The organism is Massilia sp. ST3 (assembly GCF_018119405.1).
GTDB lineage: Bacteria > Pseudomonadota > Gammaproteobacteria > Burkholderiales > Burkholderiaceae_D > Telluria.
In genome coordinates, this window is sequence record NZ_JAGPWC010000035.1 from 1 (window position 1) to 48,427 (window position 48,427).

39 protein-coding genes and 1 tRNA gene are annotated in these 48,427 nt (G+C 66.5%); 28 read left to right on the forward strand and 12 right to left on the reverse strand.

Going from position 1 to position 48,427, the window contains the following annotated elements:
* Positions 1–151 precede the first annotated feature (151 nt).
* Genes KBW98_RS13550 through KBW98_RS13565 form a run of 4 tightly spaced genes read right to left on the reverse strand, consistent with a single transcriptional unit; the run spans position 152 to position 4,431 of the window.
* Entirely contained in the window at positions 152–1,297 is a 1,146-nt protein-coding gene (locus tag KBW98_RS13550) for a UbiH/UbiF/VisC/COQ6 family ubiquinone biosynthesis hydroxylase (protein WP_211520676.1), read from the reverse strand.
* Entirely contained in the window at positions 1,294–2,640 is a 1,347-nt protein-coding gene (gene pepP / locus KBW98_RS13555) for a Xaa-Pro aminopeptidase (protein WP_211520677.1), read from the reverse strand. Before pepP ends, KBW98_RS13550 begins: the two co-directional genes overlap by 4 nt.
* Positions 2,637–3,362 carry an N-acetylmuramate alpha-1-phosphate uridylyltransferase MurU gene (murU, locus tag KBW98_RS13560; protein ID WP_211520678.1) on the reverse strand — a complete coding sequence of 242 codons (726 nt, stop codon included), beginning with the start codon at positions 3,360–3,362 and terminating at the stop codon, positions 2,637–2,639. Before murU ends, pepP begins: the two co-directional genes overlap by 4 nt.
* 10 nt (positions 3,363–3,372) lie before the next feature.
* Entirely contained in the window at positions 3,373–4,431 is a 1,059-nt protein-coding gene (locus KBW98_RS13565; RefSeq protein ID WP_211520679.1) for an aminoglycoside phosphotransferase family protein, read from the reverse strand.
* Between the two features lie 96 nt (positions 4,432–4,527).
* Between KBW98_RS13565 and KBW98_RS13570 the strand changes: the two genes are divergently transcribed.
* The 5 genes from KBW98_RS13570 (at position 4,528) to KBW98_RS13590 (ending at position 10,546) form a co-directional block, all read left to right on the forward strand.
* The gene (locus tag KBW98_RS13570; RefSeq protein ID WP_211520680.1) at positions 4,528–6,810 is read left to right on the forward strand and encodes an LPS-assembly protein LptD; all 2,283 of its coding nucleotides are present in this window, start codon (positions 4,528–4,530) and stop codon (positions 6,808–6,810) included.
* A 14-nt stretch (positions 6,811–6,824) separates the two neighbouring features.
* Positions 6,825–8,246, forward strand: coding sequence for a peptidylprolyl isomerase (locus tag KBW98_RS13575; RefSeq protein ID WP_229429181.1), 1,422 nt, complete (start codon positions 6,825–6,827; stop codon positions 8,244–8,246).
* Between the two features lie 4 nt (positions 8,247–8,250).
* Positions 8,251–9,300 carry a 4-hydroxythreonine-4-phosphate dehydrogenase PdxA gene (gene pdxA / locus KBW98_RS13580; protein WP_211520681.1) on the forward strand — a complete coding sequence of 350 codons (1,050 nt, stop codon included), beginning with the start codon at positions 8,251–8,253 and terminating at the stop codon, positions 9,298–9,300.
* A 10-nt stretch (positions 9,301–9,310) separates the two neighbouring features.
* A complete protein-coding gene (gene rsmA / locus KBW98_RS13585) occupies positions 9,311–10,078 on the forward strand; it encodes a 16S rRNA (adenine(1518)-N(6)/adenine(1519)-N(6))-dimethyltransferase RsmA (protein WP_211520682.1) in 768 nt (255 codons plus the stop codon).
* 300 nt (positions 10,079–10,378) lie between these two features.
* The gene (locus KBW98_RS13590) at positions 10,379–10,546 is read left to right on the forward strand and encodes a hypothetical protein (protein ID WP_211520683.1); all 168 of its coding nucleotides are present in this window, start codon (positions 10,379–10,381) and stop codon (positions 10,544–10,546) included.
* A gap of 167 nt (positions 10,547–10,713) precedes the next feature.
* Here KBW98_RS13590 and KBW98_RS13595 read toward each other — a convergent pair whose 3' ends face one another.
* Positions 10,714–11,349, reverse strand: a complete 636-nt coding sequence (locus KBW98_RS13595; protein ID WP_211520684.1) for a hypothetical protein — start codon at positions 11,347–11,349, stop codon at positions 10,714–10,716.
* A 19-nt stretch (positions 11,350–11,368) separates the two neighbouring features.
* Positions 11,369–11,953 (reverse strand): hypothetical protein, encoded by a 585-nt coding sequence (locus tag KBW98_RS13600; protein ID WP_211520685.1) that lies wholly within the window; start codon positions 11,951–11,953, stop codon positions 11,369–11,371.
* 193 nt (positions 11,954–12,146) lie between these two features.
* On the opposite strand from KBW98_RS13600, the gene KBW98_RS13605 reads away from it, so the two are divergent.
* Both KBW98_RS13605 and hrcA read left to right on the forward strand, forming a co-directional pair.
* Positions 12,147–12,851: an HAD family hydrolase gene (locus tag KBW98_RS13605; protein WP_211520686.1), complete on the forward strand. Its 705-nt coding sequence runs from the start codon at positions 12,147–12,149 to the stop codon at positions 12,849–12,851.
* 107 nt (positions 12,852–12,958) lie between these two features.
* Positions 12,959–13,975, forward strand: a complete 1,017-nt coding sequence (gene hrcA / locus KBW98_RS13610) for a heat-inducible transcriptional repressor HrcA (protein WP_211520687.1) — start codon at positions 12,959–12,961, stop codon at positions 13,973–13,975.
* A gap of 183 nt (positions 13,976–14,158) precedes the next feature.
* Here the strand turns inward: hrcA and fur are convergent, their stop codons facing one another.
* A complete protein-coding gene (gene fur / locus KBW98_RS13615) occupies positions 14,159–14,587 on the reverse strand; it encodes a ferric iron uptake transcriptional regulator (RefSeq protein WP_211520688.1) in 429 nt (142 codons plus the stop codon).
* A gap of 78 nt (positions 14,588–14,665) precedes the next feature.
* On the opposite strand from fur, the gene KBW98_RS13620 reads away from it, so the two are divergent.
* From KBW98_RS13620 to KBW98_RS13665, 10 genes are all read left to right on the forward strand, one after another.
* Entirely contained in the window at positions 14,666–15,274 is a 609-nt protein-coding gene (locus KBW98_RS13620) for an outer membrane protein assembly factor BamE (protein ID WP_211520689.1), read from the forward strand.
* Positions 15,271–16,083 carry a 4-hydroxy-tetrahydrodipicolinate reductase gene (dapB, locus tag KBW98_RS13625; protein ID WP_211520690.1) on the forward strand — a complete coding sequence of 271 codons (813 nt, stop codon included), beginning with the start codon at positions 15,271–15,273 and terminating at the stop codon, positions 16,081–16,083. Before KBW98_RS13620 ends, dapB begins: the two co-directional genes overlap by 4 nt.
* Position 16,084: 1 nt before the next feature.
* A complete protein-coding gene (locus KBW98_RS13630) occupies positions 16,085–16,411 on the forward strand; it encodes a barstar family protein (protein WP_211520691.1) in 327 nt (108 codons plus the stop codon).
* A gap of 210 nt (positions 16,412–16,621) precedes the next feature.
* Positions 16,622–19,264, forward strand: coding sequence for a leucine--tRNA ligase (gene leuS / locus KBW98_RS13635; protein WP_211520692.1), 2,643 nt, complete (start codon positions 16,622–16,624; stop codon positions 19,262–19,264).
* A 4-nt stretch (positions 19,265–19,268) separates the two neighbouring features.
* Positions 19,269–19,775 (forward strand): LPS assembly lipoprotein LptE, encoded by a 507-nt coding sequence (gene lptE / locus KBW98_RS13640; protein WP_211520693.1) that lies wholly within the window; start codon positions 19,269–19,271, stop codon positions 19,773–19,775.
* A 10-nt stretch (positions 19,776–19,785) separates the two neighbouring features.
* Positions 19,786–20,799: a DNA polymerase III subunit delta gene (gene holA / locus KBW98_RS13645; protein WP_211520694.1), complete on the forward strand. Its 1,014-nt coding sequence runs from the start codon at positions 19,786–19,788 to the stop codon at positions 20,797–20,799.
* Positions 20,800–20,921: 122 nt separating this feature from the next.
* Entirely contained in the window at positions 20,922–22,187 is a 1,266-nt protein-coding gene (locus KBW98_RS13650; protein ID WP_211520695.1) for a glutamate-5-semialdehyde dehydrogenase, read from the forward strand.
* 14 nt (positions 22,188–22,201) lie between these two features.
* Complete coding sequence (locus KBW98_RS13655) at positions 22,202–22,615, forward strand: CopD family protein (RefSeq protein ID WP_211520696.1); 414 nt, start codon at positions 22,202–22,204, stop codon at positions 22,613–22,615.
* 254 nt (positions 22,616–22,869) lie between these two features.
* Entirely contained in the window at positions 22,870–24,072 is a 1,203-nt protein-coding gene (locus KBW98_RS13660) for a class I SAM-dependent RNA methyltransferase (protein WP_373888946.1), read from the forward strand.
* A gap of 9 nt (positions 24,073–24,081) precedes the next feature.
* On the forward strand, positions 24,082–25,377 hold the full coding sequence (locus KBW98_RS13665; RefSeq protein WP_211520697.1) for a multidrug effflux MFS transporter: 1,296 nt from the start codon (positions 24,082–24,084) through the stop codon (positions 25,375–25,377).
* Between the two features lie 22 nt (positions 25,378–25,399).
* On the opposite strand, the gene KBW98_RS13670 is transcribed toward KBW98_RS13665, so the two are convergent.
* Positions 25,400–26,197: a VPLPA-CTERM sorting domain-containing protein gene (locus KBW98_RS13670; RefSeq protein WP_211520698.1), complete on the reverse strand. Its 798-nt coding sequence runs from the start codon at positions 26,195–26,197 to the stop codon at positions 25,400–25,402.
* Positions 26,198–26,389: 192 nt separating this feature from the next.
* Here KBW98_RS13670 and prsT point away from each other — a divergent pair, with 192 nt between their 5' ends.
* The 11 genes from prsT (at position 26,390) to KBW98_RS13725 (ending at position 44,951) form a co-directional block, all read left to right on the forward strand.
* Positions 26,390–29,191: an XrtA/PEP-CTERM system TPR-repeat protein PrsT gene (gene prsT / locus KBW98_RS13675; protein WP_211520699.1), complete on the forward strand. Its 2,802-nt coding sequence runs from the start codon at positions 26,390–26,392 to the stop codon at positions 29,189–29,191.
* A 365-nt stretch (positions 29,192–29,556) separates the two neighbouring features.
* On the forward strand, positions 29,557–31,710 hold the full coding sequence (locus KBW98_RS13680; protein WP_211520700.1) for an HDOD domain-containing protein: 2,154 nt from the start codon (positions 29,557–29,559) through the stop codon (positions 31,708–31,710).
* Positions 31,711–31,730: 20 nt separating this feature from the next.
* The gene (locus KBW98_RS13685; RefSeq protein WP_211520701.1) at positions 31,731–33,944 is read left to right on the forward strand and encodes a bifunctional diguanylate cyclase/phosphodiesterase; all 2,214 of its coding nucleotides are present in this window, start codon (positions 31,731–31,733) and stop codon (positions 33,942–33,944) included.
* Positions 33,945–33,950: 6 nt separating this feature from the next.
* A complete protein-coding gene (locus tag KBW98_RS13690; protein ID WP_211520702.1) occupies positions 33,951–35,519 on the forward strand; it encodes a tetratricopeptide repeat protein in 1,569 nt (522 codons plus the stop codon).
* A gap of 267 nt (positions 35,520–35,786) precedes the next feature.
* Positions 35,787–37,022: a putative DNA modification/repair radical SAM protein gene (locus tag KBW98_RS13695; protein ID WP_211520703.1), complete on the forward strand. Its 1,236-nt coding sequence runs from the start codon at positions 35,787–35,789 to the stop codon at positions 37,020–37,022.
* Positions 37,019–38,524 carry a UdgX family uracil-DNA binding protein gene (locus KBW98_RS13700; protein WP_211520704.1) on the forward strand — a complete coding sequence of 502 codons (1,506 nt, stop codon included), beginning with the start codon at positions 37,019–37,021 and terminating at the stop codon, positions 38,522–38,524. Before KBW98_RS13695 ends, KBW98_RS13700 begins: the two co-directional genes overlap by 4 nt.
* Before the next feature lie 267 nt (positions 38,525–38,791).
* Entirely contained in the window at positions 38,792–39,607 is an 816-nt protein-coding gene (locus tag KBW98_RS13705; RefSeq protein ID WP_229429182.1) for a TorF family putative porin, read from the forward strand.
* A gap of 17 nt (positions 39,608–39,624) precedes the next feature.
* Entirely contained in the window at positions 39,625–41,634 is a 2,010-nt protein-coding gene (locus KBW98_RS13710; protein WP_211520705.1) for a methyl-accepting chemotaxis protein, read from the forward strand.
* A 16-nt stretch (positions 41,635–41,650) separates the two neighbouring features.
* Positions 41,651–43,660 (forward strand): methyl-accepting chemotaxis protein, encoded by a 2,010-nt coding sequence (locus KBW98_RS13715; protein ID WP_211520706.1) that lies wholly within the window; start codon positions 41,651–41,653, stop codon positions 43,658–43,660.
* Positions 43,661–43,748: 88 nt separating this feature from the next.
* Complete coding sequence (locus KBW98_RS13720) at positions 43,749–44,789, forward strand: TraB/GumN family protein (RefSeq protein ID WP_211520707.1); 1,041 nt, start codon at positions 43,749–43,751, stop codon at positions 44,787–44,789.
* Between the two features lie 88 nt (positions 44,790–44,877).
* Positions 44,878–44,951, forward strand: a tRNA-Gly gene (locus tag KBW98_RS13725).
* Positions 44,952–44,962: 11 nt separating this feature from the next.
* Here KBW98_RS13725 and KBW98_RS13730 read toward each other — a convergent pair.
* From KBW98_RS13730 to KBW98_RS13745, 4 genes are all read right to left on the reverse strand, one after another.
* Positions 44,963–46,156: a hypothetical protein gene (locus tag KBW98_RS13730; RefSeq protein ID WP_211520708.1), complete on the reverse strand. Its 1,194-nt coding sequence runs from the start codon at positions 46,154–46,156 to the stop codon at positions 44,963–44,965.
* Between the two features lie 56 nt (positions 46,157–46,212).
* On the reverse strand, positions 46,213–46,524 hold the full coding sequence (locus KBW98_RS13735) for a hypothetical protein (RefSeq protein WP_211520709.1): 312 nt from the start codon (positions 46,522–46,524) through the stop codon (positions 46,213–46,215).
* Between the two features lie 111 nt (positions 46,525–46,635).
* Positions 46,636–47,727, reverse strand: a complete 1,092-nt coding sequence (locus KBW98_RS13740; protein ID WP_211520710.1) for a hypothetical protein — start codon at positions 47,725–47,727, stop codon at positions 46,636–46,638.
* A gap of 266 nt (positions 47,728–47,993) precedes the next feature.
* On the reverse strand, positions 47,994–48,427 hold a 434-nt coding region (locus KBW98_RS13745; RefSeq protein ID WP_211520711.1), incomplete at its 5' end, for a sialidase family protein.

The following is a 48,427-nucleotide window of genomic DNA, read 5'->3' on the forward strand; positions in this document are numbered from 1 at the left end:
CCCCCCCCCTACGGTAGGGTTGGCGGCTTTGCCGCCGACGCGGTGATAGGTAGAGGCTCTGTTTTCGTGCAGGGGCTGGCGAGCGTCAACTATCCCCGCGTGGGCGGCAAAGCCGCCACCCTACGGTCTGCGGCAAGCTGGCATCATCAAATCAGCGGCGGCCGTACATCATCAGGTCGGCCAGCAGCATGCGCGCCGGCTTCACCACATCCAGCGCCGCCAGGCCAAGGCCCAGCAGGGGCTGCAGCGGGCCGCCGCCGATGAAGGCGCGCGCCATCGCATCGGTCACGCCGATGGTCAGCTTGCGGTCCTGCGTGCGCGCATCCATGAACTTGCCGATGGCCGCCGAATCGGCGCCGCGGCCCAGCTCGCGGGCCAGCACGGCGGCGTCGCGCAGGCCCAGGTTCAGGCCCTGGCCCGCGACCGGGTGCAGGGTCTGCGCGGCGTTGCCGATGGCGACCGTGCGCGCGCTGGCGCGGGCTTCCGCGTTCAGGCCCAGGGGGAAGGCGACGCGCGGCGAGACCGCCGTGAAGCGCCCCAGGCGGGCGCCGAAGGCTTCGCCCAGCTGCGCCAGGAAACCATCGTCGCCCAGTTCCAGCACCGAGACCGCGCGCTCGGGACGCATGCACCACACCAGCGCGTACTGGTGGCCGTCGCCGTCGTCCTGCGGCAGCAGGGCCAGCGGCCCTTCGTCGGTGAAGCGCTCGAAAGCGCGGTGGACCGCCGGCTGGCTCACCGTCACGCGCGCGATCAGGGCGGTCTGGCCATAGTCGCGGCGCCGGGATTTGTCTTCCTGCTGCCCGAACACGCCGCCCTCGGCCTGCACCGCCACCTGCGCCTTGAGCGTGCGGCCGTCGTCCAGCCGCAGTTCCACGCCGTCGGTCCGTTCGTCGAAGGAGGTCACCCGCGCCGGGCGCAGCACGGCCACGCCGGCGCGCTCCACAGCGCGCGCCAGGGCGTCGACCACCGCGCCGTAGCGGGTGACGTAGCCCAGGGCCGGCAAGCCGTGCTCGTGGCGGTCCATCAGGCTGCGTCCCAGCTGGCCGCGGCGCGAGACATGGATCTGGTGGATCGGCGTGGCCGCCAGCGGCCAGGCGCCGACGTCCTCCAGCAGCTGCACGCTGCCCCAGGACAGGGCGATCGAGCGCGGGTCCGAGATCGCCTGGCCCAGCGACTTGCCGTCGATGAGCACGATGCGTTCACCCGCCACGCCGCGGCGCACCAGGAAGGCGGCCAGCGCCAGGCCGACCGGCCCTGCGCCGCACACCGCGACGTCCACGTCCAGCGCCTCGCTCATCGGGCCTCCCGCATCAGGGTTTCGATCTCGTCCACGCCCTTGGGCGCGGCGCCGGTCAGGATCCGGCAGCCCTTATCGGTGACGATCACGTCGTCCTCGATGCGGATGCCGATGTGCCAGTACTCTTCCGGCACGCCGGGGGCCGGGCGCACGTAGATGCCCGGCTCCACCGTCAGCGCCATGCCCGGCAGCAGCGGCCGCGAAGGCTTGCCGGCGGCCGTGACGTCGCGGTAGGCGCCGACGTCATGCACGTCCATGCCCAGCCAGTGGCCGGTGCCGTGCATGTAGAACTGCTGGTGGGCCCGCTCGGCGATCACGGCATCGGCCGAGCCGAACTTGCCCTTGCCGAGCAGGCCGAGGTCGAGCATGCCCTGGGCCAGCACCTTCACGGCGGCGTCGTGCATGGCGCTGTAGGGCTGGCCCGGCACGATGGCGGCGAAGGCAGCCTCTTGCGCTTGCAGCACCAGTTCGACCAGGCGGCGCTGCGCTTCGGTAAAACGTCCGTTGACGGGCCAGGTGCGGGTAATGTCGGCGGCGTAGCCGTCGAACTCGCAGCCGGCGTCGATCAGGACCAGTTCGCCGTCCAGCATGCGGCGGTCGTTGACGTTGTAGTGCAGGACGCAGGCGTTCGCGCCCGAGGCCACGATGGGCGTATAGGCCGGGAACTGGGCGCCGTTGCGGCGGAATTCGTGCAGCAGCTCGGCCTCGAGCTCGTACTCGGCCATGCCGGGACGCGCCGCGCGCATGGCGCGCACGTGGGCCTGGGCCGAGATGGTGGCGGCGCGCTGCATCAGGCCTTGTTCGTGCTCGTCCTTCAGCAGGCGCATCTCGTCGAGGATGCCGAACAGGTGGTGGGTGGTGCCCGGCGCGGTGACGCCGCTGCGGCCCTGGGCGCGCACGGCCTTGAGCCAGCCGGCCACCTGGGCGTCCAGCGCGGCGCTGTGGCCGAGGGCGTAGTACAGGGCGGGGACGTTGGCGAGCAGGGACGCCATCCTGGCGTCGAGTTCGCCAATCGGCCAGGCTTCGTCGAAGCCGAACTGGAGGCGCGCCTCCTCGGGACCATGGCGGAAGCCGTCCCAGATCTCGCGCTCGGGGTTCTTTTCGCGGCAGAACAGGATGGAGCGCGCCGGCTGCCCGCCCTGCGCGGCGGCCAGCACCAGCACGCTCTCCGGCTCGGTGAAACCGGTGAGGTAATAGAAATAGCTGTCGTGGCGGTAGGGGTAGTCGCTGTCGGCGTTGCGCGCCACCTCGGGCGCGGTCGCCAGCACCGCCACCGATCCCGGCTGCATCTGGGCGGCCAGGCGCGCGCGCCGCTCGATGTAGTGGGCCAGGCCCACGGTCATGGCGCGACGCGCACCACCGACCCCAGCGGCGCGTTGAGTTCTTCCAGCTGGCGCACGGTGCCGACGTTGACCCACTGGCCTTCGTACAGTTCGCCGCCCACGCGGCCCAGGTCGATGTACTTGCGCATCAGGGGGCCGAACTTGACGAAGTCGCCCGGCTTGATCCCTTCGAACATCTCGGGACGGTAGACGCCGATGCCGGCGAAGTTCCACTTGGACGGCCCGTCGTTCCTGAGGGTGTACATGTCGAGCGCGAAGTCGCCGTCCGGGTTATGCCAGGGGTTGGGCGTGAGCCACAGCCAGGCGATGTCGCGCTTGTCTTCCGGATAAGGGATGCCCAGCATGTCCTTGTCCTTCAACACGTCGAAGGCCTGCGAGAAATCGAAGTAGGGCGCGTAGATGTCGCCCGACACGGCCAGGAAAGGCTCGTCGCCCAGCAGGTGCAGGGCGTTGGCGATGCCACCCGCGGTTTCCAGCGGGGTCGGCTCGTGCGAATAGGCGATGCGCGCGCCGAAGCGGCTGCCGTCGCCCAGTTCTTCCTCGATCATGTGGCCGAGGAAGGAGTGGTTGATGACGATCTCGGTGATCCCCGCGCGCACCAGGTTCAGCACGTGGGTGGTGATCATCGGGCGTCCGCGCACCTTGAGCAGGGGCTTGGGGCAGGAATCGGTGAGCGGGCGCATGCGCTCGCCGCGGCCGGCGGCGAAAATCATCGCTTTCATGGCGTGTCCGTCAGAAGGTGTAGCCGACCTGCGGACCCTTGTTCTCGATCGCATCGAGCAGGCGCAGCAGCGGTTTGAGTTCGGTATAGCGGTTGGCCGTCTTGCGCACGTAGTCCATCACGGTCGGCAGGTCGCCCAGGTAGTGCGGCTTGTTGTCGCGGTAGTTCAGGCGGCAGAAGATGCCGAGGATTTTCAGGTGGCGCTGCAGGGCCATGAATTCGAAGTCGCGGTAGAAGGCGTCGATGTCCGGATTGACCGGCAGGCCCACCTGCTTGGCGCTTTGCCAATAGCGCACCACCCAGTCCAGCACGATCTCTTCGTCCCACTGGATATAGGCGTCGCGCAGGAGCGAGGCCAGGTCGTAGGTGACCGGGCCGTAGACCGCGTCCTGGAAGTCCAGCACGCCAGGGTTGTTCTGGTCGAGGAACATCAGGTTGCGAGAATGGAAATCGCGGTGCATGAAGACCTGCTGCTGGGCCAGCACGTTGGCGGTGATCGCCTCGAATACCTTGTCCAGCGTCGCCTGCTGCTTCTCGTCCAGGGTCACGTTCAGGTGGCGCCCGATGTACCACTCGGGGAACAGGTTCATCTCGCGCAGCACGAAGGCGCGGTCGAACTCGGGCAGCACGCCCGGCTGGCTGGTGAGCTGGAACTTGATCAGGGCGTCGACCGCGTCCGAGTACATGAAGGCCGCGTTGTCCGGGTTGAGGCGCGCCAGGTAGGTGGTGGTGCCCAGGTCGGACAGCAGCAGGAAGCCGTCTTCGACCTTGCGCGCGACGATCGCCGGGGCGTTCACGCCGGCGGCGGTGAGCAGGCCCTGGACATGGATGAAGGCGGGGACGTTCTCGCGCTCCGGCGGGGCGTCCATGGCGACCAGCGTGGCGCCCAGTTTTTCACGCAGCGCGGGCGCCACGTCGTAGCGGAAGTAGCGGCGGAAGCTGGCGTCGGCCGAGGCGGGACGGCCGGATCCCACGTCCACCAGGCCGGTCGTCGCCAGCCATGCGTTCAGCTGCGCCAGGCGCGCATCCCGGTCGGCGGAAGAAGGGGAGGTTTGATACAAAGAAGACATGAAGCAGCCTGGTGAATCCGGTTGGTTGAGGTAATTCCCCTATAATAAGGGATTCATTCAAAAAATACCGCCATTTATGGTGCACGCAGAACGTCCATGAGCTGGTTTACGGCCCAACCTTTCCCCCCGCGGCAGACGCTCGCGCTCTATGCACTGGTTTCCGCTGCCGCGGCGCCGGCCTGGGCGCAAAGTGTTCCCCCGACGCCACAGACCGAAGAACAGGATCTGCCGATCGTCATCAAGGCCGAAGAGATCAACGGCCGTCCCGACCGCCAGCTGAACCTCGAACGCAACGTCGAGCTCCAGCGCGGCCAGACCGGCCTCACCGCCGATACCGCCTGCTACATGCGGGTCGAGGACGAGGTCACGGCCAGCGGCAACGTCAACATGTGGCGCTTCGGCGACCGCTACAAGGGCGATGCGCTGCAGCTGAACCTCGAGACCGGCAAGGGCTGGGTGCTGCATCCGCAATACCGTTTGCAGGCGAATAACGGCCAGGGCCGCGCCGACCGCATCGACTTCCTCGGCGAGCAGCAGGCCGTGGTGCGCGACGGCACCTACAGCACCTGCGAAGGCGCCGATCCGGACTGGTACCTGAAGTCCAGCACCCTGCGCCTGGATACCGGGCGCGACGTCGGCACCGCCGGCAAGACCGTCATCTATTTCAAGGACGTGCCGATCCTGGGCACGCCCGCGCTCTCGTTCTCGCTGTCGGGCGAACGCCGCTCCGGCTGGCTGCCGCCCTCGGTGGGCTTCGGCTCGCAGGGCAAGGCCGAGATCATGGTGCCCTATTACGTCAACATCGCGCCCAACCGCGACCTGACCCTGTACCCGCGCATGATGTTCGACCGCGGCCTGCAGCTGGGCGCGACCGGCCGCTACCTGGGCGCCACCTACAACGGCGAGACCCACGTCGAGGTGCTGCCGAGCGACCGCAAGACCGATACCACGCGCTGGCGCGCCGACTCGCTGCACAACCAGGCGATCCGCCCGAACTGGTCGTATGGCTGGAACCTGCATGGCGCATCCGACAACGAATACCCGTCCGACTTCTCGCGCACGGTCTCGGCATCGGCCGAGCGCCAGCTGCTGCGCGAGCTGCGCACCGACTATTCCGGCCAGTACTGGAGCCTGTCCGCGCGCGCCCAGAACTACCAGGTGCTGCAGGACCCGGCCGCGGCCACCAATCCGAGCCTGACGGTGCCGCGTCCCTACGACCGCCTGCCGCAGATTAACTTCCACGCAGGGCGCTACGACGTGGCCGGCTTCGACTGGGCGGTGGACGCCGAGGCGACCCGCTTCTGGCACCCGGACCTGGTGCGCGGCAACCGCGCCGTGGCGGTGGCCCAGCTGAGCTATCCGATCGTGCGTCCGGGCTGGTTCGTCACCCCGAAGCTGATCGCCAACGCCGCCAAGTACGACGTCGACTACGACCACATTCCGAACGGCGGCCTGCGCGCCGACGGCAGCCGCCTGCCGACCAAGGTGTCGCGCTCGGTGGGCACCTTCTCGCTCGACAGCGGCATGGTGTTCGAGCGCGAGGGCTCGCTGTTCGGGCGCGCCGTCACCCAGACCCTGGAGCCGCGCCTGTTCTACGTCTACACGCCGTACAAGGACCAGGACGACATCCCGGTGTTCGACACCGGCCGCGCCGGCTTCAACTACGCCCAGCTGTTCAGCGAGAACCGCTACGTGGGCCTGGACCGGGTATCGGACGCCAACCAGCTGACCGCCGCGGTGGTCTCGCGCTTCATCCAGGCGGACGGCGCGGAGCGCCTGCGCCTGGCCTTCGGCCAGCGCCTCTACTTCGAGGAGCCGCGCGTGCGCCTGCCGGGCGAAGCACGGCACCAGAGCCGCTCGGACGTGCTGCTGGCGGCATCGGGCCGCATTTCCGAGACCTGGAGCTTCGATAGCGGCGTACAATACGACGCAACCGGCAGTAGCCTGTACAGCTCGAACGCGGGGGTACAGTGGACGCCGGGACGGATGAAGGTGGTGAACGCGGAGTACCGTTATCAGCGTGACAGCTTCCGCAACGTGGACTTCTCGGCGCAGTGGCCGATCTCGCAACGCTGGTATGGCGTGGGCCGGATCAGCTATGCGCTCAAGTCCTACGGCGTGGGGCAGGCGACCAACCCCTCGCGGGGCGGCAAGCTGATCGAGAGCCTGATCGGTCTCGAGTACAAGGCCGATTGCTGGGTGCTCCGGATGGGGGCGCAGCGTTTCGTGACCGCGGCCCAGACCACGTCGACGCCGATCTTCTTCCAGCTCGAGCTCACCGGCCTGTCGCGCCTCAGCTTGGGCAACAACCCGCTCGAGACGTTCAACAAGAGCATCCCGGGCTATACGCGGCTGAATTCGAACGTCGGCCGCCCGTGATTGAAACATCCTGAATGAGTGCTTTCCAGATGATGCGTACTACCCGTTTGCACAAGAACACGCGAGCCCTCTCGCTCGCCGCGGCGCTGCTGTGCGCGCTCACTACCGGCCAGGCCCTGGCCCAATCCGGCCAGGCCGCGCAGGCAACTCCAGCGGCCGCCGCCAAGCCGGGCAGCGGCTTCCTGCCGCCGGCGTCCAGCAACGCCAAGGTGATCGATTCGATCCACGTCGTCGTCAATGACGAAGTGATCACGAAGAACGAAGTGGCGGGCCGCGTGGCCCAGGTCGCGCAGAACCTGAAGGCGCGCAACGCCCAGCTGCCGGACCAGGCCACCCTGGAGCGCCAGGTGGTCGAGTCGATGATCGTCGAACGCGCCCAGGTCCAGCTGGCCAAGGAAATGGGCGTGCGCGTCGACGACCGCACCCTGGACGCCACCATCGGCCGCATCGCCGAAGGCCAGCAGATGTCGGTGCAGCAGATGCGCAACCAGATGGAAAAGGAAGGCATGACCTTCGCCCAGTTCCGCGAAGACGTACGCAACGAGATCATGCTGCAGCGCCTGCGCGAGCACGAGGTCGACAGCAAGATCCAGATTTCCGAAGCCGAGATCGATACCTACCTGGCGGCCGCCAAGACCGCCGCCGCCGACAAGGTCGAGATGGAGATCGCCCAGATCCTGGTGCGCGTGCCCGAGAACGCCTCGCCCGAGCAGATCGCCGCGCGCCGCGCGCGCGCCGAGGAAGTGGCGCGCCAGCTGCGCACCGGCGCCGACTTCGCCAAGGCCGCCGCCACCTATTCCGATGCCCCGGACGCCCTGAAGGGCGGCGAGATCGGCTGGCGCGACCCGGACCGCCTGCCGCCGCTGTTCGCCAATGAACTGCGCAAGTTGCAGCCGGGCCAGATCACCCCGATCATCAAGACCAATGTCGGCTTCCACATCCTCAAGATGGGCAACAAGCGCTCGCTGGCCGAGTCGACCGACAAGGCGGTGGTGCAGCAGACCCGCGCGCGCCACATCCTGATCAAGCCGACGCCGACCATGACCGAGGGCGAGGTCAAGCGCAAGCTGCTGGAACTGAAGGAAAAGATGGCCAATAACGCCGCCACCTTCGAGGAACTGGCGCGCCTGCACTCGCAGGACGGTTCGGCCAGCAAGGGTGGTGAACTGGGCTGGCTGGAGCCGGGCGACACCGTGCCCGAGTTCGAGAACGCCATGAACGCCCTCAAGCCGGGCGAAGTCTCGGACGTGGTGCAGTCGCAGTTCGGCTTCCACCTGATCCAGGTGGCCGAGCGCAAGAGCCAGGACGTGACCCAGCAGAAGGAGCGCGCCCAGGCGCGCAACGTCATCCGCGAGCGCAAGATGCAGGAAGCGATGGAAGACTGGCTGCGCCAGATCCGCGACCGCGCCTACGTCGAGTTCCGCGAGGAGCAGTAAACCCATGGCCGCGCCGCTCGCGCCCCGGCCGACGCTTGCCGTCACGGTCGGCGAACCGGCCGGCATCGGTCCCGAGATCGCGATCAGGGCGGCGTGGGCGCTGCGCCAGCAGGCCAACTGCGTGCTGGTCGGCGACGCCGCCTTCCTGGCGCTCACCGCCAGCCTGATCGATCCAGGCATCCGCCTGTCGGCGCTGTCGACCCAGGCCCTGCGCAATGGCGGCCTGCCGCATTTCGGCACGGAGCGCCTGGCCGTGATCGACGTGCCGCTGGCGGCCCACGTGGTGCCCGGCAAGCTGGACGCCGAGAACGGCCGCGCGGTGCTGGCCACGCTCGACCTGGCGATCGAAGGCGTGGGGCAGGGCTGGTTCGACGCCATCGTCACCGCGCCGCTCCAGAAGAGCACCATCAACGACGCCGGCATCGCCTTTTCCGGCCACACCGAATACCTGGCCGAGAAAACCGGCACCCCCAAGGTGGTCATGATGCTGGCCGGCGCGCCAGGGAACGGCCAGCCCTATTTGCGCGTGGCCCTGGCCACCACCCACCTGCCGCTCAAGGACGTGTCGGCGGCGCTGACGCCGGACAGCCTGGCCCAGGTGATCGACATCATCGACGCCGACCTGCGCGCCAAGTTCGGCATCGCGGCGCCCGTGATCCTGGTGACCGGCCTGAACCCGCATGCGGGCGAGAACGGCTACCTGGGCCGCGAGGAGATCGAGGTCATCGCCCCGGTCCTGGCGGGGGCGCGCGCCCGCGGCATCGACGCGCGCGGCCCGTATCCGGCCGACACCCTGTTCCAGCCGCGCTACCTGAAGGACGCCGACTGCGTGCTGGCGATGTACCACGACCAGGGTCTGCCGGTGCTGAAGTACGCCACCTTCGGGCGCGGCATCAACGTCACCCTCGGCCTTCCCTTGATCCGCACCTCGGTCGACCACGGCACCGCGCTCGACCTGGCGGCCCAGGGACTGGGTCGGGCCGACTGCGGCAGCATGGAAGAGGCGATCCGCGCCGCCACGCTCATGGTCGCCGCCTCATCAAAGAATCCATAAGAAAGCATTCATGAAACACGTCGCACGCAAGCGCTTCGGCCAGAACTTCCTGACCGACGCCAACGTCCTGAACAACATCATCGACGCCATCGGGCCGCGCCGCGGCCAGGCGATGGTCGAGATCGGCCCGGGCCTGGCTGCGATGACGGCGCTGCTGCTCAAGGAACTCGACCACATGCACGTGGTGGAGCTGGACCGCGACCTGGTGGCGCGCCTGGAAAAAGCCTATCCGCGCGAGCGCCTCACGGTCCACTCGGGCGACGCGCTCAAGTTCGATTTCGGCGCGATCCCGGTGCCGGAAGGGCAGAAGCTGCGCGTGGTCGGCAACCTGCCGTACAACATCTCCAGCCCGCTGCTGTTCCACCTGGCCGAGTTCGCGCCCCTGGTCGAGGACCAGCATTTCATGCTGCAGAAGGAAGTGGTGGAGCGCATGGTGGCCGAGCCGGGCACCAAGGCCTACAGCCGCCTGAGCGTGATGCTGCAGTGGCGCTACGACATGGAGCTGCTGTTCATCGTGCCGCCGACCGCCTTCGACCCGCCGCCGCAGGTGGATTCGGCGATCGTGCGCATGATCCCCAAGCGCGAACGGCTGGCCGTCGACGGCGCCAGGCTGGAACAGGTGGTCGCCAAGGCCTTCTCGCAGCGCCGCAAGGTGATCCGCAACTGCGTGGCCGGCATGTTCACCGAGGCCCAGCTGGTCGAAGCCGGCATCGATCCGGGCGCCCGTCCGGAGGCGGTGACGCTGGAGCAGTATGTGGCGCTGACCAACCTGCTCTGAAATACCGTACTCACCGCAGGGTTGGCGGCTCCGCCGCCTCGATACGCGCCGCCGGATCATCCGTACCGCCGATTCGACCGTCAACAATTGTCGCGTCGGCAGCATAGCCGCCAAACCCTACGGCCAGGCCTCAATGGCTGGCTTATTGCGCCGCACAAGCGCGCGCCATCGCGCTTTTTCGGCCTTCCACCCCACCTTTTTCGCAGTCCATCGCACACCGCTGGAGCCCCGCGGCCGCTTTTCCTATAGTGCATCCATCGACAGCCGATCCGGCTTACCACTTACCCGAAGGAGCACATCATGAACGTCCTCAAGAACATGGAAGCCATCTTCCTCGCAGCCCTGATCGTTGTCAGCGGCAGCAGCTACGCGGTCGCCGCCACCGAGAAAGCCTCGGACAGCTACGCCGCCCAGGTCTCGGTCGGCATGGTCAAGGTGGCCGTGGTGAAGGTGAGCGCCGCCCGCTGAATCCTGCCGGCGCGCCAGCGGACGAAAAAAAAGCCCGCTGTTGAGGCGGGCTTAAATCCAATTCTTTTCTGAGGAGAGTTGGAGGAGACAGGAGCAAGTATGCTGCGTTACAGCATATAAGTCCAATTTCCCTTTCGAATACTCGACATCAGAATTGTGAATGTCTCTCAGGTGCGCGGCACGCAGGTGATGTTGATGTTCTCCACCTTGGCGTCGCCCATCACGCCGGTCGCGTTGGCGACGGTGCAGTTCAGGCCGGCAGGGTTGGTGATCACGGTCACGCCGTAGGTCACGCCATAGTTCACTGCCACCGGCATCTGGTAGTCGACCGCGGCCGAGGTCGTCGCCTTGGTCAGGGTCAAGGTGCCACCGGTGCTGCCGTTGGCCAGCACCAGGCCGTCCACCGTCAGGCCGGTGATCTTGCCGCCGATGGTGTAGGAGTTCACCGCGCAGTTGACGATGACGTTGATGCTTGCCAGGCGGCCGGCCGTGTTCTTGTTGATCGGCTCGTAGCCGTTCTGGAACCCGCAGGTCTGGTGTTGCGGCTGCTGCTTGAACTGGACGTTGTATTCGTCGCCATACTCCAGCTTGTTCGGGAAGGCGTAGCTGACGTTGGCGCCGGCCGTGGTGGGCGGGGCAACGGCGACTTCCATGCCGTTGGTCGTCAGGACCAGGCCCTGGTAGGCCAGGCCGGTGACGGTGCCGGCCACCGTGAACTCGGCCTTGCCGCTACCGCCGCCGCAGGCGGACAGACCCAGGGCCAGCGCCAGCGCGAGCGCCGGACGAATCGGGAAAGACTTCATTGAATGACTCCAGGAGAATTTACGGGGTGCAGGTGACGGCCACGTTGTTGATGGCGGCGGCGCCCATGGTGCCGCTGGCGTTGGCGATCGTGCAGGTCTGGCCGGCCGGCTGGGTCAGGATGGCGATGCCATAGACGCCGTCCTGCGGCACCTTGGCCATGGCGAAGCTGGTCGCGCCGGCTGGAATGGTAACCTTGTCGGCGCCGTTGACCAGCACCAGCTCACCCTTCAGGTTGGCGACGCTGCCGCCCAGGTCGTGCTTCTTGAAGGTGCAGGCAACATCCACGCGGTTGGTCGCGAATACGGCGCGTCCGGTGGGGGCGATGACCTGGCAGGTTTCCACGTTGTCCGGCTTGCTCTTGACTTCGACGTTGTACTTGGAGTCGGTTTCCACCAGGTTCGGGAAGAACCAGTTGCCGACACCGCTGGTGGTCGGGACGACCGCGTAGTCCGAGCCGCCATTATTGGTCAGCACCAGGCCGGTCTTGGTCACGCCGGAAAAGCTGCCGCCAATGGCAAGCTGGCCATCGTCGCCGCCGCCGCAGGCGGTCAGCGCGAGCGTGCAAGCCAGCACGGCGCCGGCACGCAGTTTGGAACTCTTCATGTACTTACTCCACAATATTCGGACGGGAAAGCGCGTTGCGCGGATAGATAGACAAAATCGCCCAACATTTTAGTCCATTTGGCAAGCTGCTGGTCCATTTGCCTTTGTATCGGGGTGTAACGACGTCTGTATGCGATTGATTTTCAAGGAACGGCTCGTTATGCTTGGGGCGACACCTTCAACCCCGCGCACCATGACGAAACCCTGGCCGAAAGCCGTTCTGTTCGATCTTGACGACACCTTGTGGCCGATCGCGCCCGTCATCATCGAAGCGGAAAAGATCTTGTATGCCTGGCTGGCCGAGCATGCGCCGCGCGTGGCGCAGCAATACACGATCGAGACCCTGCGCCAGGCGCGCCTGGAACTGCTGGCCAGCCGCCCCGAATTCCAGCTCGACCTGGGCGCGCTGCGCCGCGCCGGCCTGATCGCCGCCTTCGAGCAGGCGGGCGAGGATACCGGCAAGGTGGAGCTGGCCATGGTCGAGTTCTTCGCCGCGCGCAATGCCGTGATTCCCTACGACGACGTGGTGCCCGGCCTGCTGCGCCTGAAGAACCGGGTGCTGATCGGCTCCGTAACGAACGGCAACGCCGACCTGGAGACCATCGGCCTGGCGCGCCACTTCCACGCCTCGGTGGCCGCCCACCAGTTCGGCAAGGCCAAGCCCGCTCCCGAGATCTTCCAGGCCGCTTGCACGGCGCTCGGCGTGCGCTTTTCCGAGGCCGTGTACGTGGGCGACGACCTCCTGCTCGACGTCCAGGGCGCCCAGCGCGCCGGACTGCGCGCCGTCTGGATGAACCGGGTGGGCAAGCGCAACCCGATACCCCACCTGGTCGAGCCCGACGCCGAAGTGACGAGCCTGGACGAACTCATCGACTGGCTCAAGCGCGAACATGCCTGAATCCGGTTTGAGCAGGCGCATACCCGGCCTTGCGCAGGCTTGCAGTTGCGGCGCCGCGTCCCCACCTATCTATAATATAGGCAGCAACTCTTTTGCTTCCAGGAATCATGCAACTCGATAACCGTGCCCAAACCCTGCTCAAAGCGCTGGTCGAACGCTATATCGCCGACGGCCAGCCGGTAGGCTCGCGTGCGCTGTCGAAGATCTCCGGCCTGGACCTGTCGCCGGCCACGATTCGCAACATCATGGCGGACCTCGAGGAGATGGGCTACGTGGCCAGCCCGCACACCTCGGCCGGCCGCATCCCGACGCCGCGCGGCTACCGCCTGTTCGTGGATACCCTGCTGACGGTGCAACACCTCGACGAGCAGGCCGTCGCCGCCGAGCGCATGCGCCTGCCGGTGCAGCAGCCGCAGAAGCTCATCGCCAACGCGGCCCAGATGCTGTCCTCTCTGTCGCAGTTCGCCGGCGTGGTGCAAAGCCCGCGCCGCGAATCGGTGTTCCAGCAGATCGAATTCCTGCGCCTGTCCGAGAAACGCATCCTGCTGGTGATCGTCGATCCGCGCGGCGATGTGCAGAACCGCCTGCTCCTGACCGACGTCGACTACACGCCTGGCCAGCTGACCCAGTCGGCCAACTACCTGAACCAGAACTATGCCGGCCTGACTTTCGACGAAGTGCGCGCCCGCCTGACTGGCGAACTGCGCCAGCTGCGCGACGACATGGGCAGCCTGATGCAGGCAGCCGTGGAGGCTGGCAGCGAGGCGATGGCCGAGGGCGACGACATGGTGATCTCGGGCGAGCGCAACCTGCTGTCGGTGTCCGACCTGTCCTCCAACATGACGTCCCTGCGCCAGATGTTCGAGATGTTCGAGCAGAAGACCGGCCTGATGCAGCTGCTGGACGTGTCCAGCAAGGCGGGCGGCGTGCAGATCTTCATCGGCGGCGAGTCGAAGCTGGTGCCGATGGACGAGATGAGCGTGGTGACCGCGCCTTATGAGGTGAACGGGCGGATCGTGGGGACGCTGGGAGTGATCGGGCCGACGCGGATGGCGTACGAGCGGGTGATTCCGATTGTGGATATTACGGCGAAGTTGTTGTCCAACGCGCTGAGCCAGCCGTAAAAAAAGCACGCGTTCGCGGCGTGCTGCGAACTTGGATCCCGGCCTTCGCCGGGATGACGGTCTTAGGGCTGCGGGCTACGATCAGCATTCTGTACCACCTGCCTAAAAACCGTCGTTCCGGCGAAGGCCGGAACCCAAGTTCGTCGATCAGCCGACAACACATCCTTGCACCGCAAGCCGTATTTACTGCTTCCTCGGACAATTCACCTTCACGCAGTTGCCGTAGATCGCCAGCGCATGCTCCGCGATCTTGAACCCGCGCTCGGTCGCCACCTTGTGCTGGCGCGATTCGATCTCTTCGTCGTAGAACTCCTCGACATGCCCGCAATCGAGGCACACCAGGTGGTCGTGGTGGGAGCCGGCGTTCAGCTCGTAGATCGCCTTGCCGGTTTCGAAGTGGTTGCGGTTGAGCAGGCCGGCCTGCTCGAACTGGGTCAGGACCCGGTAGACGGTCGCCAGGCCCACGTCCATGTTATCGGCCAGCAGGATCTTGTAGACGTCTTCCGCCGTCAGGTGCCGCACTTCGCTGTTCTGGAAGATTTCCAGGATTTTCAGTCGCGGCAGGGTTGCCTTCAGGCCGCTGGCCTTCAGGTCGGTGGGGTTGTTACTCATGTTTGTTGCTCGTAGTTTGGCGGAGTGCTTTATGATATAGCGTTTTGGAGCTCCCGCTCAAACGATTTGAGGTTATCTATGCGCGTCAACCATGCCGTTTTTCATCGATTCTCCGCCAAGGCTGCACTCGCGGCAGGCCTCGCGTGCACCCTGATGCTGTCCGGCTGCGCCAGCTGGCGTAACCAGACGCGTCCGGCGGCGCCGGTGAACACGGATCCGGCCGCAAGCGCCGCCGCCGCCGAGAAATCGGCCGCGGCCGCCAATGCCGGCGCGCAGACCACCCAGGTCACCAAGCTGCAGAAATTCCTGTGGGTGTTCTCGCCCTACCGCCCGGACATCCAGCAGGGTAACTTCGTCTCGCAAGAGATGCTGGCCCAGCTGAAGGTCGGCCAGACCCGCGACCAGGTGCGCTTCATCCTCGGCAGCCCGCTGCTGACCGATGCCTTCCACGCCGACCGCTGGGACTATCCCTTCTACCTCGCGCGCGGCAACGGCGAGCTGACCACCAGCCGCGTCACCGTCTACTTCAAGAACGACGTGGTCGAACGCTTCGAAGGCGGCAACCTGCCGAGCGAGCGCGACTACATCGACCGCATCGCCGGCCCGGCCAAGAGCACCAAGGCCAAGCCGGAGACCCGTCCGGTCGAACCGGCCAAGGTCGGCGGCGCGCCCGTGGTGCAGCCATGAGCGCAAGCCTGAAGATCGCTGTCGCCGGCGCCAGCGGCCGCATGGGCCGCATGCTGATCGAAGCGATCCAGACCGCGCCCGACGCCGAACTGGCGGGCGCGCTCGACGTCGCCGGTTCGCCGGCCATCGGCATGGACGCCGGCGCCTTCGCCGGCCAGCTGACCGGCGTGATCATCCAGTCCGACCTGGCCGCCGCGCTGGACCAGGCCGACGTCCTGATCGACTTCACCCGCCCGGAAGGCACCCTGCATCACCTCGCATACTGCGCCGCCCACGGCAAGCAGATGGTGATCGGCACCACCGGCTTCGACGAGGCCGGCAAGGCCGCGATCCGCGCCGCCGCCGAACGCACCGCGGTGGTGTTCGCCCCCAACATGAGCGTGGGCGTGAACGTCACCCTCAAGCTGCTGGAGATGGCGGCGAAAAGCTTCTCGGAAGGCTACGACATCGAGATCGTCGAAGCGCACCACCGCCACAAGGTCGATGCACCCTCGGGCACCGCGCTCAAGATGGGCGAAGTGATCGCCGATGCGCTGGGACGCGACCTGAAGGACTGCGCCGTCTACGGCCGCGAAGGCGTGACCGGCGAGCGCGACCCGTCGACCATCGGCTTCGCCACCGTGCGCGGCGGCGACGTGGTGGGCGACCACACTGTCATGTTCCTCGGCACCGGCGAGCGCATCGAGATCAGCCACAAGTCGAGCAGCCGCGTGACCTACGCCCACGGCTCGCTACGCGCGGCGCGCTTCCTGGCGGGCAAACAGAACGGCCTGTACGACATGCAGGACGTGCTCGGCCTGAAGGCTTGACATGGCAGTCGCTGAACTGAACGGCGCGGCCATCGTCGACGAGGCCTCCTTCCACGCCGAGAGCCGGCGCGCATTCGGCTTTCCCGCGTCCTACACCGATTCCATCGACGCCTGGGTGGACTGCATGAGTTACCTGCGCGACGAAGAGAACATGACCAAGTTCCGGCTCAAGCCGAACGAGGTGCTGGAGGTGGTCATCGCCGATGCGGAGAAGATGAAGGCGGCCGTGCCGGACCTGCTGGAGGAGCTCGCCTTCTGCATCGGCGGCATCAACGAGCGCTATGAGGATTATGGCGAGAAGCCGGCGCTGGAGCTGGTGCTGCGCTGAATCGGCCGCCAGATCCACACCGGCCCGCGGCCTCGACACCCGCCGCCAGCCCAAAAACCGTCATCCCCGCCTTCGCGGGGATGACGTTTTAGCGTCTGTGGCCTTAAAAGCAATACCAATCAACTGGTTACATAGCGGCACCGCACTTCGCCGCAGTGCAAAATGAACCAGTATAATGTTCTGTTCCACCCTCCACGTCCGCAAGAAATCATGCAAGAAAAATATAGTCCAGCCGAAGTCGAACAGGCCGCCCAGGCCTACTGGAAGTCGATCGACGCCTACAAGGCCGTCGAGAACGACCCGCGTTTCCCAAAAGGCAAGTACTACGCCTGCTCGATGCTGCCTTACCCGTCGGGCAAGCTGCACATGGGTCACGTGCGCAACTATACGATCAACGACGTGATGTACCGCTACCTGCGCATGAACGGCTACAACGTCCTGATGCCGATGGGCTGGGACGCCTTCGGCATGCCGGCGGAGAACGCCGCGATGGCCAACAACGTGCCGCCGGCGGAGTGGACCTACTCGAACATCGCGCACATGAAGAAGCAGATGGAGTCGATGGGCCTGGCCATCGACTGGTCGCGCGAGATGACCGCTTGCAAGCCGGAATACTACAAGTGGAACCAGTGGATGTTCCTCAAGATGCTCGAGAAAGGCATCATCTACCAGAAGACCGGCACCGTGAACTGGGACCCGGTGGACCAGACCGTGCTGGCCAACGAGCAGGTAGTGGACGGCCGCGGCTGGCGTTCGGGCGCGCTGATCGAGAAGCGCGAGATCCCGATGTACTATGTGCGCATCACCGAGTACGCGGACGAACTGCTGGACTACGTCGACAACAAGCTGCCGGGCTGGCCGGAACGCGTGCGCGTGATGCAGGCCAACTGGATCGGCAAGTCGACCGGCGTGCGCTTCGCCTTCCCGCACGTGATCATGGACGAAGCCGGTGAGCTGATCAACGACGGCAAATTGTACGTCTTCACCACCCGCGCCGACACCATCATGGGCGTGACCTTCTGCGCCGTGGCGGCGGAACACCCGCTGGCCCAGCACGCCGCGAAGAACAATCCCGAGCTGGCCGCCTTCATCGCCGAGTGCAAGCTGGGCTCCGTGATCGAAGCCGACATGGCGACGATGGAAAAGAAAGGCATGCCGACCGGCCTCACCGTCACCCATCCGGTGACCGGCGAGCAGGTGCCGGTCTGGGTCGGCAACTACGTCCTCATGACCTACGGCGACGGCGCCGTGATGGGCGTGCCGGCGCACGACGAGCGCGACTTCGGCTTCGCCAAGAAGTACGACCTGCCGATCAAGCAGGTGGTGGCCGTCGAAGGCCAGGAATTCTCGCTCGACGGCTGGCAGGAGTGGTACGGCGACAAGGAGCAGGGCAAGACCATCAACTCGGGCAAGTACGACGGCCTGGACTACACCGCCGCCGTGAATGCCGTGGCGGGCGACCTGGCGGGCCAGGGCCTGGGCGAGAAGAAAACCACCTTCCGCCTGCGCGACTGGGGCATCTCGCGCCAGCGCTACTGGGGCACCCCGATCCCCATGATCCACTGCGGCGAGTGCGGCGCGGTCCCGGTCCCGGAACAGGACCTGCCGGTCGTGCTGCCGGAACACCTGGTCCCGGACGGCACCGGCAACCCCCTGAACAAGGACGAAGCCTTCCTCAAGTGCGACTGCCCCAAGTGCGGCAAGCCGGCGCGCCGCGAGACCGACACGATGGACACCTTCATCGATTCGTCCTGGTACTACATGCGCTATACCTCGCCGGGCTCCAACGAGGCCATGGTCGACGCGCGCAACGATTACTGGATGCCGATGGACCAGTACATCGGCGGCATCGAGCACGCCGTCATGCACCTGCTGTACGCGCGCTTCTGGACCAAGGTCATGCGCGACTTCGGCCTGGTCAAGTTCGACGAGCCTTTCGTCAACCTGCTGACCCAGGGCATGGTGCTGAACGAGACCTATTACCGCGAGGACGCGTCGGGCAAGAAGACCTGGTTCAACCCGGCCGACGTGGAACTCACTTTCGATGACAAGGGCCGTCCGCAAAGCGCCATCCTGAAGGCCGACGGCCAGCCGGTGGTCCTGGGCGGCACCGAGAAGATGTCGAAGTCGAAGAACAACGGCATCGACCCGCAAGCGCAGATCGAGCAGTACGGCGCCGACACCGCGCGCCTGTTCACCATGTTCGCCTCGCCGCCGGAACAGACCCTGGAATGGTCGAACAGCGGCGTCGAAGGCGCCAGCCGCTTCCTGCGCCGCGTGTGGGCCTACGGCTATGCGCAGCGCGAGCGCATCGCCGCTGCCCTGGCCGGCAAGCAGGAAGGCACGCTCGATGACGCCCAGAAGACCCTGCGCCGTGAAGTCCACAAGGTGCTGCAGCAGGCCGACTACGACCTCAAGCGCATCCAGTACAACACCGTGGTGTCGGCCTGCATGAAGATGCTGAATACCCTGGAATCAAGCAAGCTGGAAGACAACGTCGCCAGCAACGCCGTGATCGCCGAAGGCTTCTCGATCTTCCTGCGCCTGCTGAACCCGGTCTCGCCGCACATCACCCACGCGCTGTGGCAGGACCTGGGCTATGCCCAGGCCTATGGCGACATCCTGAACGTGCAGTGGCCGGAAGTCGATCCGCAAGCGCTGGAACAGTCCGAGATCGAGCTGATGATCCAGGTGAACGGCAAGCTGCGCGGCTCGGTCAAGGTGCCGAAGGAAGCCGACAAGGCGGCCATCGAGGCGGCCGCGCTGGCGTCCGAAGCGGTGCAGAAGTTTGTCGAGGGGACGCCGAAGAAGGTCATCGTCGTGCCGGGCAAGCTGATCAACATCGTGGTGTAAGCGAATGCGCGCACTCAAGACCCTGGTAAGTGTGGTGCTGGCGGCGGCGGTCCTCGCGGGCTGCGGCTTCCAGCTGCGCGGTTCGAACGGCCAGTACAACCTGCCGTTCCAGAGCATCTGGCTGGCCTTCCCGGAGGCTTCGCCGCTGGGCACTGAGCTCAAGCGCAACCTGCGCGCGGCCGAAACCGTGCGCATCGAGTCGGACGCGTCCAAGGCCCAGGCCTTGTTCGACGTGCTGTCCGAGTCGCGCGGCAAGGCGATCCTGTCGCTGAACAGCCTGGGCCGGGTGCGCGAGTACACGCTGAGCTATACCCTGGTGTTCCGGGTGCGCGACGCCAACAACCGCGAGCTGCTGGCCCCGACCGAGATCACCCTGCGCCGCAACATCGCCTTCGACGAAGGCCAAGTGCTGGCCAAGGAATCGGAAGAAGCGCTGCTGTACCGCGACATGCAGACCGACCTGGTGCAGCAGATCCTGCGCCGCCTGGCCGCGATCAAGCCGGTAGCCTGAGGAAAAGCGAATGCAGTTGCGGCTCGAGGCGCTCGACGGCCACCTGTCCAAGGGACTGGCGCCGCTGTATGTGATCACCAGCGACGAGCACCTACTCGCGCTGGAAGCGGCCGACCGGATCCGCAAGAGCGCGCGCGCGCAAGGCTATACCGAACGCGATGTGCTCACGGTCGAGCGCAGCTTCAAGTGGGGCGAACTGCTGGCGGCCAACCAGGCCTTGTCCCTGTTCGGCGACAAGAAGCTGATCGAGCTGCGCATCCCGGGCGGCAAGCCGGGCAAGGACGGCAGCGCCGCCCTGCAAAGCTACGCCAAGGACCTCAGCCCCGACAACCTGACCCTGATCACCCTGCCCAAGCTGGACTGGCAGACCGCCAAGGCCTCGTGGGTGACGGCGCTGCAGCAGGCCGCGGTCTACATCGAGATCCCGAACGTGGAAAGGGCGCAGCTGCCCGGCTGGATCGGCATGCGCCTGTCGAGCCAGGGACAGAGCGCCGAGCGCCAGAGCCTGGACTTCATCGCCGACCGCGTGGAGGGCAACCTGCTGGCGGCGCACCAGGAAATCCAGAAGCTCGGCCTGCTGTACGAGCCGGGCAAGCTGAGTTTCGAGCAGGTGCAGGACGCCGTGCTGAACGTGGCGCGCTACGACGTGTTCAAGCTGTCCGAAGCGATGCTGATGGGCGACCCGGCGCGTCTGGCGCGCATGCTGGAAGGATTGAGGGGCGAGGGCGAGGCGCTGCCGCTGGTTTTGTGGGCGGTCAGTGAAGAAATCCGCACGCTGCTAAAATTGAAGACCGGGATGAGCCAGGGGCGGCCGCTGGGCGCGCTGCTGAAGGAATACCGGATCTGGGGACCGCGCGAGCGGATGATGGAACCGGCGCTGCGCCGCGTGTCGCTCGGCACGCTCGAGGCGGCGCTGCAGGACGCGGCGCAGGTCGACCGGATGGTCAAGGGCCTGCGCGCGAAGCAGTTCGCGGGCGACGCGTGGGATGCCATGTTGCAGCTGGCATTGAAGGTGGCGCGGTAAGCGCGTCGGCGGCAGAGCCGCCAACCCTACCGTAGGGTCGGCGAGTCCCCCGCCGACGCGTCCAACGCACGCATGCACGACCGCACCACCTCCGCATACCAACTTTGCAATTGGACGACACGATGGACATCACCGCACACATGCACACCCTCGGCCGCCAGGCCCGGACCGCCTCGCGCGCCATGGCGCGCGCCGACGGCGCCACCCGCAACCGCGCGCTGCTCCTGATCGCCGAGGCGATCGAACGCGAAGCGGACGCCCTGCGCAGCGCCAACGGGCAGGACATGGACGCCGCCCGCGCCAGCGGCCTGGCCCCGGCCATGCTGGACCGCCTGGCCCTCTCAAGCGCCGCCATCGCCACCATGGTCACCGGCCTGCGCCAGATCGCCGAGCTGCCCGACCCGATCGGCGAAATCTCGAACATGAAGGTGCGTCCGACCGGCATCCAGGTGGGCCAGATGCGCGTGCCGCTGGGCGTGATCGGCATCATCTACGAAGCCCGCCCGAACGTGACGGTCGACGCGGCCGGCCTGTGCATCAAGAGCGGCAACGCGGCCATCCTGCGCGGCGGCTCGGAAGCCATCCACTGCAACCGCGCGCTGGCGAAGCTGGTGGCCGAAGGCCTGCAGGAGGCCGGCCTGCCGCTCGAGGCGGTGCAGGTGGTCGACACCACGGACCGCGCCGCCGTCGGCGCCCTGATCACCATGCCGCAGTACGTCGACGTGATCGTCCCGCGCGGCGGCAAGGGCCTGATCGCGCGCCTGATGGAAGAGTCCACGGTCCCGATGATCAAGCACCTGGACGGCATCTGCCACGTCTACATCGACGCCAAGGCCGACCTCGAGAAAGCCCTGCCGGTCGCCTTCAACGCCAAGTGCCACCGCTACGGCACCTGCAACACCATGGAAACCCTGCTGGTGTCGCGCGAGATCGCCCCGGCCGTGCTGCCGCGCCTCGCGCAGCTGTACCAGACCAAAGAGGTCGAGCTGCGCGCCGATCCGGAAAGCTTCGCGATCCTGGCGGGCTATCCGCATCTCGTCGCCGCGACGGATGAAGACTGGAGCACCGAATACCTGGCCCCGATCCTGGCGGTGAAGATCGTCGCCGGCATCGACGAGGCGATCGACCACATCAACACCTATTCGTCCAAGCACACCGACGCCATCATCACCGAGGACTTCAGCGGGGCGATGCGCTTCCTGAAGGAAGTCGATTCGGCCTCGGTGATGGTGAACGCCTCGACCCGCTTCGCGGACGGCTTCGAATACGGCCTGGGCGCCGAGATCGGCATCTCGAACGACAAGCTGCACGCGCGCGGCCCGGTGGGACTGGAAGGACTGACCTCGCTGAAGTACGTCGTGTTCGGCCACGGCGAAATACGTCAATAACAACAAGGAAGCGCATGTACCTCTGGATCAAGGCCCTGCACATCGTCTTCATCGCGTCCTGGTTCGCCGGGCTGTTCTACCTGCCGCGCATCTTCGTCAACCTGGCGCAGGAGAGCAATCCGGCGGCGCTCGAACGGCTGCTGGGCATGGGGCGCAGGCTGTACCGCTTCACCACGATCCTGATGGTGCCGGCGCTGGTGCTGGGCCTGTGGCTGTGGCTGGGCTACGGCATCAAGGGCGGCTGGCTGCATGCGAAGCTGGCGCTGGTGATCGTGACGATCGGCTACCATCATGCCTGCGGTTCGCTGCTGAAAAAGTTCGAACGCGGGGTGAATGCGCGCAGCCACAAGTGGTACAGGTACTTCAATGAAGTGCCGGTGCTGTTGTTGCTGGCGATTGTGATTCTGGTGGTGGTGAAGCCGTTCTGAAAGGAATGAGCGCCATTAGCACCACCGCCTTGTAAACGTCATCCCCGCGAAGGCGGGGACCCAAGTTCGTTGTGTCATGTTGGCTTATGCATGAGCTACGGGGACGCGAGCAAACTTGGGTCCCCGCCTTCGCGGGGATGACGGTTTTACAGTTAGCGGTAATAAGAAGTTGCAGTGAAGAAGTTGCAGCGTCATCGGCAAGAGCTGCTGACGCGTTATCTCAATAGTTTTTCAACGGACAAAGGGTACCCCTCATGGCCTCATATTTCTGCCCATGCCCGCGCGGCATGGAAGCGGCGCTTGCCGACGAACTGGGCGAGATCGCCCAGCTCAGCACCACCCTGAAGGTGCACAACCAGGTCCCTGGCGGCGTGCACTGCTCCGGTTCCCTGACGGACGCTTACCTGGTCAACCTGCACTCGCGCATTGCCTCCCGTGTCCTCATGAGGATTAGCCAGCGCAGCTACAACAACGAGAACGACATCTACGACCTGGTGCTCGAGCAGCCCTGGGAAGACTGGTTCGGCACCGAGCACACCATCCGCGTCGACGTCACCGCCGTCAAGTCGCCGCTGAAGAGCCTGGAATTCACCACGCTGAAGATCAAGGACGCCATCTGCGACCGCTTCCGCGACCAGTTCAACAAGCGCCCGTCGGTCAATACCCGCGAACCGGACATGCGCATCGTCGGCTTCCTCGACCAGCGCAACTTCATCATCTACCTCGACACCTCGGGCGAAGCGCTGTTCAAGCGCGGCTGGCGCGAGGAGACCGGCGACGCGCCGCTGCGCGAGAACCTGGCAGCGGGTATGCTGCGCGTGTCGGGCTGGAAGCCGGGCGTGCCGCTGTTCGACCCGATGTGCGGTTCCGGCACCATCCTGGTCGAAGCCGCCCAGATGCTGCAGGGGATCCCACCCGGCGCGCGGCGCCGCTTCGCCTTCGAAAAATTCCGCGACTTCAACCGCCAGGCCTGGCAGGACATGAAGGCCGCGATCAAGCCGAACCCGCTGCCGAGCGAACCGACCATCTTCGGTTCCGACATCTCGGGCGACATGGTGGCCATGACGCGCCATAACCTGAAGGTGGCCGGCATCCTGTTCGAGGTGCCGCTCAAGCAGATCGAGGCCCAGCACGTGACCCCGCCCACCGAGCAGCCGGGCATCCTGCTGACCAACCCGCCCTACGGCGAGCGGATCGGCGTGCGCGGCGACTCCACCATGCCGCAGGACGAAATGGCCGTGGCCTTCTACGCGGCCCTGGGCACCACCCTCAAGCAGCGCTTCGCCGGCTGGACCGCCTGCCTGTTCACGGCCGACCTGGGCCTGCCCAAGATGCTGCGCCTGAAGGAATCGCGCAAGACGCCGTTCTTCAACGGCGCGCTCGAATGCCGCCTGTTCCGCTTCGACATGGTGGCCGGTTTCAACCGCAGGGAAGAAGCCAAACCGAAGCAGGAATAAGGATTGACGATGCTGCCGCCGACCGAACCGCCCGATCTTCCCAAGGACCCCATCATACCGGTCCCCCTGCCCAAGCCCCACAAGATCGCGATGCTGTCGGCCGGCGGCCTGGCGACCCTGCTGGCGGCCCTGTCGATGCTGGGGCCGTTCTCGATCGACGCCTACCTGCCGGCCTTCCCGCAGATCCGCGCCGAGCTGCACGCCACCCCGATCGAAGTCCAGCAGACCCTGACCGCCTACATGCTGGCCTTCGCCGGCATGGTGCTGTGGCATGGCGCGCTGTCCGACGCCTTTGGACGACGCAACGTGATCCTGGTGGCGCTGGTGGTGTTCGGCATCGGCACCTTCGGCTGCGCGGCCGCGTCCTCGGTCCATTACCTGTGGGTGTTCCGCATCATGCAGGGGGTGTCGGCGGGGGCCGGCGTGGTGGTGGGGCGCGCCATCATCCGCGACCTGTATTCCGACACCGCCGCGGCGCGCCTGCTGTCGATGGTGACCATGATCTTCTCGATCGCACCGGCCATCGCGCCGGTGCTGGGCGGCTGGATCGTCACCTGGTTCGACTGGCGCGCGATCTTCCTGGCGCTGTGCGCCTACACCGTGGTGCTGGGCTGGTTCTGCTGGCGCCACCTGCCCGAGACCATGCCGATGGAGAAGCGCCAGCCCTTCAACCCGCGCTTCCTGGCCGAGAGCTATGGAGCGATCTTCTCGTCCTTCCTGTTCCACATGAAGGCGGGCGTCACGGCGCTGAACTTCGCCGGCCTGTTCCTGTACATCGCGGCCGCGCCGGTGATGCTGCCCGAGAGCCTCGGCCTGGGGCCGTCGGAATTCGCCTGGCTGTTCGTGCCGACCGTGAGCGGGATCTTCCTGGGCGCGCTGGCCGCCAACCGGCTGGCGGGCAAACTGGACTTCGCGCGCCAGATCCGCATCGGATTCTTCTTCATGCTGGGCGCGATCGCGTTCAACGTGACCTACCACGTGTTCCTGCCCCCCGCGCTGCCCTGGACCGTAGCGCCGATGTTCTTCTTCACCTTCGGCAGCTCGATCATCGCGCCCGGCGCCACCTTGCTGGCGCTCGACCTGTTCCCGCACATCCGCGGCACCGTGGCCTCGTGCCAGTCTTTCGTGTCGACCCTGCTGGGCGCGATCGTGGCGGGGGTGGTGGCGCCGCTGCTGTCGCATTCGGTGCTGGCGCTGGCCCTGGGACAGGCCGGATTCGCGCTGCTGTCGCTGGCGTTCTGGGTGACGGCGCGCCGCTACCGCCGCCGGCTGCTCAAGATGGGCAGGAGCGGGGCGGGGCGCTAAAGGAGGACGAGGGAAGCGGGGATTACTGCTGGGCTTGCTGCTTGCGGCGGATGACGGCCATCGCGCCCAGTCCCAGGGCGAGCAGCGGCAGCGATCCCGGCAGCGGTACCTCGCGGCTGAGCGAGGTCATGCCTTCGATGACGTCGTTCTGGCAGGTCTCGCCCCAGTGCAGGGCCATGGTCGAATACTGCGCCAGGTCGCTCTTGGCGACGTTGATGCTGAAGGTCAGCGACTGGTCGGCCAGCACTTTCCAGGTGCCGACCAGGCCGGTGTTGCGCACGGTCGACGAAGCGGTCTTGACCCCGGTCGCCTGGCCTTCGCGGTAGGTGCAGTCGACCCCGTTCCTGCAGCTCATGTAGGATTCGGTATTCTTGATGTTCTGGGCATTGGTGGTGCCGTTCAGTTCATACAGCTTGAAGGTGCCGCCGGTGTTGCTGAAGCGGTTGTCCAGGCTGAAGCCGTATTCCCATAGGGTGCCGTTCGCCGCATTGTCCTTGGCGTGGTGGACGTCGGTGCCGAAAGGGTTCCACTTTTGCGCGAGGAACACGTCGCCATAGCCGATGCCGCCCGGGGCCGAGCTGGGCGAGGCGCCCGCGTGGCCGGCGAAATTGGTCGAAATGACGATGGTCAGCACATCCCCGACGCGGGAGATGTGGGCGCCCTGGATGTCGTACAGGCTGCCGCCGATGACGTCGCCGCTCCCGTGGTCGTTGCCGCCCCAGTAGCCATTGACCGCCGAGTCGCCGATGTCGCCGGCGTGCGCGGCCTGTGCGGCGAGCAGCGCGAGGCCGGTCATGGAATGGGCAAGCAATTTTTTCATGGGAGACATGTAATAATGGACGAGTAGGGCCTGCGAAGCACGGATCATGCCATTAGGAAATTATTATTATAAATCAATGGCTTGCAAACTTCGCGCAGGAAACAACAGTTGCCGATGTAAAAGTTCTCGACAGATTGACTGACAATTAAGCAACGAATCATAATCCATAGCAATAATTTCGTCGAGAATCCGATGGTCGAACAACACTCACCGCGTCGCACCTGGTCCACCAAGCACCTGCTGGGCGGCGCCGCCGTCCTTGGCGCCGCCGCCCTGTCCGTCGCCCTGTGGCTGCACGCGAAGCAGCCGCCGGTGCCCGAACTGCGCAGCAAAGCAACGCAATACCAGCAGCGCGGCGAATACAGCGCAGCCATCATCCTGCTCAAGAACGCCATCCAGGCCGAGCCCGCGGATGCGCAGACACGCTTCCAGCTGGCCAAGGTCTATCTCGACAGTGGCGAATCCGAAAGCGCGGAGAAGGAAATCCGCGCAGCGCTCAAGCTGGGCTACCCGGCCGCCACCGGGATGCCGGTGCTGGCGCAGTCCCTGGTACTGCAGGCGCAGTACCAGAAAGCCCTGGATGAGACGCAAGCGGCGGCGGCCGGGCGCAACCCGGAGCTGCTGGTTGCGCGCGCCGATGCCCTGTGCGGCCTCGGCAGGCTGGACGAGGCTAGGCAAGTGTATGAGGCGGTCTTGCAGGCCGCGCCCGGCACCGTGTCCGCCATGCTCGGGCTCGGACGCCTGGCCTTGCGCACAGGTCATGCGGACGAAGGGGCGGCGCTGTCCGCCCGCGCGCTCGAGGCCCAGCCCACGAATACCTCGGCCCTGCTGTTCCAGGCTGAGCTCTTGCGCAGCACGGGACGCAGCGATGAAGCCATGCGCGTCTACCAGCGCGTCCTCTCGCTCAACCCAGGCCAGCGTTACGCCTATATCCTCAAGGCCGACCTGGAGATCGTGCTGGGCCAGTACGAGCAGGCGCAGAAAGACCTGGACGCCGTGCGCAAACTGGCGCCCAAGAGCATCCTGCTTTCCTATACCCAGGCCCTGCTGTATTTCTCGCAGGGGAAGTATCAGCAAGCCAGGGAGTCGGTACAGCACCTGCTCCGCGTCGCCCCCAACCATGCGCCGAGCATGCTGCTGGCCGGGGCCATCAGCCTGCGCCTGAACTCGCCCTACCAGGCCGAGAGCCACCTGCGCGAGTACCTGAAGCACGATCCGGGCAACGCCTATGCACTCAAGCTGCTGGCGGCTTCCCTGCTGCGCAGCGGGCAGGCCGGCAGCGCGATGGACCTGCTGGCGCCTGCGCTCGAGGCGGGCGGCAAGGACGTCCAATTGATGGCGCTGGCAGGCGAGAGCCATCTGCAGACGCGCGACTTCCGCAAGGCCGCCGAACTCTTCCAGCAGGCCAGTGCGTTGGCGCCAGGCTCGGCGGAGCTGCGCACCTCGCTGGGCCTGAGCAAGCTCGGCATGGGCGAGCTGGACAATGCGATCGCCGACCTGCGCGCCGCCACGGAGCTGGACCGCGGCGCCGTCGATGCCGGCGTCGCCCTGGTCAGGGCGGAGATGAACCTGAAGCGCTACGACCAGGCGCTGGCCTCGGTGGAAAAAATGGAGCGCGCGCACGCGCGCAACGCCGTCGTGGCCGACCTGAAAGGCAGCGTCCACCAGGCCATGGGGGCGCAAGCCAAGGCGCGCGAACAGTTCGAACGCGCGCTGGCGCTGCAGCCGGACTACTATCCCGCGGCGGCCCACCTGGCCGAGATGGCGCTGGGCGGCGGCGACGCCGGGGCGGCGCGCGCGCACTTGCATGCCTTCTTGGAAAAGAACAAGAACCACGTCGAAGCCTTGACGGCCCTCGCCATCCTGGCCGACCGCGCGGGCAAGCCGCAGGAGGCCACCGGCTGGCTGGAAAAGGCCGCCGCCGCATCCAGCGAGCTGAGGCTGTCGGTCGGCCTGGTCACGCAATACCTGCGCACCGGGCAGACCCAGAAGGCGCTCGACCTGACCGGCAAGCTCATGGTGGCGCATCCGGAAAACACCGACCTGCTCGACCTGCTCGGCAAGGGCCAGCTGGCGAATGGGCAGGCGGAAGCCGCCCTCAGCACCTACAAGTCGCTTGCGGCCGCCTTGCCGCGTTCCGCGCAGGCGCGCATGCAGGTGGCGGCGCTGGAGTTGCTGCTCAAGCAGGACATCGCGGCCGAGAGCAGCTTGAAGGACGTGCTGGCGATCCAGCCCGACTTCCCCGCTGCGCAACTGGCCCTGGCCGAGCTGCAGGTACGCAAGGGACAGCACGAGCTGGCCCTGATGACGGCCGAGCGCATGCAGCGCAAGCATCCGCGCGCCTCGGCGGGCTATCAGCTCGAAGGCGATATCCTGATGGCCCGGCAGCAGGCCGCGCGCGCGCTCGACGCCTACCGGCGTGCGTACGCGTTCACGCCGAACGCGGAGCTGACCATCAAGATCAGCCATGCCTTGCGCCAGGCGGGCAAGCCCGAACAGGCGGCTGCGCAACTGGCGCAGTGGCTGCGCGAGCACCCCGGCGACCAGCGGGTCCAGCTGTACCGGGCCGAAAGCCTGCTGCGCGAAAAGCAGTACGCCCAGGCGGCCGCCCAGTTCGAAGAGATACTGGCGAAGGATCCGCGCCAGGTCGCGGCCCTGAATAACCTGGCCCTGGCCTACCAGCGCATGAAGGATCCACGCGCCCGCCAGTTCGCCGAGAAGGCCGTCGCCCTGGCCGGCGACCAGCCCGCGGTCATGGACACCCTGGCGTGGATCCTGGTCGAGGAAGGCGAGCTGGCGCGCGGCCTGGCCATGCTCAAGAAGGCGCATGCGCTGGCGCCGCAGGCGCGCGCCACTGCTTATCACCTGGCCGTGGCGATGTCGAAATCGGGCGATGGGGCGGGCGCGCGCAAGCTGCTCGAAACCCTGCTGGCCGGTAAAGGGAGTTTCCCTGACGAGGAACATGCCAGGCGTCTGCTTGCCCAGTTGCCCTAGAAGTCAAGGGCGTGTCACGAGGCCGGGGCGTCACCCCGGCTTTTTTCGTTAACGCAACACTTTTACATTGCAAGTGAAACAATATTTCATGTATGCATACAAACCGTAATAATATTTCAAGACTGTGAACAATTTTTGTTGCTCTGTTACTATCAGAACGACCGATAGGCAACAGTTTTTCCTGAAACTATTGTTCCTGATCAGAAATGTATATATGCTAAGATAAGTTTTTTACATCCGCGGAACAACAGGCCACAACCCCGCCTGTTCGATGGATGAAAAGGCTAGATCTTGTGGCAACCCGTTTTCAGGCACGTCGGGCAGCCACTTCCCAACCTTCACAAGTGGCGGCCGTGTTTGACAACATGCACCAATCGGACCAGGATATCCGCAATCGTTTGCTGATTGCCCGTCTGCCGGCAATGCCGCAGATCCTCGTCAAGCTGATCGAGCACCTCCAGGCGGACGACCTGGGGATGCCGGAGCTCGCCGCCTTGATCTCGAAGGACGCCGGCATGACCGGCAAGCTGCTGGCCGTCGCCAACAGCTCGGCCTACCACCGCAACGGCCGCACCGTGAACCTCGAGCAGTCCCTGGTCTCGCTCGGCACGGACATGATCAAGACCCTGGTCATCAGCGACTCGGTATTCCAGACCTTTAACAGTTTCCCGCATTCGGGCAGCATCGACCTGCGCGCCTTCTGGAAGACCTCGCTGACCGCCGCCGTGCTGGCGCGCGAGGCCGCGCGCGCGATCGACTACCCGCACCATGAGGAAGCCTACCTGGCCGGCCTGCTGCACAACGTCGGTCGCCTGGCCCTGCTCGCCACCGCGCCCAAGGAATACGGTTTCAACTTCACCGCGCGCGACGACGAAGACCTGTGCGCGGTGGAGCAGCGCACCCTGCAGATCACCCACGCCGAAGCGGGCGCCTGGCTGATCGAACGCTGGCAGCTCGATTCCTTCCTGGCCGACGCGGTGCTCTATCACCACGAGCCGAGCGACCGCCTGGAATCGGCCCACCCCCTGATCCGCGCCGTGCGCCTGGCCCATGTGCTGGCCAGCCATGCCGACGACCAGGCCGCCGTGATCGAAGCCGCCGCGCTGTGCAACCTGGATGCGGCCCAGGCCCTGCAGCTGCTGGATGGCGCCGCGCGCCAGGTCGACAAGGCCGCCGCCCATCTCGGCATCGACCTGGCCGGCGCCGACGAGATTCCCGCGCCGCCCGCCTATGCGCCGCCGCCGGTCGACCCGGTGCAGCAGCGCCTGTCCGAGGAAGTGCGCAACATGGTGCTGGTGTCCGAAGTCGGCCAGACCCTGGCGCGCCAGCAGGGAGAGAGCGGCCTGCTGGAAGCGATGACGCGCACCGCGCGCATCCTCTTCGATTTCGAGAACGCCGTCGTCCTGCTCGAGAATCCGACCGGCCACGCCCTGGTGGGCGCGCCGACGGCGGGCAGCCAGCGCATCGCCGAATTCGCCGTGCCGCTCGCCAAGGGCGGCCCGGTGGCCAAGAGCGCCCTCGAGCGCCGCCCGGCCTTTGTCCAGCGCGAGCGCCAGCCGATAGGCATGGCCGAGGAACAGCTGCTGCGCATGCTTGGCACCGACAGCCTGGTCTGCCTGCCGCTGGTGGCGGGCGCGCGTTGCCTGGGGGTCCTGATCGGCGGCGTGGGCGCCTGGCAGCTGCCGCATTGCCAGCGCCGCGAACGCTTCATGCAGGCCTTCGGCGCCCAGGCCGCCACCGCCCTTGAAAACCTGCTGTCGGAACGCGGCCATGCGCGCCGCCAGCTGGCCAACGTCGCCGAGGAATACCGCGAGGCCTCGCGCCGCGTGGTGCACGAGGTGAACAACCCGCTGTCGATCATCAAGAACTACCTGAGTGTGCTGGACAGCAAACTGGCGCGCCAGGAACCGGTGGGCGGCGAGTTGTCGATCCTGAACGAAGAGATCGACCGCGTCGGCCAGCTGATCGGCAGCCTGGCCGAGCTCAAGCCGCTCGACGCCGGCCCGCGCGCCACCGACGTGGCCAAGGTGGTTGACGACGTGCTGCGCCTGTTCCGCTCCAGCGGCTTCGTGCCGGCCTCGGTCGAGATCGTGTCGCACATGCACGAGGACGCGAGCCGCATCGAGGGCGACGCCGACGTGCTGAAGCAAATCCTGGTCAACCTGGTCAAGAACGCGGTCGAGGCCCTCAGCGGCGCCGGCGGCCGGGTCGAGATCCTGAACCGTGGCCACGTCAACCGCGAGCGCCAGCTCTACATCGAGCTGGTGGTCAGCGACGACGGCCCCGGCCTGTCGCGCGAGGTGCTGGCCAACCTGTTCTCGCCCGTGAAGAGCACCAAGGACGGCGCCCACCATGGCCTGGGCCTGTCGATCGTGCACAGCCTGGTCAAGAAGCTGGGCGGCCACATCGCCTGCCGCAGCGGCCGCACCGGCACCGCTTTTGAAATCCTCCTGCCGGCGTGGTCCGGCGCCGGCACGGCGGTCGCCCTGCCGCCGGCGCGCGCGCTCGGTTCCGCTTAGTTCGGCTCGATTAATCCACCATGAACGCGAACCCCGCCACCATGTATTCCGGCGAACCCGCTCCGATCTCGGATACACTGGGAACCGACAGCCTGCCACGCCTGCTGCTGGTCGACGACGAACCGCGCCTGCTGTCCTCGCTCCATGAGCTGCTCCAGGGACGCGGCTACCGCCTGGTCACGGCGTCCTCCGGCAGCGAAGCGCTGGCCCAGCTGTCGCGCCAGCGCTTCGACCTGGTCCTGCTCGACCTGCGCCTGCCCGACATCGGCGGCCACGACATCATGGACTTCATCAACGAGAAGGGCATCGACGCCCACGTGATCGTGATGAGCGGCGAAGTCGGCATCGACGCGGCGATCGGCGCCCTCAAGCGCGGCGCCTACGACTACCTGCGCAAGCCCTACAGCCGCGAAGAGCTCCTGACCACGGTCGCCAACGCGCTCCAGCAGCGCCGCCTGGCGTCCGACAATGAGCGCATCACGCACCAGCTCGAGGCGTCCGAGAAGATGTACCGCTACCTGGTGGACTCGTCGCCGGACATCATCTATACCCTGAACCACGAGGGCCGCTTCACCTTCGTCAACGACCGCGCCTACCAGCTGCTGGGCTACACCCGCGAAGAGCTGATCGGCCAGCACTACTCGATCCTGGTGCACGAGGAAGACCTGGAGCGCGCGCGCTACGTGTTCAACGAGCGCCGCGTCGACGAACGCGCTTCGCGCAACGTCGAACTGCGCCTGAAGTGCCGCGGCGGCAATGGCCACGACCGCACCTTCAACAACACCCTGATGACGATCTCGCTCAACGCGATCGGCATGCACGTGCCCGACCAGGAAGTGAAGAAGCTCGAGTTCTTCGGCACCTATGGCGTGGCGCGCGACATCACCGACCGCAAGCGTGCGGAGGAGGTGATCTCCTACCAGGCCTACCACGACATCCTGACCGACCTGCCGAACCGCATCCTGTTCAAGGACCGCCTCGGCCTGGCCGTGATCCAGGCCAAGCGCAAGCAGACCGAGCTCGCGGTGATGTTCATCGACCTGGACCGCTTCAAGCTGGTCAACGACACCCTCGGCCACGTGAAAGGCGACGAACTGCTGCAGCAGGCCGCGCGCCGCCTGAAAGGCTGCCTGCGCAAGGGCGACACCCTGGCGCGCCAGGGCGGCGACGAATTCACCATCGTGCTGCCCGAGCTGCGCGACCGCGACGACGCCCGCGTCATCGCCGACAAGTTCCTGGAGACCCTGCAGGAACCCTTCGACCTGGACGGCCACGAAGTGCACATCTCGGCCTCGATCGGCATCGCGATCTACCCGAGCGACGGCGAATCGATCGACGAGCTGCTGCGCCACGCCGACATCGCGATGTACCAGGTGAAAGCCCTGGGCAAGAACGGCCACAGCTTCTACCACACCTCGATGCTCGACGTGTCGCACCAGAAGATCGCGCTGGAGCAGGCGCTGCGCCGCGCGCTGGACCAGGACGAGCTGGAGATGTACTACCAGCCGCAGATCGACGCCACCACCGGCCGCATCACCGGCGCCGAGGCGTTGATGCGCTGGAACCACCCGACCCGCGGCCTGCTGTCGGCCGGCGAGTTCCTGCCCTTTGCCGAAGAGAACGGCCTGATGCTGCCGATCTCCGACTGGATGATCGGCGCCCTGTGCCGCGACATGCTGCAGTGGAAGGCGGTCGGCGGCGGCAACGTGCGCCTGTCGCTCAACCTGTCCCCGCAATACCTGGACCGCGGCGACTTCTTCGAGAAGATGCGCGGCGCCCTGGTGCGCTACGGGATCGCGCCGGGCCAGATCGAAGTGGAGATCACCGAGAACATCTGCATCCGCAATCCGCAGTATGCGATCGACCAGTTGAACAAGCTGTGCCAGCTGGGCGTGTCGATCGCGATCGACGACTTCGGCACCGGCTATTCGTCGCTCTCCTACCTGCACCGCTTCCCGATCCACACCGTCAAGATCGATCAAAGCTTCGTCAAGGAGATCCACGAGGAGAACGGGCACTACCCGGTCATCCTGGCGATCATCTCGATCGCGCGCGGCCTGGGCCTGAACCTGATCGCCGAAGGCGTGGAAACCGAGGAGCAGGCGCGCTACCTGCGTTCCAATGGCTGCCTGACCATGCAGGGCTACCTCTACTACCGTCCGATTCCGCTGCAGGACTTCATCGGCGCGCTGCGTGCGCAGTCGGGTCCGAATCTGCGCGCCGTCCAGGCGTAAGCGGCGATGCTCGATACTCCCAGTCATTCCAGCGACGCGCAGGAACGCCACACGGCCGAATTCCTGCGCGTAAAAGGCCTGGCCGAGCGCGGAGTGGCCCAGGCCCAGCACACGCTGGGCTTCATGTACGTCAACGGGCAGGGCGTGGCGCGCAACTACGAGCTGGCGGTGGCCTGGTACCGCATGGCCGCGTCCTCGGGCCTGGAGCAGGCCCAGTACAACCTCGGCGTGATGTACCAGAAGGGCCAGGGCGTGGAGCAGGACTTCGGCCAGGCCGCCTACTGGTACCGCCGCGCGGCCGAGCAGGGCTATGCGCCGGCGCAGTACAACCTGGGCTGGCTGTATGCGAAAGGGCAGGGCGTGCCGAACGACGTGCAGCAGGCGCTGCACTGGTTCGGCCAGGCCGCCGAACAGGGCGAGCCTGGCGCCCAGCACAACCTGGGCATGATGTACGAGACCGGCAAGGGCGTGCCGCAAGACCTGGACACGGCCCTCGACTGGTACCGCCGCGCGGCCGAACAAGGCTACGCGCGCTCGCAGTTCAACCTGGCGCTGCGCCACGACAGCGGCCAGGGCCTGCCGCGCGATTCCTTCGCCGCGCTGGACTGGCTGCGCAAGGCGGCCGCCCAGGGGTATGCCCCGGCCCAGTTCAACCTCGGCCTGCGTTACGACAAGGGCCAGGACCTGCCCCAGGACAGCGAGCAGGCCATCCTGTGGTACGGCCGCGCCGGCGAGCAGGGCCACGCCAGTTCCCAGTTCAACCTCGCCCTGATCTACGACAGCGGCCACGGCGTGCCGCGCAACGAGGAGCTGGCCCTGGGCTGGTACCTGCGCGCGGCCGAGCAGGGCCACGCGGGCGCCCAGGACAACCTCGGCATGCGCTACGAGCACGGCCAGGGCGTCGAGCGCGACCCGGCGCGGGCCCTGCACTGGTACCGCCAGGCTGCGGACCAGGGCCTGCCGTCGGCCCAGTACCACCTGGGGCAGCTCTACGACAGCGGCAACGGCATCGCCCAGGACCTCGAGCAGGCGGCCGCCTGGTACCGCAAGGCGGCCGAGCAGGGCCACCTGCGCGCCCAGTTCGACCTCGGCCTGCGCTACGAGGGCGGCGTGGGCGTGCCCCAGGACAGCGCCCAGGCCCTGGCCTGGTACCGCCGCGCCGCGGCCCAGGATTACGCGCCGGCCCAGTACATGGTGGGCGCGCTGCTCGACCGCATGGAAGAAAGCGACCCGCGCGAGGCGGCCGACTGGTTCCACAAGGCGGCCGACCAGGGGCATGCGCTGGCCCAGTTCGAGCTGGGGCTGCACTACGACTGCGGCAAGGGCGTCGAGCGCGACTACGAAGCCGCGCATTTCTGGTACCTGTGCGCGGCGCGCCAGGGGCATGCGCGGGCGCAGTACAACCTGGGCGTGATGTATGCGGCGGGGCAGGGCGCGCAGCGCGACCTGGTGGAAGCGTATGCCTGGCTGCACCGGGCGGGTAGCGCGGGGGTGGCGCTGGCGGGGAGTTACCTCAAGAAGATCGCCGGGCGGATGGAGCCGCAGGTGTTGGCGCAGGCGCAGCGGTTGGTTTGATGCGTTAGCGGTTTGCCAGCAAACTTGGATCCCGGCCTTCGCCGGGATGACGTGCAAAAGGGTGTGGGCCAAACGGTAGAGTCAACTCTTATCGCTGCCCTAAAAACCGTCATCCCCGCGCAGGCGGGGACCCAAGCTTCTACGCAAGCACGCGGCTCCCGCGCACACCTTTGATGTCCCGCATTTGAACCACTAAAACCCTGCCTCACCAGACGTCCTCACCCCCCGTCGCGTTATACTGTATGCCCATACAGTCAAGCCGCCGCGATGGAACTCAACGACAAGCTCGAAATCCTGGCCGACGCTGCCAAGTACGACGCCTCCTGCGCCAGCAGCGGCGCGCCCAAGCGCGGGTCCGAGGGCAAGGACGGCCTGGGCGCCACCACCGGCATGGGCATCTGCCACAGCTACACGCCTGACGGCCGCTGCGTCTCGCTGCTCAAGATCCTGCTGACCAACTTCTGCATCTACGACTGCCAGTACTGCATCAACCGGCGCAGCTCCAACGTGCCGCGCGCCCGTTTCGCGGTCGAGGAAGTGGTCAAGCTGACCCAGGATTTCTACCTGCGCAACTACATCGACGGCCTGTTCCTGAGCTCGGGCATCATCCGCTCGGCCGACTACACGATGGAGCAGCTGGTCGAGGTGGCGCGCCAGCTGCGCCAGGTGCACCAGTTCCGCGGCTACATCCACCTCAAGACCATCCCCGACGCCGACCCGGCCCTGATCGAGGAAGCGGGGCGCTGGGCCGACCGCCTGTCCGTCAACATCGAGCTGCCCACCCACGACAGCGTGACCCGCCTGGCGCCGGAAAAAAGCGTCCACACCATCAAGCTGGCGATGGGCTCGATCCGCCGCAAGCTCGACGAAAAGGCCGAGGAGCCGAAGGCGCCGAACTTTGCCCCGGCCGGCCAGAGCACGCAGATGATCGTCGGCGCCGACGTCAGCGACGACCACACCATCCTGAACACCGCCGAGACCCTCTACGGCAGCTACAAGCTCAAGCGCGTGTACTACTCGGCCTTCAGCCCCATTCCGCAGAGCCCCAAGAGCGTGCCGGCCGCGCCGCCGCCGCTGCTGCGCGAGCACCGCCTGTACCAGGCCGACTTCCTGCTGCGCGGCTACGGCTTCACGGCGGGCGAGCTGATGCCCCAAAGCGGCAACCTGGCCCTGGACGTCGACCCCAAGCTGGCCTGGGCCCTGTCCAACCGCGAACACTTCCCGATGGACCTGAATCGCGCCGACGCCAGCATGATCGCGCGCATCCCCGGCATCGGCCTGCGCAACGCCAAGCGCCTGGTGGACTTGCGCCGCCTGCGCCGCATCCGCTGGGAAGACCTGTCGCGCCTGCGCTGCAGCCTCAAGAAGCTGGCGCCCTTCGTCGTCACCGCCGACTACAAGCCGGCGCAAGGGGCGGCGGAGTCCAGCATCCTGCGCCGCCATTTGGCCGACCAGCAGCCGGCGCAGCAGATGAATCTCTGGCCGGAGCTGCAGGCGGCATGAACGCCCCGGCCTCCAGCGCGGTGCAGACTGTCTTGCAAGGCCGGGCGCTGGAGGCCAGCAGCTTCGTGCAGTGGCGCGAGGCGGCGCGCGAGCTGCTGCGGGCCGGCGTGCCGCCCGAGGCGGTGACCTGGGGCGCGCCCGGCGGCGATTTGTTCTCGGGTGCGCCAGCGCCGGAGAGCCCCCCGCATAATGCGGCTATCCAGTTGCAGGAACCAAAACCGGCACCGCACTTGCCGCGCTCGCTGCTGGAGATGCTGCAATCCGCCGCCTGCTACCGCGAGGCCGACCGCTCGCTGTTGCCCTGGTCCTTCCTGTACCGGGTGCTGTGGCGCTGGCAGCAGGGCGAGCACGACGTGCAGTCGCCCGCCGACCCGGACGGCGCGCGCCTGCACGCCATGGTCAAGGCGGTGCGCCGCGAGGAGCACGACATGCACGCCTACATCCGTTTCCGCGAACGCCCCATCGAGGCCGGCGCGCCGCGCTTCGTGGCCTGGTTCGAGCCGCGCCACGACGTGCTGCCCCAGGTCGCCGAGCACTTCGTCAGCCGCATGGGCAAGGTGAGCTGGATGATCGCCACCCCCGAGGCCAGCGTGCTGTGGGACGGGAGCACCCTGCACAACTGCGGCCCGCTGATGTCCAGCGCGGCCGACCTCGACGACAGCGGCGAGGCGCTCTGGCTCACCTACTACCGCAGCATCTTCAACCCGGCGCGCCTGAATACCTCGGTGATGCAGAGCCACATTCCTTCGCGCTTCTGGAAGAATTTGCCCGAAGGCGCCCTGGTGCCGTCGCTGGTGAGCCAGGCCGGCCTGGGCGCGCGCCGCATCGGCCAGGTGCAGGCGGTGGGACGGCGCAGCGGCGCCACCATCCCGATCGCGCCCGAGGCGGCCCAGCCCGAACGCCAGCAACCCTCGAAGCTGGACGAGTGCCGGCGCTGCGAGCTGTGGGAGCACGCTACCCAGGCGGTGGGCGGGGCGGGGCCGAAGCGCGCCCCGATCATGATCGTCGGCGAGCAGCCGGGCGACCAGGAAGACCTGGCCGGTGCGCCCTTCGTGGGGCCGGCCGGCAAACTCCTCGACCAGGTCTTCGAACAGGCCGGGCTGGACCGCAAGAGCGTCTACCTCACCAACGCCGTCAAGCACTTCAAGTGGGAGCCGCGCGGCAAGCGGCGCCTGCACAAGACCCCGGTCCAGCGCGAGATCGAAGCCTGCCACTACTGGCTCGAGAAAGAACTCGCGGCCTGCAAGCCCAAGGTCATCGTGGCCATGGGCGCCACCGCCCTCAAATCGGTCATGCAGGAGAAGAACGTCACCCTCAAGGACACGCTGGGCCGGCCGGTGCGCCATGGCGACAGCTGGGTCGTGACCATCTACCACCCTTCCTACGTGCTGCGCGTCCCGGACGAAGCGTCCAAGCACGAAGCCTTTTCCGTGATGGTGAAAGGGCTGCGCCTGGCCCAGGAACTGCTGGAACGTCCGGACCTCTCCGAGCCACCCCAATAAGTCATCGTTCAATGCGTGACGCATCGCGCAGCACGGTCGTTCTACTGTAACTGCGCCTATTTACAAGCTATCTACGCTTTTTGCCGGGTTGTTGCGCCGATGACGCAAGCTCAGCAAAAAGTCGTTATCGCATTAGCCAAATTCTCTCGAAAACTATCTTTCGGCTCATAGAATTTCCGCAAGGAACTAATTCTTTGAATGCGCCGGCTGGACATCCTGCCGCACCACGCCGCGCACTGCTGTGAACCGACTTGATTGAGATTGACGATGAAATCCGCCTCTTTCCGGCTCTTGCCGGTGCTCTCCCTGACCATGCTGGCCATCCCGGCGGTGCACGCCGATGACGCTCCTCCGGCGCCTGCCACCATGGCGCCCGTCGCCGCCGCCGCGCTTCCCATCACCACCACCGTGACCGTCGCCTCGCAGTACGTCTCGCGCGGCGTGCGCCAGACCTGGGGCCGGCCGGCCCTGCAGGTCGGTGTCGACTATGTGCGTCCCGACGGCTGGTCCGCCGGCACCTGGGCCTCGACCATCAGCGACCGCTTCGTCGAGGGCGGACGGGTCGAATGGGACCTGTACGGCGGCTACAGCGGCACGGCCGGTCCGGTCGGCTACAGCCTGATGGCCTATTACTACCTGTATCCGGGCGCCGCGATCAGCGCCACCAACACCAAGTTCAACTACGGTGAACTGTCGCTCGGGGTCACCTGGAAGTCCTTCTACGCCAAGTACAACCGCACCATGACGCGCGACTTCTTCGGCATCGTGAATGCGCGCGGCACCGGCTACCTGGACGTGGGCGTGAACCACGACCTGGGCGGCGGCTATGTGCTGAACCTGCATGCGGGCGACGGCCGCGTGGCCGGCGTCGGCAACGACTACTGGAACTGGCGCGACGTGAAGGCCGGTGTGACCCGCAGCTTCGACGGCGGCTGGACCGTATCCACGGCCTGGACCCGCGCCAAGGGCGCGACCGACGCCTACGACCGCTACACCACCGGCATGCCGCGCGGCGACGGCAGGCTGGCGGTCTCGAACCCCGCCAAGGGCACCTTCACCGTGAGCGTGGCCAAGACCTTCTGACCTGCGGAGACATCCCCATGACCGAATCGAAGAAGCCGCGCCGTAGCGGCCTGTCCTTGTCCCTGACCGCCAAGATCTGCGCCACCGCCACCGCGCTGGTGGTGCTGAGCCTGGGCATTACCTCCGCCTTCATCGGCGTCAAGAGCAGCCACAGCGCCGAAGAGGCGGCGATGGACCTGGCGCGCACCTCGGCGCGCGAGGCATCCGCCGCGATGCAGAGCCGCATTGGCGCCAACCTGGCCATTCCCGCCACCATGGCGGGCACGATGCGTTCGACCCTGGCCGCCGCCCAGCCGCTGGCGCGCGACCAGGTTGCCGAGATGACCAAGGCGGCCCTGCTGAGCTCCGACGACCTGTTCGGCGCCGCCGTGACCATGGAAGCGAATGCGCTGGACGGCAAGGACGCGGAATTCTCCGGCCAGAAGCCGATGTACGACGACAGCGGCCGCTACATGCCTTACTTCACGCGTAACGGCGCGGACGGCGTGAGCGTCGAGCCGATCATCTTCCCGACCACGCCCGGCGCCAACGACTGGTACGACGTACCCAAGGCCAGCAAGCGCATGTTCTTCACCGAGCCATACTTGTACCCGGTGAACGGCAAGGACGTCATGATGGCCTCGCTGGTGGTGCCGATCCTGGTCGACGGCCAGTTCAAGGGCACCGCCAGCGCCGACTTCAACGTCAATCGCCTCGGCGCCATCCTGGCCGAGATGAAGCTGGTGGAAGGCGGCTCGCTGGCGCTGATCTCGAACGGCGGCCTGTACGCCAGCCACAAGGACCACGCCCGCAACGGCAAGAAGGCCGACGACCTGCCGGCCGCCGCGCTCGACGCGGTACGCGCGGGCAAACCCTACGAATTCGTCGACGCCAAGGGCATGGTGCGCCTGCTGCAGCCGCTGCGCATCCATCCGGACATCGCCCCGTGGTCGATCGCGCTGAGCTTCCCGCAAAGCGTGGCCACCGCATCGGCGCGCGAGCTGATCGGCTATGCGCTGCTGGTCTCGGTGGTTTGCGCGATCGCCGCGGCCTTCATCATGGTGACCGTGCTGCGCCGCCTGACCCGCCCGCTGCGTGTGCTGAGCAAGACCATGACCGGCCTGTCCAGCGGCAACGCCGACCTGAGTGCCCGCCTCGACGTGCGCGGCAACGACGAGCTGGCGACCATCGCCAGCGGCTTCAATGGCTTCGTGGCCAAGATCGAATCGGTGCTGGCGCGCGTGCGCACCAGTTCCGACAGCGTGGCCATGGCCGCGAACGAGATCAGCCAGGGCAACAGCGACCTGTCCTCGCGTACCGAACACCAGGCCAGCGCGCTGGAGGAAACCGCCGCTTCGATGGAAGAGCTGACCAGCACCGTGCGCCAGAACGCCGACAACGCCCAGCAGGCCAACCAGCTGGCGCTGTCCGCCTCCGAGACCGCAGCGCGCGGCGGCGAGGTGGTCGCGCGCGTGGTCGAGACCATGACCTCGATCAGCGACTCGTCGAAGAAGGTGGTGGACATCATCAGCGTCATCGACGGCATCGCCTTCCAGACCAATATCCTGGCGCTGAATGCGGCGGTGGAAGCGGCGCGCGCCGGCGAGCAGGGCCGCGGCTTCGCGGTCGTGGCGACCGAGGTGCGCAACCTGGCCCAGCGCAGCGCCGCGGCGGCCAAGGAAATCAAGGCCCTGATCGGCGACTCGGTCGACAAGGTCAGCATGGGCAGCATGCTGGTCAGCGAAGCCGGCCAGACCATGGACGAGGTGGTCGGCAGCGTGCGTCGCGTGAGCGACATCGTGGCGGAGATCACCGCCGCCAGCGCCGAGCAGAGCGCCGGCATCGGCCAGGTCAACCAGGCCATCGGCCAGATGGATGGCGTGACCCAGCAGAACGCGGCCCTGGTCGAGGAAGCCGCCGCCGCCGCCGAAAGCCTGCAGCGCCAATCGGCCCTGCTGGTGTCGCTGGTGGGCGAATTCAAGATCCAGGGTGAGCCCGCCGCCGCTACGCGCCTCGCGAAGACCCCTCCGCAGTTGATGATCGATTGAGAAGCACGGAACCAACATGAACCAGACCACGCAGGCGCGCCCGGCGCGCCGACTTTCCCTGTCCCTGAGCGCCAAGATTTGCGTCACCGCGACCACGCTGGTGGTGCTGAGCCTGGGCATCACCTCCTCCTTCATCGGCGTCAAGAGCAGCCGGAGCGCCGAAACCGAGGCGATAGCGCACGCTCACACGCTGACGCGCGAAGCCACCGCCCTGCTGCAAGGCCGCCTGGCGCAGAACATGGCCGGCATCGAGGCCATCGCGGGCGCGCTGGAAGCCACGGTCGGCGCCCAGCAGGCGCCGACGCGCGAGCAGATCAACCATATCATCCACAAGCACATTTCGCGCGCCGGAGACCTGGTCGGAAGCGCTGCCACTTTCGAGCCGAACGCGCTCGACGGCAAGGATGCCGAATTCGCCGGACAGAAGCCGCACTACGATGCCAGCGGCCGCTACATGCCGTACTTCTCGCGCGGCGCGGACGGCAAGGTCAATATCGAGCCCATCGTGTTCGGCAGCGACGCCGCCATGAACGCCTGGTATGAGGTGCCGAAAGCCAACGGCCGCGCGTTCTTCTCGGAGCCCTATGTGTATCCGATCAACGGCAAGGACGAGCTGATCGCCTCGCTGGTGGCGCCGATCATGGTGAACGGCAAATTCCAGGGCGCGGTAACCGGCGACTTCATGCTCACCAAGCTCGGCGCCATGCTGGCCGGTATGAAGACGATGGACGGCGGCACCCTGGCGTTGATCTCGAACGGCGGCCTGTACGCCAGCAACAAGGACCATGCCCGCAACGGCAAGAAGGCCGACGACCTGCCGGCCGCGGCGCTGGAAGCGGTACGCCAGGGCCAGCCCTACCAGTACCTCGACGACCAGGACGTGCTGCACCTGCTGCAGCCGCTGCGCCTCCATCCGGACATCGCGCCGTGGGCGATCTCGCTGAGCTTCCCGCGCAGCGTGGCCACCGCCTCGGCGCGTGAACTGGTCGGCTACAACCTGCTGGTCTCGGTGGCCTGTGCGATCGCCGCGGCGTTGGTCATGGTCACCGTGCTGCGCCGCCTGACCCGTCCCCTGCGCGTGCTGGGTCACACCATGACCGGCCTGTCCAGCGGCAACGCCGACCTGAGCGCCCGCCTGGACGTGCGCGGCAACGACGAACTGGCGACCATCGCCATCGGCTTCAACGGCTTCGTGGCCAAGATCGAGAGCGTGCTGCGCCGCGTGCGCGAAAGCTCGGAGAGCGTGGCCACGGCTGCCGGCGAAATCCGCCAGGGGAATACCGACCTGTCCGGCCGTACCGAGCAGCAGGCCAGCGCGCTGGAAGAAACCGCGGCCTCGATGGAAGAGCTGACCAGCACCGTGCGCCAGAACGCCGATAATGCCCAGCAAGCCAACCAGCTGGCGTTGTCGGCGTCGGAAACCGCCAGCCGCGGCGGCGAGGTGGTGGCGCGCGTGGTCGACACCATGTCCTCGATCAGCGAGTCGTCGAAGAAGGTGGTGGACATCATTAGCGTCATCGACGGCATCGCCTTCCAGACCAACATCCTGGCCTTGAACGCGGCGGTGGAAGCGGCGCGCGCCGGCGAGCAGGGCCGCGGCTTCGCGGTCGTGGCGAGCGAGGTGCGCAACCTGGCCCAGCGCAGCGCCGCCGCGGCCAAGGAGATCAAGGCCCTGATCGGCGACTCGGTCGACAAGGTCGGCATCGGCAGCGCCCTGGTGGCGGAAGCCGGCCAGACCATGAACGACGTGGTCGGCAGCGTGCGCCGCGTGAGCGACATCGTGGCCGAGATCACCGCCGCCAGCGCCGAGCAGAGCGCCGGCATCGGCCAGGTCAACCAGGCCATCGGCCAGATGGATGGCGTGACCCAGCAGAACGCGGCCCTGGTCGAGGAAGCCGCCGCCGCCGCCGAAAGCCTGCAGCAGCAGTCGGCCACCCTGGTGGCCCTGGTGGCGGAGTTCCGCATGGACGGCCAGGCGTCTCAGCCGCGCCTCGACAAGGAGCGTGCGCCGCTTATGCTTGGCTAATGGATTTGCAACATCCTGTTACTGCCTGGTGGTGACCGGAGCAAACGCGGTAAGCTCCGTCACACATCAATAACAACAGGATGTCCTTATGAGCAAATTCGCTGTTCCGGCGCTGTGCCTGTGTTTGTGGTCGGCGCCGTCCTTCGCCCAGTCGGGCGATCCCGTGCCGCCCACAACCGCACCTGCACCCGAACCGGCGCCGGCTCCGCTCGAGGCGCAGGCGGCGCCGGAGCAGATCCACGTGGTGGCCCAGCGTCCCGGGCCGGGCATGTGGAAGGTGTCGAAGGACGGGCACGTGCTGTGGGTGTTCGGCACCTACGCGCCGCTGCCGAAGAACATGGAATGGCGCTCGCACGAAGTCGAAGCCGCGATCGCCGGCTCGCAGGAATACCTGGCGCCGATGGGCGCCAAGGCCGAACCCGGCTTCTTCAAGGCGGTGACCATGCTGCCGCACCTGATCGGCATCCGCAAGAATCCCGGGGGCGCCACCTTGCGCGACCTGATGCCGCCGGAAGACTACGCACGCTGGACCGCATTCAGGACAAAGTACATGCCGGACAACGAGGACGCGGAACGCGAGCGTCCCGTCTTCGCCGCCGAAGCCCTGATGCGCACCGCGCGCAGGCAGGCGGGCCTGGCCAGCGACGACGCGGTGCGCAAGCGCGTGCAGGAGCTGGTCAAGAAGAACAAGCTCAAGACCACGTCATCCATCGTCGACCTGCCGATGGACAACGCGGGGACCATGCTCAAGAACTTCAAGAAGACCTCGCTCGACGACGTCGCCTGCCTCAGGAACACGATGGCTACGCTCGAAACCGAGATCGCCGAGGCCAGCACCATGGCCAACGCCTGGGCGCGCGGCAACATCGACGAGATCCGCAAGCTGGACTTCGCCGGACGCGAGGAAGCCTGCTTCAGCAAGGTGTTCGGCAGCGCCGCCTTCGACGCCGACCCGGCCTTCAAGAACATGCGCACCCTGATGCGCCAGAAGTGGCTGGGGGCGGCCGAGCAGGCCCTGGCGACCAACGCCTCGACCTTCGCGCTGCTGCAGATCAAGGACATCATCGACCCGAAGGGCGTGATTGCGGCGCTGGCGGCCAAGGGCTATACGGTCGAACAGCCCGATTGAAACCCCGCCCGGCCCGCCCGATGCGCGTGGGCCGGATTTGCTTGAAGGTTTGTCAAATGCCGGCAAACGCGCGTAGAATGCTGGCAACGCGGGTGTAGCTCAATGGTAGAGCAGGAGCTTCCCAAGCTTAAGACGAGGGTTCGATTCCCTTCACCCGCTCCAGTCACCGACGGCTATTTCGCCTTGCTTCCAAAACTTCCCTGGATGGCCCAGGGTGGCGAGTGCTTGCTCAGTTTGCTCTTCATGTTTTCGCCATATTCCACCGTCATGCCCTTGGGCGTGGTGACGGCATCGCCGTCCTCCAGCTCCGCATCGATCGACGGATCGACGATCTTGTCCAGCCGGAGCTCGTTGTGCCAGACGGTGTCCCAGTACTGGCAGCGCTGTTTGGCGGCCGCCAGGGCTGCTTCAAGCTGTTCCTTGCGTGCGGCGAGGGTGGCGCCCGGCGCTTCCTGGTAGCCGGGGCAATCATCCTGCTGCAAGGACGGACGCAAGGATATAAGATCGCCCGTGTGCAGGCTTTCCCTCGCCCGTTCGGCAAGCCGCCGGTCTTTCCGGCATCGCGAGATGAATTCCATGTACTTCTTGTCCGCACGCTCCTTGAACGACGCCGCCTGCTTTTCCACGGTCCGGATCTGTTCGAGCAAGGCCAGGTTTTCACGCGCCAGGCGTGCGTCATTGTCCGCCGCGATCAAGTCCGTCAGGTAGCGATATCCTTCTTCGGTCAGTCCGCGCCACCGGATATCCTGGTGATTCGCCTGGCCACGCGCGTTATCGAGATCTTCCAGCCGAGGTTTCACCGTGGTCCAGCAGGTTCCGGTCCAGGTCGAGTAAACCTCGACGTATCTGCCCTGGCCATTCTGGTACAGGCAGCGGTAGGGGCCGGGGGTGGCCGGCTTTGCTTCGGCGTCATGCCAATCCGTGAAATGACGGTCTTCCAGCTTGTTCAGCATGGGAGCAATCCGCTTCGCCACGCCTCCATCAGGCTCCGGGGTAGCGGGGTCAATGCAATGCAGCCTGTCGTCGAAGAGGTATTCGTCTCCGTTCCCGCAGATCCACTTGCCTTCCACACGCAGTTCCTGGGACGTGTGCTCGACGATGGAGAATACCAGGCATGCGGTATCGGTTTCCTCGGTCGGGAGCGGGTCGCCGTCACGGTCCGTCAAGCGGATGTCGGGGGAGACGAACCGATTGTCCGCGACTAGCGTCGCGCTTCCCATGACACGGTGCTCATACGAGTCGGAGGTTTGCGGGGTGAGCAAATCGAAGTCGATCCGGTCATTGTGCAGGGCAAAGCCGGTCACCTTGCTGCCGACATTCGAGCCGATATAGCGAAGCGTGCCTCGATAATGGAGGGCAGTAGTCATGGCAAATTTCCAGGAAAGGCCGCGGCGCGGCGTCAAGGGTGTCGTTATGACGAAGCTTATTCTGGCGAATAGACTGGCTGGGCCATGTTGCTGCCGAAAAGGAAAATGCCGGGAGTGACGTTCATTGGGCTCTGCACAAACACCAGGTGTCCCAGTTCCTGCGTACCCTTGCTCCAGCCGGTCGACGACTGCGCTTCCATGGACTCGACGAGCTCATCCCAGCGATTGGACAGGTCGCGATACGACCCCACCGCCAGCCGCTTCTGTCCGTACCACAGATATAGCTCATTCCAGCTGATGAAGGCCGCACCGCGCGTGAGGATTTCTTCCAGGCGCGATGTAATCGCGTCTTCGTGTCGTCGTTCCATGTTATTTCGCTCCAGGATTGACTGGTCATCGGACCAGATCGCTTAAATTAATCCGTGCAGTATAAACACGATACGCAATTTGCACAACATCGATTATAAAAATAAGGCGAGTTATTTTTGATGGTGAACTGGAATATCAGAAACCCGTTCCCCTGGGGTGGCAGGCTTGTCCTGTATATCGACCTGCTTCGGCGCCGCAGCCTCGACCGGCTTGCTGAGCGTGAAAGGCTGCTCCAGGTAGCGCATGCGCCACTCGGGCTGCTCGCGGTCCAGCAGCAGCGCCAGTCCCGCCCCCATCGCATACACCGCTACCCGGCGCTGCTCGGCCAGCTTCACATCCTTCAGCTCGCGCAGCATGGCGGCGCGGATCGTGGCGGCCTGACGGCCATAGGGCCTGAAATCGGGCAGGGCGGCGAACTGCGCGTCGGGCTGGTAGCCGGAGGCCGCCAGCTCGGCCACGCGCAGCTCGGTGTAGCGGGCCACGCCTTCCTGCCACAGCTGGAAGTCGAGGTAGCGGAATTCGTCCGGACTGACGAGCGAGGCCAAGCGGGATTGCGCCGCCGCCACCGTATCGGCGCCGCCCTGGCTGGTGTCCAGCGCCCGGGCCAGCGACCGCGAGAGGGTGCGGAACTGGCCAGCCACCGCCGGTTTCGCATACGGGAAGGGATAGTTGAGCATCCACATGCCGGTCTTGTCGCCGCCCGACAGGCCAAGGCTGTCGACGCTGGCGAAGTAGCCGGGCGCGCCGGACTGCCATTGATGGAAATGCTCGTGCAGCAGGGTCAGGACCCAGGCGGTCGATTGCGGGCTGTCCGTGTTGGGCGCCTGGCCGACGACGACGGTGGAGATGCCGTTCACGGCCGGGAAGGTGGCCATCAGATTGGGCGGAAAAACCCGCTTGCGCACCAGGACTTCCTGGCCGAGCAGGGCGTCGCGGCCAAGCGGGCGGAAGTCGTCGCTGGGGGCCGGATGGCCGACCAGGAATTCTTGATCCCGGGTCACCAGCAGCACGGGGAAGATCGTGCGGCTCCAGCCCGGCCAGACCCGCTCGCCGATCCAGGCTTTCAGGCGGAAGGCTTCGGCCAGCCGGATGCGGTCGGCGGAAGGCAGCGAAGGTTCGGGGACAGCTTGTCCCCGGGCCGGGTGCATGGTGAGCAGGCAGAACAGGAGTGGCAGCAGCCGCAGCAAGAGGGGGGGGATCATCGTGTGCTTCGTGGAGGCATGCGGGACGCGCGTATCCCTGCGGTTGATCGGTGGTTGAGCGGCGGCATTCGGCACGCGGCCAGACCCCATCCGTGGGAAACCATTCTAACCAGAATGGCGCATTCCCCTCACGCGCTTGGCCAGGCTTACCGACGCAGCTCACCGCGCATCACCCAGACCCGGCTGCCCTCGCCGGGAGCCAGGTTGCTGTTGACGATGGCGATGCCGCCATCGGGTGCGACGGCAAGCTTCCTGCCGAGCAGGCCCTAGTAGCTGCCGTTGCCGCCGCGCGCCGGCGCGCTGCCGGGGACGGGCTGCGGCGCGCCGAAGCTGGCGCCGCCGTCCGCCGACACCGCGAGCGCCAGGCCGCGCGGGCGTCCATCCGGCCGGGGAAATACTTCCCACGACACCAGCAGCCGTCCTCGTGCATCCATCGCCAGCCCCGGATAGCCGGCGCCGGGCGGCGAGATGGGGCGGGGTGGCTCGAATGCCGCGCCACCCGGCGGCAGGCGCGCGTACATGACCAGCGCCGGCCCGCGCCGGCGGTCCGGCTGGCGGGCATACACGAGGTGCAGGGCGCCGTCCGCGCCGATGGCCAGCCGGGGCGCGTCGGCGAAGGCGTTTGCCGTGCCGACCAGCCGTGGCGGGCCGAAGCTGGCGCCGCCGTCGTCCGAGACGGCCACGCGGATGGCGGCGGCAT

Bases quoted from the DNA above. Each gene is read 5' to 3' on its own strand.
- KBW98_RS13730 (WP_211520708.1), bottom strand. From the start codon at position 46,156: ATGACTACTGCCCTCCATTATCGAGGCACGCTTCGCTATATCGGCTCG.
- KBW98_RS13710 (WP_211520705.1), top strand. From the start codon at position 39,625: ATGACCGAATCGAAGAAGCCGCGCCGTAGCGGCCTGTCCTTGTCCCTG.
- KBW98_RS13565 (WP_211520679.1), bottom strand. From the start codon at position 4,431: ATGTCTTCTTTGTATCAAACCTCCCCTTCTTCCGCCGACCGGGATGCG.
- KBW98_RS13680 (WP_211520700.1), top strand. From the start codon at position 29,557: ATGCACCAATCGGACCAGGATATCCGCAATCGTTTGCTGATTGCCCGT.
- hrcA (WP_211520687.1), top strand. From the start codon at position 12,959: ATGCAACTCGATAACCGTGCCCAAACCCTGCTCAAAGCGCTGGTCGAA.
- KBW98_RS13650 (WP_211520695.1), top strand. From the start codon at position 20,922: ATGGACATCACCGCACACATGCACACCCTCGGCCGCCAGGCCCGGACC.
- KBW98_RS13660 (WP_373888946.1), top strand. From the start codon at position 22,870: ATGGCCTCATATTTCTGCCCATGCCCGCGCGGCATGGAAGCGGCGCTT.
- KBW98_RS13595 (WP_211520684.1), bottom strand. From the start codon at position 11,349: ATGAAGTCTTTCCCGATTCGTCCGGCGCTCGCGCTGGCGCTGGCCCTG.
- KBW98_RS13655 (WP_211520696.1), top strand. From the start codon at position 22,202: ATGTACCTCTGGATCAAGGCCCTGCACATCGTCTTCATCGCGTCCTGG.
- prsT (WP_211520699.1), top strand. From the start codon at position 26,390: ATGGTCGAACAACACTCACCGCGTCGCACCTGGTCCACCAAGCACCTG.
- KBW98_RS13735 (WP_211520709.1), bottom strand. From the start codon at position 46,524: ATGGAACGACGACACGAAGACGCGATTACATCGCGCCTGGAAGAAATC.
- lptE (WP_211520693.1), top strand. From the start codon at position 19,269: ATGCGCGCACTCAAGACCCTGGTAAGTGTGGTGCTGGCGGCGGCGGTC.
- KBW98_RS13570 (WP_211520680.1), top strand. From the start codon at position 4,528: ATGAGCTGGTTTACGGCCCAACCTTTCCCCCCGCGGCAGACGCTCGCG.
- KBW98_RS13695 (WP_211520703.1), top strand. From the start codon at position 35,787: ATGGAACTCAACGACAAGCTCGAAATCCTGGCCGACGCTGCCAAGTAC.
- KBW98_RS13575 (WP_229429181.1), top strand. From the start codon at position 6,825: ATGAGTGCTTTCCAGATGATGCGTACTACCCGTTTGCACAAGAACACG.
- pepP (WP_211520677.1), bottom strand. From the start codon at position 2,640: ATGACCGTGGGCCTGGCCCACTACATCGAGCGGCGCGCGCGCCTGGCC.
- KBW98_RS13740 (WP_211520710.1), bottom strand. From the start codon at position 47,727: ATGATCCCCCCCCTCTTGCTGCGGCTGCTGCCACTCCTGTTCTGCCTG.
- fur (WP_211520688.1), bottom strand. From the start codon at position 14,587: ATGAGTAACAACCCCACCGACCTGAAGGCCAGCGGCCTGAAGGCAACC.
- holA (WP_211520694.1), top strand. From the start codon at position 19,786: ATGCAGTTGCGGCTCGAGGCGCTCGACGGCCACCTGTCCAAGGGACTG.
- murU (WP_211520678.1), bottom strand. From the start codon at position 3,362: ATGAAAGCGATGATTTTCGCCGCCGGCCGCGGCGAGCGCATGCGCCCG.
- KBW98_RS13590 (WP_211520683.1), top strand. From the start codon at position 10,379: ATGAACGTCCTCAAGAACATGGAAGCCATCTTCCTCGCAGCCCTGATC.
- KBW98_RS13705 (WP_229429182.1), top strand. From the start codon at position 38,792: ATGAAATCCGCCTCTTTCCGGCTCTTGCCGGTGCTCTCCCTGACCATG.
- rsmA (WP_211520682.1), top strand. From the start codon at position 9,311: ATGAAACACGTCGCACGCAAGCGCTTCGGCCAGAACTTCCTGACCGAC.
- KBW98_RS13670 (WP_211520698.1), bottom strand. From the start codon at position 26,197: ATGAAAAAATTGCTTGCCCATTCCATGACCGGCCTCGCGCTGCTCGCC.
- KBW98_RS13685 (WP_211520701.1), top strand. From the start codon at position 31,731: ATGAACGCGAACCCCGCCACCATGTATTCCGGCGAACCCGCTCCGATC.
- KBW98_RS13700 (WP_211520704.1), top strand. From the start codon at position 37,019: ATGAACGCCCCGGCCTCCAGCGCGGTGCAGACTGTCTTGCAAGGCCGG.
- KBW98_RS13605 (WP_211520686.1), top strand. From the start codon at position 12,147: ATGACGAAACCCTGGCCGAAAGCCGTTCTGTTCGATCTTGACGACACC.
- KBW98_RS13715 (WP_211520706.1), top strand. From the start codon at position 41,651: ATGAACCAGACCACGCAGGCGCGCCCGGCGCGCCGACTTTCCCTGTCC.
- KBW98_RS13620 (WP_211520689.1), top strand. From the start codon at position 14,666: ATGCGCGTCAACCATGCCGTTTTTCATCGATTCTCCGCCAAGGCTGCA.
- dapB (WP_211520690.1), top strand. From the start codon at position 15,271: ATGAGCGCAAGCCTGAAGATCGCTGTCGCCGGCGCCAGCGGCCGCATG.
- pdxA (WP_211520681.1), top strand. From the start codon at position 8,251: ATGGCCGCGCCGCTCGCGCCCCGGCCGACGCTTGCCGTCACGGTCGGC.
- KBW98_RS13600 (WP_211520685.1), bottom strand. From the start codon at position 11,953: ATGAAGAGTTCCAAACTGCGTGCCGGCGCCGTGCTGGCTTGCACGCTC.
- KBW98_RS13550 (WP_211520676.1), bottom strand. From the start codon at position 1,297: ATGAGCGAGGCGCTGGACGTGGACGTCGCGGTGTGCGGCGCAGGGCCG.
- KBW98_RS13690 (WP_211520702.1), top strand. From the start codon at position 33,951: ATGCTCGATACTCCCAGTCATTCCAGCGACGCGCAGGAACGCCACACG.
- KBW98_RS13720 (WP_211520707.1), top strand. From the start codon at position 43,749: ATGAGCAAATTCGCTGTTCCGGCGCTGTGCCTGTGTTTGTGGTCGGCG.
- KBW98_RS13630 (WP_211520691.1), top strand. From the start codon at position 16,085: ATGGCAGTCGCTGAACTGAACGGCGCGGCCATCGTCGACGAGGCCTCC.
- leuS (WP_211520692.1), top strand. From the start codon at position 16,622: ATGCAAGAAAAATATAGTCCAGCCGAAGTCGAACAGGCCGCCCAGGCC.
- KBW98_RS13665 (WP_211520697.1), top strand. From the start codon at position 24,082: ATGCTGCCGCCGACCGAACCGCCCGATCTTCCCAAGGACCCCATCATA.